Origin of the sequence: Bradyrhizobium sp. BLXBL-03 (assembly GCF_051853015.1) — a bacterium.
In the GTDB taxonomy this organism is placed as follows: domain Bacteria; phylum Pseudomonadota; class Alphaproteobacteria; order Rhizobiales; family Xanthobacteraceae; genus Bradyrhizobium; species Bradyrhizobium manausense.
This window is the reverse complement of sequence record NZ_CP182470.1, coordinates 954,253-1,009,207: the sequence shown is the minus strand read 5'-3', so window position 1 is coordinate 1,009,207 and position 54,955 is coordinate 954,253. Positions and strand designations below refer to the sequence as shown.

The 54,955-nt window shown below is 63.4% G+C and carries 56 protein-coding genes and 1 pseudogene (2 of these 57 running past the window's edge); 24 read left to right on the top strand and 33 right to left on the bottom strand.

The window, feature by feature from the left end; all coding sequences use genetic code 11:
* The 4 genes from ACNJX9_RS04845 to ACNJX9_RS04830 all read left to right on the top strand — a co-directional run.
* A protein-coding gene (locus ACNJX9_RS04845; protein ID WP_439408000.1) for a glucan ABC transporter ATP-binding protein/ permease crosses the window boundary here: on the top strand, positions 1-1,643 show its 3' portion. The gene continues 163 nt to the left of window position 1, outside the view; 1,643 of the gene's 1,806 nt are visible here — the last part of the coding sequence; its start codon lies off the left edge, out of view; its stop codon occupies positions 1,641-1,643.
* 176 nt (positions 1,644-1,819) lie between these two features.
* The gene (locus ACNJX9_RS04840; protein WP_439407999.1) at positions 1,820-3,271 is read left to right on the top strand and encodes a D-alanyl-D-alanine carboxypeptidase family protein; all 1,452 of its coding nucleotides are present in this window, start codon (positions 1,820-1,822) and stop codon (positions 3,269-3,271) included.
* Between the two features lie 185 nt (positions 3,272-3,456).
* Positions 3,457-5,142: a long-chain fatty acid--CoA ligase gene (locus ACNJX9_RS04835; RefSeq protein ID WP_057759641.1), complete on the top strand. Its 1,686-nt coding sequence runs from the start codon at positions 3,457-3,459 to the stop codon at positions 5,140-5,142.
* 256 nt (positions 5,143-5,398) lie between these two features.
* Positions 5,399-5,884 (top strand): peroxiredoxin, encoded by a 486-nt coding sequence (locus tag ACNJX9_RS04830; RefSeq protein ID WP_057759644.1) that lies wholly within the window; start codon positions 5,399-5,401, stop codon positions 5,882-5,884.
* Between the two features lie 224 nt (positions 5,885-6,108).
* Here ACNJX9_RS04830 and rnhA read toward each other — a convergent pair whose 3' ends face one another.
* From rnhA to ispH, 3 genes are read right to left on the bottom strand one after another with little or no spacing between them, the layout of a single operon-like run.
* Positions 6,109-6,573 carry a ribonuclease HI gene (gene rnhA, locus ACNJX9_RS04825; RefSeq protein ID WP_439407998.1) on the bottom strand — a complete coding sequence of 155 codons (465 nt, stop codon included), beginning with the start codon at positions 6,571-6,573 and terminating at the stop codon, positions 6,109-6,111.
* On the bottom strand, positions 6,570-7,553 hold the full coding sequence (locus ACNJX9_RS04820; protein ID WP_439407997.1) for a homoserine kinase: 984 nt from the start codon (positions 7,551-7,553) through the stop codon (positions 6,570-6,572). Before ACNJX9_RS04820 ends, rnhA begins: the two co-directional genes overlap by 4 nt.
* Positions 7,554-7,559: 6 nt before the next feature.
* On the bottom strand, positions 7,560-8,528 hold the full coding sequence (ispH, locus tag ACNJX9_RS04815) for a 4-hydroxy-3-methylbut-2-enyl diphosphate reductase (RefSeq protein ID WP_271603686.1): 969 nt from the start codon (positions 8,526-8,528) through the stop codon (positions 7,560-7,562).
* Between the two features lie 258 nt (positions 8,529-8,786).
* On the opposite strand from ispH, the gene ACNJX9_RS04810 reads away from it, so the two are divergent.
* Both ACNJX9_RS04810 and ACNJX9_RS04805 read left to right on the top strand, forming a co-directional pair.
* Positions 8,787-9,482, top strand: coding sequence for a DUF1013 domain-containing protein (locus tag ACNJX9_RS04810; RefSeq protein ID WP_057759654.1), 696 nt, complete (start codon positions 8,787-8,789; stop codon positions 9,480-9,482).
* Positions 9,483-9,617: 135 nt separating this feature from the next.
* The gene (locus ACNJX9_RS04805; RefSeq protein ID WP_439407996.1) at positions 9,618-9,803 is read left to right on the top strand and encodes a hypothetical protein; all 186 of its coding nucleotides are present in this window, start codon (positions 9,618-9,620) and stop codon (positions 9,801-9,803) included.
* A 73-nt stretch (positions 9,804-9,876) separates the two neighbouring features.
* Here ACNJX9_RS04805 and ACNJX9_RS04800 read toward each other — a convergent pair whose 3' ends face one another.
* From ACNJX9_RS04800 to ACNJX9_RS04780, 5 genes are all read right to left on the bottom strand, one after another.
* Positions 9,877-10,623: an OmpW/AlkL family protein gene (locus ACNJX9_RS04800; RefSeq protein ID WP_439407995.1), complete on the bottom strand. Its 747-nt coding sequence runs from the start codon at positions 10,621-10,623 to the stop codon at positions 9,877-9,879.
* A 181-nt stretch (positions 10,624-10,804) separates the two neighbouring features.
* Positions 10,805-11,074 carry a hypothetical protein gene (locus ACNJX9_RS04795; protein WP_057759663.1) on the bottom strand — a complete coding sequence of 90 codons (270 nt, stop codon included), beginning with the start codon at positions 11,072-11,074 and terminating at the stop codon, positions 10,805-10,807.
* Between the two features lie 155 nt (positions 11,075-11,229).
* Positions 11,230-13,140, bottom strand: a complete 1,911-nt coding sequence (locus tag ACNJX9_RS04790) for a propionyl-CoA synthetase (protein ID WP_439407994.1) — start codon at positions 13,138-13,140, stop codon at positions 11,230-11,232.
* A 137-nt stretch (positions 13,141-13,277) separates the two neighbouring features.
* Entirely contained in the window at positions 13,278-14,660 is a 1,383-nt protein-coding gene (locus ACNJX9_RS04785) for a tetratricopeptide repeat protein (RefSeq protein WP_439407993.1), read from the bottom strand.
* A 134-nt stretch (positions 14,661-14,794) separates the two neighbouring features.
* Positions 14,795-15,559 (bottom strand): tetratricopeptide repeat protein, encoded by a 765-nt coding sequence (locus ACNJX9_RS04780; RefSeq protein WP_439407992.1) that lies wholly within the window; start codon positions 15,557-15,559, stop codon positions 14,795-14,797.
* 70 nt (positions 15,560-15,629) lie between these two features.
* On the opposite strand from ACNJX9_RS04780, the gene ACNJX9_RS04775 reads away from it, so the two are divergent.
* A complete protein-coding gene (locus tag ACNJX9_RS04775; RefSeq protein WP_439407991.1) occupies positions 15,630-17,207 on the top strand; it encodes a cation:proton antiporter in 1,578 nt (525 codons plus the stop codon).
* A 91-nt stretch (positions 17,208-17,298) separates the two neighbouring features.
* Here the strand turns inward: ACNJX9_RS04775 and ACNJX9_RS04770 are convergent, their stop codons facing one another.
* Positions 17,299-18,105 carry an SDR family NAD(P)-dependent oxidoreductase gene (locus ACNJX9_RS04770; protein ID WP_439407990.1) on the bottom strand — a complete coding sequence of 269 codons (807 nt, stop codon included), beginning with the start codon at positions 18,103-18,105 and terminating at the stop codon, positions 17,299-17,301.
* Between the two features lie 48 nt (positions 18,106-18,153).
* Positions 18,154-18,633, bottom strand: coding sequence for a hypothetical protein (locus tag ACNJX9_RS04765; protein WP_057759679.1), 480 nt, complete (start codon positions 18,631-18,633; stop codon positions 18,154-18,156).
* 193 nt (positions 18,634-18,826) lie between these two features.
* Between ACNJX9_RS04765 and ACNJX9_RS04760 the strand changes: the two genes are divergently transcribed.
* Positions 18,827-19,129, top strand: a complete 303-nt coding sequence (locus ACNJX9_RS04760; protein WP_057759947.1) for a hypothetical protein — start codon at positions 18,827-18,829, stop codon at positions 19,127-19,129.
* Between the two features lie 164 nt (positions 19,130-19,293).
* Here the strand turns inward: ACNJX9_RS04760 and ACNJX9_RS04755 are convergent, their stop codons facing one another.
* The gene (locus tag ACNJX9_RS04755) at positions 19,294-20,508 is read right to left on the bottom strand and encodes a hypothetical protein (protein ID WP_439407989.1); all 1,215 of its coding nucleotides are present in this window, start codon (positions 20,506-20,508) and stop codon (positions 19,294-19,296) included.
* A 55-nt stretch (positions 20,509-20,563) separates the two neighbouring features.
* Positions 20,564-21,193, bottom strand: a complete 630-nt coding sequence (locus ACNJX9_RS04750) for an NUDIX hydrolase (RefSeq protein WP_083514890.1) — start codon at positions 21,191-21,193, stop codon at positions 20,564-20,566.
* Between the two features lie 69 nt (positions 21,194-21,262).
* Between ACNJX9_RS04750 and ACNJX9_RS04745 the strand changes: the two genes are divergently transcribed.
* The 6 genes from ACNJX9_RS04745 to ACNJX9_RS04720 all read left to right on the top strand — a co-directional run bounded on the left by ACNJX9_RS04745 (position 21,263) and on the right by ACNJX9_RS04720 (position 25,652).
* On the top strand, positions 21,263-21,688 hold the full coding sequence (locus ACNJX9_RS04745) for a PaaI family thioesterase (protein WP_057759950.1): 426 nt from the start codon (positions 21,263-21,265) through the stop codon (positions 21,686-21,688).
* Between the two features lie 304 nt (positions 21,689-21,992).
* On the top strand, positions 21,993-23,003 hold the full coding sequence (locus ACNJX9_RS04740; RefSeq protein ID WP_439407987.1) for an aldo/keto reductase: 1,011 nt from the start codon (positions 21,993-21,995) through the stop codon (positions 23,001-23,003).
* A 397-nt stretch (positions 23,004-23,400) separates the two neighbouring features.
* The gene (locus tag ACNJX9_RS04735; RefSeq protein WP_057759954.1) at positions 23,401-23,979 is read left to right on the top strand and encodes a hypothetical protein; all 579 of its coding nucleotides are present in this window, start codon (positions 23,401-23,403) and stop codon (positions 23,977-23,979) included.
* 246 nt (positions 23,980-24,225) lie between these two features.
* Positions 24,226-24,573 (top strand): DUF3088 domain-containing protein, encoded by a 348-nt coding sequence (locus ACNJX9_RS04730; RefSeq protein ID WP_439410009.1) that lies wholly within the window; start codon positions 24,226-24,228, stop codon positions 24,571-24,573.
* Positions 24,574-24,657: 84 nt separating this feature from the next.
* Positions 24,658-25,233: a cysteine hydrolase family protein gene (locus ACNJX9_RS04725; protein WP_439407985.1), complete on the top strand. Its 576-nt coding sequence runs from the start codon at positions 24,658-24,660 to the stop codon at positions 25,231-25,233.
* A gap of 110 nt (positions 25,234-25,343) precedes the next feature.
* Complete coding sequence (locus ACNJX9_RS04720) at positions 25,344-25,652, top strand: hypothetical protein (protein ID WP_439407984.1); 309 nt, start codon at positions 25,344-25,346, stop codon at positions 25,650-25,652.
* Between the two features lie 34 nt (positions 25,653-25,686).
* Here the strand turns inward: ACNJX9_RS04720 and ACNJX9_RS04715 are convergent, their stop codons facing one another.
* The 7 genes from ACNJX9_RS04715 to dctA all read right to left on the bottom strand — a co-directional run bounded on the left by ACNJX9_RS04715 (position 25,687) and on the right by dctA (position 31,576).
* On the bottom strand, positions 25,687-26,958 hold the full coding sequence (locus ACNJX9_RS04715) for a flavin monoamine oxidase family protein (protein ID WP_439407983.1): 1,272 nt from the start codon (positions 26,956-26,958) through the stop codon (positions 25,687-25,689).
* Positions 26,951-27,667: a RibD family protein gene (locus ACNJX9_RS04710; RefSeq protein WP_439407982.1), complete on the bottom strand. Its 717-nt coding sequence runs from the start codon at positions 27,665-27,667 to the stop codon at positions 26,951-26,953. Before ACNJX9_RS04710 ends, ACNJX9_RS04715 begins: the two co-directional genes overlap by 8 nt.
* 22 nt (positions 27,668-27,689) lie before the next feature.
* Entirely contained in the window at positions 27,690-28,349 is a 660-nt protein-coding gene (locus tag ACNJX9_RS04705) for an FABP family protein (protein WP_439407981.1), read from the bottom strand.
* Positions 28,350-28,506: 157 nt separating this feature from the next.
* Positions 28,507-28,746: a hypothetical protein gene (locus tag ACNJX9_RS04700; RefSeq protein ID WP_430648685.1), complete on the bottom strand. Its 240-nt coding sequence runs from the start codon at positions 28,744-28,746 to the stop codon at positions 28,507-28,509.
* Between the two features lie 128 nt (positions 28,747-28,874).
* Positions 28,875-29,714, bottom strand: coding sequence for a bifunctional allantoicase/(S)-ureidoglycine aminohydrolase (locus tag ACNJX9_RS04695; protein ID WP_057759708.1), 840 nt, complete (start codon positions 29,712-29,714; stop codon positions 28,875-28,877).
* A 2-nt stretch (positions 29,715-29,716) separates the two neighbouring features.
* Positions 29,717-30,223: an ureidoglycolate lyase gene (locus ACNJX9_RS04690; RefSeq protein ID WP_439407980.1), complete on the bottom strand. Its 507-nt coding sequence runs from the start codon at positions 30,221-30,223 to the stop codon at positions 29,717-29,719.
* A gap of 24 nt (positions 30,224-30,247) precedes the next feature.
* Positions 30,248-31,576, bottom strand: a complete 1,329-nt coding sequence (dctA, locus tag ACNJX9_RS04685) for a C4-dicarboxylate transporter DctA (RefSeq protein ID WP_439407979.1) — start codon at positions 31,574-31,576, stop codon at positions 30,248-30,250.
* Between the two features lie 219 nt (positions 31,577-31,795).
* Here dctA and ACNJX9_RS04680 point away from each other — a divergent pair, with 219 nt between their 5' ends.
* Positions 31,796-32,692 carry a LysR substrate-binding domain-containing protein gene (locus ACNJX9_RS04680; RefSeq protein ID WP_439407978.1) on the top strand — a complete coding sequence of 299 codons (897 nt, stop codon included), beginning with the start codon at positions 31,796-31,798 and terminating at the stop codon, positions 32,690-32,692.
* A gap of 87 nt (positions 32,693-32,779) precedes the next feature.
* Here the strand turns inward: ACNJX9_RS04680 and ACNJX9_RS04675 are convergent, their stop codons facing one another.
* The 6 genes from ACNJX9_RS04675 to ACNJX9_RS04650 form a co-directional block, all read right to left on the bottom strand.
* Positions 32,780-33,697: a MurR/RpiR family transcriptional regulator gene (locus ACNJX9_RS04675; RefSeq protein WP_057759720.1), complete on the bottom strand. Its 918-nt coding sequence runs from the start codon at positions 33,695-33,697 to the stop codon at positions 32,780-32,782.
* A gap of 14 nt (positions 33,698-33,711) precedes the next feature.
* Positions 33,712-34,770 (bottom strand): C45 family autoproteolytic acyltransferase/hydolase, encoded by a 1,059-nt coding sequence (locus tag ACNJX9_RS04670; protein WP_439407977.1) that lies wholly within the window; start codon positions 34,768-34,770, stop codon positions 33,712-33,714.
* Positions 34,760-35,488: a glutamine ABC transporter ATP-binding protein GlnQ gene (gene glnQ, locus ACNJX9_RS04665; RefSeq protein ID WP_439407976.1), complete on the bottom strand. Its 729-nt coding sequence runs from the start codon at positions 35,486-35,488 to the stop codon at positions 34,760-34,762. Before glnQ ends, ACNJX9_RS04670 begins: the two co-directional genes overlap by 11 nt.
* Positions 35,485-36,141, bottom strand: coding sequence for a glutamine ABC transporter permease GlnP (gene glnP, locus ACNJX9_RS04660; RefSeq protein WP_057759728.1), 657 nt, complete (start codon positions 36,139-36,141; stop codon positions 35,485-35,487). The genes glnQ and glnP overlap by 4 nt, the downstream gene beginning before the upstream one ends.
* 58 nt (positions 36,142-36,199) lie before the next feature.
* Positions 36,200-36,955, bottom strand: a complete 756-nt coding sequence (glnH, locus tag ACNJX9_RS04655) for a glutamine ABC transporter substrate-binding protein GlnH (protein WP_057759731.1) — start codon at positions 36,953-36,955, stop codon at positions 36,200-36,202.
* Between the two features lie 229 nt (positions 36,956-37,184).
* Positions 37,185-38,168: a LacI family DNA-binding transcriptional regulator gene (locus tag ACNJX9_RS04650; RefSeq protein ID WP_439407975.1), complete on the bottom strand. Its 984-nt coding sequence runs from the start codon at positions 38,166-38,168 to the stop codon at positions 37,185-37,187.
* Between the two features lie 331 nt (positions 38,169-38,499).
* Between ACNJX9_RS04650 and ACNJX9_RS04645 the strand changes: the two genes are divergently transcribed.
* From ACNJX9_RS04645 to ACNJX9_RS04625, 5 genes are read left to right on the top strand one after another with little or no spacing between them, the layout of a single operon-like run.
* Positions 38,500-39,792 (top strand): ABC transporter substrate-binding protein, encoded by a 1,293-nt coding sequence (locus tag ACNJX9_RS04645; protein WP_439407973.1) that lies wholly within the window; start codon positions 38,500-38,502, stop codon positions 39,790-39,792.
* Between the two features lie 35 nt (positions 39,793-39,827).
* The gene (locus tag ACNJX9_RS04640; RefSeq protein ID WP_430648686.1) at positions 39,828-40,859 is read left to right on the top strand and encodes a carbohydrate ABC transporter permease; all 1,032 of its coding nucleotides are present in this window, start codon (positions 39,828-39,830) and stop codon (positions 40,857-40,859) included.
* A 10-nt stretch (positions 40,860-40,869) separates the two neighbouring features.
* On the top strand, positions 40,870-41,925 hold the full coding sequence (locus ACNJX9_RS04635; protein ID WP_439407972.1) for a carbohydrate ABC transporter permease: 1,056 nt from the start codon (positions 40,870-40,872) through the stop codon (positions 41,923-41,925).
* 18 nt (positions 41,926-41,943) lie between these two features.
* Positions 41,944-43,023 (top strand): ABC transporter ATP-binding protein, encoded by a 1,080-nt coding sequence (locus ACNJX9_RS04630; protein ID WP_439407971.1) that lies wholly within the window; start codon positions 41,944-41,946, stop codon positions 43,021-43,023.
* 21 nt (positions 43,024-43,044) lie between these two features.
* Positions 43,045-45,357: a TIM-barrel domain-containing protein gene (locus tag ACNJX9_RS04625; RefSeq protein ID WP_439407970.1), complete on the top strand. Its 2,313-nt coding sequence runs from the start codon at positions 43,045-43,047 to the stop codon at positions 45,355-45,357.
* Between the two features lie 349 nt (positions 45,358-45,706).
* Here ACNJX9_RS04625 and ACNJX9_RS04620 read toward each other — a convergent pair whose 3' ends face one another.
* Together ACNJX9_RS04620 and ACNJX9_RS04615 are read right to left on the bottom strand one after the other, a co-directional pair.
* Positions 45,707-46,117 (bottom strand): avidin/streptavidin family protein, encoded by a 411-nt coding sequence (locus ACNJX9_RS04620; protein ID WP_083514893.1) that lies wholly within the window; start codon positions 46,115-46,117, stop codon positions 45,707-45,709.
* A gap of 86 nt (positions 46,118-46,203) precedes the next feature.
* Entirely contained in the window at positions 46,204-46,752 is a 549-nt protein-coding gene (locus tag ACNJX9_RS04615; RefSeq protein ID WP_439410008.1) for a zinc-binding dehydrogenase, read from the bottom strand.
* Positions 46,753-46,994: 242 nt separating this feature from the next.
* Here ACNJX9_RS04615 and ACNJX9_RS04610 point away from each other — a divergent pair, with 242 nt between their 5' ends.
* The 3 genes from ACNJX9_RS04610 (at position 46,995) to ACNJX9_RS04600 (ending at position 48,431) form a co-directional block, all read left to right on the top strand.
* Positions 46,995-47,501, top strand: a complete 507-nt coding sequence (locus tag ACNJX9_RS04610) for a class I SAM-dependent methyltransferase (RefSeq protein WP_439407969.1) — start codon at positions 46,995-46,997, stop codon at positions 47,499-47,501.
* Positions 47,462-47,815 carry a hypothetical protein gene (locus tag ACNJX9_RS04605; RefSeq protein ID WP_439407968.1) on the top strand — a complete coding sequence of 118 codons (354 nt, stop codon included), beginning with the start codon at positions 47,462-47,464 and terminating at the stop codon, positions 47,813-47,815. Before ACNJX9_RS04610 ends, ACNJX9_RS04605 begins: the two co-directional genes overlap by 40 nt.
* 313 nt (positions 47,816-48,128) lie before the next feature.
* On the top strand, positions 48,129-48,431 hold the full coding sequence (locus ACNJX9_RS04600) for a hypothetical protein (protein ID WP_439407967.1): 303 nt from the start codon (positions 48,129-48,131) through the stop codon (positions 48,429-48,431).
* Positions 48,432-48,611: 180 nt separating this feature from the next.
* Here the strand turns inward: ACNJX9_RS04600 and ACNJX9_RS04595 are convergent, their stop codons facing one another.
* Positions 48,612-48,950: an H-NS histone family protein gene (locus ACNJX9_RS04595; RefSeq protein WP_057759758.1), complete on the bottom strand. Its 339-nt coding sequence runs from the start codon at positions 48,948-48,950 to the stop codon at positions 48,612-48,614.
* A 342-nt stretch (positions 48,951-49,292) separates the two neighbouring features.
* Between ACNJX9_RS04595 and ACNJX9_RS04590 the strand changes: the two genes are divergently transcribed.
* Positions 49,293-50,024: a hypothetical protein gene (locus ACNJX9_RS04590; protein WP_439407966.1), complete on the top strand. Its 732-nt coding sequence runs from the start codon at positions 49,293-49,295 to the stop codon at positions 50,022-50,024.
* Positions 50,025-50,852: 828 nt separating this feature from the next.
* Here ACNJX9_RS04590 and ACNJX9_RS04585 read toward each other — a convergent pair.
* From ACNJX9_RS04585 to ACNJX9_RS04565, 5 genes and pseudogenes are all read right to left on the bottom strand, one after another.
* A complete protein-coding gene (locus tag ACNJX9_RS04585; protein ID WP_439407964.1) occupies positions 50,853-51,485 on the bottom strand; it encodes a LabA-like NYN domain-containing protein in 633 nt (210 codons plus the stop codon).
* A 466-nt stretch (positions 51,486-51,951) separates the two neighbouring features.
* Positions 51,952-53,067, bottom strand: a complete 1,116-nt coding sequence (locus ACNJX9_RS04580) for an ion channel (protein ID WP_439407963.1) — start codon at positions 53,065-53,067, stop codon at positions 51,952-51,954.
* 68 nt (positions 53,068-53,135) lie between these two features.
* Positions 53,136-53,612: pseudogene (locus tag ACNJX9_RS04575) on the bottom strand (tyrosine-type recombinase/integrase); the annotation flags it as partial.
* Between the two features lie 268 nt (positions 53,613-53,880).
* Positions 53,881-54,366: a hypothetical protein gene (locus ACNJX9_RS04570; RefSeq protein ID WP_439407962.1), complete on the bottom strand. Its 486-nt coding sequence runs from the start codon at positions 54,364-54,366 to the stop codon at positions 53,881-53,883.
* Positions 54,363-54,955 carry the 3' portion of an STM4504/CBY_0614 family protein gene (locus ACNJX9_RS04565; RefSeq protein ID WP_439407961.1) on the bottom strand. Its footprint extends 361 nt past the window's final position, so only the last 593 of its 954 coding nucleotides appear in the window; the start codon falls outside the window, past its right edge; the stop codon is at positions 54,363-54,365. Before ACNJX9_RS04565 ends, ACNJX9_RS04570 begins: the two co-directional genes overlap by 4 nt.

Below are 54,955 nucleotides of genomic sequence, written 5' to 3'. Positions count from 1 at the left end.
CAGGCTCGAACTCGGCCTGGCCGTTCCTCGCCGCCTGGGTCGCCTTCGGACTGTTCACCATCGCCTGCAGCGCGCTCGTGGCCCTGCAAGCCGACCGGCTTTCCCATCGCCAGCGCCAGGCGGTGCTGACCAGCTATTTCGAGCACATCCTGCAGCTGCCGCTGACCTTCCATTCCGGCACCCATTCGGGACGGCTGATGAAGGTCATGCTCAACGGCACGGACGCGCTGTGGCGGCTCTGGCTCGGCTTCTTCCGTGAGCATTTTGCCGCGATCCTCTCGGTCGTGGTGCTGCTACCGCTGTCGCTCTATCTGAACTGGCGACTCGCGATCCTCCTGTTCGTGCTCTGCGTCGTTTTCACCGCCCTGACAACCTTCGTCGTACGCAGGACCTTCGGCATGCAAATGGCGGTCGAGGAGCATTACAGCGAGCTCTCCGCACGCGCCTCCGACGCGCTCGGCAATGTCGCGCTGGTGCAGAGCTTCGTGCGGGTCGAATCCGAGGTGAAGGGCTTGCGCTCGGTCGCCGACGAGCTGCTCGCGGCGCAAATGCCGGTGCTGTCGTGGTGGGCGTTGGTCACGGTGATCACGCGCGCCTCCACCACCGTCACCGTGCTCGCGATCTTCACGCTCGGCATCGCCCTGCACGATCAAGGCCTGACCTCGGTCGGCGAGATCGTGATGTTCGTCAGCTTCGCCACACTGCTGATCCAGAAGCTGGAGCAAGTGGTGAGCTTCATCAACAGCGTCTTCATGGAGGCACCGCGCCTGCGCGAGTTCTTCAATGTGCTCGATGCCGTGCCCGCGGTGCACGACCGACCGGACGCGATCGATGCAGGCCGGCTCTCCGGCCTCGTCGAATTCAACGACGTCACCTTCTCCTATGACGGCAAACGGCCTGCGGTCGAGGATCTCTCCTTCACCGCACTGCCTGGCCAGACCATCGCGCTGGTCGGCCCGACCGGCGCCGGCAAGTCGACCGCGATCGCGCTGCTGCACCGTGCCTTCGATCCGCAATCCGGCTTCATCAGGATCGACGGCATGGACGTGCGCGGCGTGACGCTGACATCGCTGCGGCGGAATATCGGCGTCGTGTTCCAGGAAGCGCTGCTGTTCAACCGCTCGATCGAGGAGAACTTACGCGTCGGCAAGCCGGATGCGACCGAAGCCGAGATGCGCAAGGCGGCGGAGCGCGCGCAGGCGCTCGACTTCATCGAGCGGAGCGGCGGCTTTGCGACCAATGCCGGCGAGCGCGGCCGCATGCTCTCCGGCGGCGAGCGGCAGCGACTGTCGATCGCACGAGCGCTGCTGAAGGACCCGCCGATCCTGATCCTGGACGAGGCGACCAGCGCGCTCGATGCCGTGACCGAGACCAAGGTGAACGCCGCTCTCGATGAAGTGATGAAGGGCCGCACCACCTTCGTCATCGCCCACCGCCTCTCCACCATCCGCAATGCCACGCGGATCCTGGTGTTCGAGAACGGGCGGGTGATCGAAAGCGGAACTTTCGATGAACTCGTCGCCAAAGGCGGCCATTTTGCCGAGCTCGCCAGAGCCCAGTTCATGGTGCAGGAACAAGCCCGGGCCGCGCGGGGCAGCGCAGGTGCCGCGGAGGCAGCTTCCGCTGCCGTCAAGTCCCCGTAGCACTGTCGAAATTCGGCCTATTTCATTGCGGAATACCGCCTTGAAGCCCCTATTCTCGACGCACGAGCCGGTATAGGTTTGCGCTGCCGCGAGCGGCGGCGCTGGATTTCAAAACCGAACGTCAGATCACGAGAACCGCGTGGAACCAGCGGCTCTCCAAGGACCGGAATCGGATAGTGCACGCCTTTCGCCCGCTGCTTCGCAAATCCCTGTTCAACCTGTTCGCCGCGACGCTCGCCGTCGGTGCGCTTGTCGTGCCGCGCGCCGTCAATGCCGAAGCGTTGCTGCTGATCGAAGCCGACAGCGGCAAGGTGCTGCAGGCCGAGAACGCCACCATTCCCTGGTATCCGGCCTCCGTCACCAAGATCATGACCGCCTATGTGACGCTGAAGGCCGTGAAGGACGGCAAGATCACACTCGACACGCTGCTGACGGTGTCGCCGACGGCCGCCTCGCAGTCGCCCTCGAAGATGGGCCTGCGTCCGGGAACACAGCTCACCGTCGACAACGCGCTGAAGATGATGATGGTCAAGTCGGCGAACGACATGGCCGTGGTGCTGGCCGAAGGCCTCGGCGGATCGATCGACGGCTTCTCGGTGATGATGAACGACACCGCGAAGAAGCTCGGCATGACGCAGACCAACTACGTCAATCCGAACGGGCTGCCCGCGGACGGACACGTCACCTCGGCGCGCGACCTCGGCATTCTCGCCCGCTCGTTCCTCCGCGACCTGCCCGAATACGAGTACTTCGTGCACATCCCGGCGATCCGCTTCGGCAAGCGGATCACGCCGAACTTCAACAAGCTGATCGGCCGCTATCCCGGCGCCGATGGTTTCAAGACCGGCTTCATCTGTGCCTCCGGCTACAACCTCGTGGCCTCGGCCACGCGCAACGGCCGCCGCCTGATCGCGGTGGTGCTCGGCGCCAATTCCGGCACCGCGCGCGCGGTGAAGGCGGCGCAGCTGCTCGAGCGCGGCTTCAGCCAGGACAATCTGTCGTGGCTGCGCCCCTCGCTCGGCACTGTCGAAAACCTCGTGCCCGTCGATGCCTCGCCGCCGAACCTGCGTGAGGAGATGTGCGGTGGTCACCGCAAACATCCGGCCAGCGACGACGATGATGCGTTGATCGCGACCAATGGCAGCGGATCGACCTCTCTGACCGGCGGCGAAGCCAAGGTCACGTTCTTCACCGCCGGCCTCCAGCCGCCGCTGATGAAGGCGTCCGACCTGATGGCCTCGGCCGCGGAGGCTGTGGAGCCCGTGGTGGTCTATACCGGCCCGACCCGCACAGGCGCGGCCCTCGTCGCGGCCGTCGCAGCCGACGCCGACCAGCAGGCCACGCCGAAGGCGCGTGGCAAGAAGTCGCGCGTCGCCAAGAAGCCCGACGCCGGCAGCGAAGCCAAGACGGCAGCCGCCAAGCCCGACGTCACGGCAAAAAGTGATGCAAAGAGCGCGGCAAAGCCGGCCGCGAGCAAGCATGCCGCGGCCAGACCTGCTGAGAACAAGCCTGTTGCCAACAAGCCCGCTGCGGACAAGGCGGCGGCGAGCGGCGATCAGGCTGCCAAACCTGCAAAACCCAAGGCCGCGACAAAGCCTGCGTCGAAGCCCGCGCCCAACAACAGCTAGGTTAACGCTCCAGGCCCGGCCGCACTTCGCAGCTGCGGCAGCGACTTGCGACGATTCCAGTAGCCACCTCCCGGCCTTTGCCCTAAGCCTCGACCGCTTGCCAGCCGTTCCGGCAGGCTCGATACTGGCGGCAATGAGGCAGCCCGGGACACAACGGGCACTGACGTTAAGAGAGGGGAGTTTCCATGGAGCGCATCTGGCTCAAGCAATATCCGCCCGGCGTGCCCGCTGATATCGAGCCGACGCAATACGCATCGCTGGTCGATCTCTTGGAGGAGAGCTTTGCGAAGTTCGCCGACCGCAAGGCGTTCATCTGCATGGACAAGGCGATCACCTATCGCGACCTCGACCAGATGTCGCTGGCGCTCGCCGCCTATTTGCAGGGCCGCGGCCTGCAGCGCGGCGCCCGCGTCGCGGTCATGATGCCGAACGTGCTGCAATACCCCGTGGCCACCGCAGCCGTGCTGCGTGCCGGCTTTGCCGTGGTCAACGTCAACCCGCTCTACACCCCGCGCGAGCTCGAGCATCAGCTCAAGGATTCCGGCGCCGAAGCCATCATCGTGCTGGAGAACTTTGCCCACACCGTCGAGCAGGTGATTGCGAAGACCCCGGTCAAGCACGTCATCGTCGCCAGCATGGGCGATCTGCTCGGCTTCAAGGGTGTGATCGTCAATCTCGTCGTTCGCCGCGTCAAGAAGATGGTGCCGGCCTTCGCGCTGCCCGGCGCGGTGTCCTTCAACGATGCGCTCGCGGCGGGCCGCGGCCAGACCTTCAACAAGCCAAAGCTCTCGCCTGGCGACGTCGCTTTCCTGCAATATACCGGCGGCACCACCGGCGTCTCCAAGGGCGCTACGCTGCTCCATCGCAACATCGTCGCCAACGTGTTGCAGAACGACGCCTGGCTGCAGCCGGCGCTGGCTCAGCCGCCGCATGTCGAGCAGCTGATGATCGTGTGCGCGCTGCCGCTCTATCACATCTTCGCGCTGACGGCCTGCTACCTGCTCGCGGTGCGTGCCGGCGGCTGCAATCTCCTGATCCCGAACCCGCGCGACATCGCGGGCTTCATCAAGGAGCTGGCAAAATACCAGGTCAATAGCTTCCCGGCCGTCAACACGCTTTACAACGGCCTGATGCATCACCCTGACTTCAAGAAGCTCGACTTCTCCAAGCTGAAGATCTCGAACGGCGGCGGCATGGCCGTGCAGCGTCCGGTGGCCGAGCAGTGGAAGGCGATCACGGGCTGCTCGATCGCCGAAGGCTACGGTCTGTCGGAGACCTCGCCGACGCTGACCTGCAACACCGCGACCAATGCTGAGTTCAATGGCACCATCGGCATCCCCGTGCCGTCGACTTACATCTCGATCCGCGACGACGAGGGCAACGAGGTGCCGCTCGGCCAGCCGGGCGAGATCTGCGCCAAGGGCCCGCAGGTGATGGCCGGCTACTGGAACAGGCCGGAAGAGACCGCCAAGGTGATGACCGCGGACGGCTATTTCCGCACCGGCGACATCGGCATCATGGACGAGAAGGGCTACACCAAGATCGTCGACCGCAAGAAGGACATGATCCTGGTCTCCGGCTTCAATGTCTATCCGAACGAGATCGAGGAAGTGATCGCGAGCCATCCGGGCGTGCTGGAATGCGCCGTGATCGGTATCCCCGACGCCAAATCGGGCGAAGCGGTGAAGGCCTTTGTGGTGAAGAAGGATCCGAACCTCACGGCCGAGGACGTGATCAAGTTCTGTCACGAGCAGCTCACCGGCTACAAGGTACCCAAGCACATCGAATTCCGCACCGACTTGCCCAAGACCAATGTCGGCAAGATCCTCCGCCGCGAGCTACGCGACCAGAAGAAGGCCCAGGCGGCGTAGGACGTCGCCAACGGTACGACGGGGCGCGACGACGCGCCCCGTCGTCATTGCGAGGAGCTCTTGCGACGAAGCAATCCAGAATCCCTCCACGGACACAGCTTGGATTGCTTCGCGGAACCTGTCATCGGGCCGCGCTTCGCGCGGACCCGTTGGCTCGCAATGCCGAGAATTGGCAGCATCGGCTCATTACAGCCGTTTCCCTCCGGTGGTAAAATGCTCTAGAACTCTGGCGGCCTCTTTCAATGGAGAAACGACCATGGCGATCCAAGTTGGCGACAAGCTGCCCGAGACGAAATTCCGCGTGATGACGGCGGAAGGCCCGCAGGTGAAGACCACCGACGATATCTTCAAGGGCAAGAAAGTGGCGCTGTTCGCCGTGCCCGGCGCCTACACCGGCACCTGCCACAAGATGCATCTGCCGAGCATTTTCCTCAACGCCTACGCCATGAAGGACAAGGGCGTCGACACCATCGCCATCGTCTCTGTCAACGACGCTTTCGTCATGAATGCCTGGAAGCGCGACACCGACCAGCGTGACGAGGCGATCTTCCTCGCCGACGGCAATGCCGACTTCACCAAGGCAATCGGCATGGAGCTCGATGCCTCCGCCAACGGCCTCGGCATCCGCTCCAAGCGCTATTCGATGCTGGTCGAGGACGGCGTGGTCAAGAAGCTGAACCTCGAGGCGATGCCCGGCAAGGTCGAGGTGTCGGGCGGCGATACGCTGCTGGGGCAACTCTGAGCCACGGCAGAAGTGCCGTAGGGTGGGCAAAGGCGCGTCAGCGCCGTGCCCACCATCGTCCCCAATTGGAAGAACGTGGGCACGCTTCGCTTTGCCCACCCTACGAGACTCTAAGTCTCTCGTCATTCCGGGGCGCGCGCAGCGCGAGCCCGGAATCCATCTCACGTCAGAGCGCGGAGAGGAATGGATTCCGGGCTCGCCCTTCGGGCGCCCCGGAATGACACCTACTCCGCCAGCCGCTGCTGCAGCCTCGCCTTTAAGATCCCGTCCCGCGCCAATTGATCGGCGCGTTCGTTCTCCGGGTGGCCGGCGTGGCCCTTGACCCAGTGCCAGCGCACCTGGTGCGCTTTCAGCGCCGCATCGAGGCGCTGCCATAACTCGACGTTCTTCACCGGCTTCTTGTCGGCGGTGCGCCAGCCGTTGCGCTTCCAGCCGTGGATCCAGCCGGTGATGCCCTGCCGGACATACTGGCTGTCGGTGTAGAGGTCGACGGTGCACGGCTTCTTCAGCGCTTCCAGCGCGGAGATCGCCGCCATCAACTCCATCTGGTTGTTGGTGGTGTGTGGCTGGCCGCCGTTCAGCTCTTTTTCCTTGTCGCCGAACTTCAGGATCGCGCCCCAGCCGCCGGGCCCGGGATTGCCCGAGCAGGCGCCGTCGGTGAAGATCGTGACATTGGGGAGCTCGCTCACGCGACCAGTCCTGACGGCATCAGCCCATAATCCCTCGCGCTGGAGACGCTCTGATGGAAGCGCAGCTTGCGAAAATATTCCAGCGGATCCTTCGGCTTCACCAGCGCGCCGGGAGGCACGTTGAGCCAGTCGACCAGCCGCGTCAGCAGGAAGCGGATCGCGGCGCCCCGCGCCAGCAGCGGCAGCGCGGCCTCCTCGGCCTCGGAAAGCTTTCTCACCCGCCCGTAGGCGTTGAGGAAGGCGCGCGCTTTGGTGACGTTGAAGGAATGATCCGGCTCGAAGCACCAGGCGTTCAGGCAGATCGCGACGTCATAGGCCAGCATGTCGTTGCAGGCGAAGGTGAAGTCGATGATGCCCGACAGCTTGTCGCCGAGGAAGAAGACGTTGTCGTTGAAGAGATCGGCGTGGATCACGCCTTCGGGCAGATCGGTCGGCCAGACGCCGCCCGAGAGATAGTCGAGCTCGGCCGAAAGAAACGCGCGCAGGTCCGGCTGCACCTCGTCGGCGCGATCCGCAGCTGCATCGAACAGCGGCCGCCAACCCGCGACAGACAACGCGTTGGCGCGCTTGATCGCGAAATCGGCGCCGGCCAGATGCATGCGGGCGAGGCCCTCGCCGACACCGGCGCAATGCACAGCGTTCGGCTTGCGCGGCCAGATGCCTTCGAGAAAAGTGATGATCGCGGCGGGCCGTCCCTGCAACTCGTGCAGCGGCTCGCCATCCCTGGCCTTCACCGGCAACGGGCAGCTCACGCCGTGCTCGGCCAGATGCGTCATCAGCGCGAGGAAGAACGGCAGATCGTTCTTCGCCACGCGCTTTTCGTAGAGCGTGAGGATGAACGACCCTTTGGTCGTATGCAGCAGGAAATTGGTGTTCTCGACGCCCTCGGCGATGCCCTTGTAGGAGAGCAGTTCGCCGAGATCGTATTGCTTCAGGAAATCCGCAAGCTCGTCGGCGGCAACGTCGGTGTAGACCGCCATGCAAGACTACTCGGCGGCGGCTTCGGGGCGCACCTGGCGCGGCAGCGGGAAGAACTCGTTCTCTTCCGCGGCCGAGACCGTCTCCACATGCAGCGTGTAGCGCTCGGCGAAGGCGTCCATGATCTCCTCGACGATCACTTCCGGCGCCGACGCGCCCGCGGTGATGCCGAGGCTCGTGATGTTGCCGAACTTGGTCCAGTCGATGTCGGCGGCGCGCTGCGCCAGCACGGCGATCTTGCAGCCCTCGCGCTCGGCGACCTCGCGCAGGCGCTGCGAGTTCGACGAGTTCGGCGCGCCGACCACGATCAGGGCGTCCACCACCGGCGCCACCTTCTTCACCGCGAGCTGGCGGTTGGTGGTGGCGTAGCAGATGTCTTCCTTGTGCGGGCCGTTGATGTTCGGGAAGCGCTCCTTGAGCAGCGCCACGATCTCCGCGGTGTCGTCGATCGACAGCGTGGTCTGGGTCACGAAGGCCAGATTGTTCGGGTCCTTCGGATTGATGGTCTTGGCGTCCTCGGCGGTCTCGATCAGGGTGACCGCGCCGACCGGCAGCTGGCCGAGCGTGCCGACCACTTCAGGATGATGCGAGTGGCCGATCAGGAAGATCTCGCGGCCTCGCTTGAAGTGGATCGCGGCCTCGCGGTGGACCTTGGTCACCAGCGGGCAGGTCGCATCCAGCGAGAAAAGATTGCGGGACTGGGCGTCGGCGGGAACCGACTTCGGCACGCCATGGGCCGAGAACACCACCGGCGCGGTCGTGTTCTCCGGGATCTCCGCCAGCTCCTCGACGAAGATGGCGCCCTTCTTTTTCAACCCGTCGACGACGTATTTGTTATGCACAATCTCATGGCGAACGTAGACGGGGGCGCCATACTTATCGAGCGCCCGTTCCACGGTGTCGATCGCCCGGACCACCCCGGCGCAGAAGCCGCGGGGAGAACAAAGCACGATCTTGAGGTCTGGTTTGGCTGACATTGAGCGATCTCGGGACCGAATCACCCGGCAATACGGGCGGAAGACGGTCGGTGGATGGAACAGGGGCTAAAGCTTAAGGGCCTACGGCGGCTTCAGAGGGAATTGGGCCCCCTTTCAGACGCTGTCAAGGCACTATCTATAGCAGAACCATTGCGTGGCTACCCCCTCCGGGCTTATATAGCGCGAATTCCCTGTCATCGCTGATGACCACCGGTTTCGCCTCCTGAGGGGGTGGGCGAAGCACAAAGGAGATTTGCCATGAGCAACGCACCTCTGATGCCCAAGGCGACCGCCGTCTGGCTGCTCGACAACACCGCGCTGACCTTCGACCAGGTCGCCGATTTCACCAAGATGCATCCCCTCGAGGTGCGCGCGATCGCCGACGGCGACGCCGCCCAGGGCATCAAGGGCATGGACCCGATTTCCAACGGCCAGCTGACCCGCGAGGAAATCGAGAAGGGCGAGAAGAACCAGGACTACCGGCTCCGTCTCCAGGAGAGCAAGGTCGTGCTGCCGCCCCAGCCCAAGCGCAAGGGCCCGCGCTACACCCCGGTATCGCGCCGTCACGAGCGTCCCAGCGCCATCCTCTGGCTGCTGCGCAGCCATCCCGAGCTCAAGGATGCTCAGATCATGCGCCTGGTCGGCACCACCAAGAGCACGATCGCCAGCGTCCGCGACCGCACCCACTGGAACACCTCGCAGCTGACCCCGATCGACCCGGTGACCCTCGGCCTTTGCTCGCAGATCGAGCTCGATTTCGAAGTGGCGCGCGCCGCCAAGGAAAAGCCTGTTGACGCCAATTACGGCGGCGCCACCCTGCTGCCGGCGTCCGAGACCACCAAGAAGGACGAGTACGAGTCGTCGGAGAAGTCGAGCGACGACCTCAACGTCGACGCCGTGTTCGCCAAGCTCAAGACCCTCGGCGGCAAGAAGCACGAGGAAGAGGAGGAGTAGGCTCCGTCCCTCGCATCCGGTTCGAACGCGGCGGAGCGATCCGCCGCGTTTTATTTTGCGCAACCGAACCCTCGCAGGCTCGCGCAGGGAACGTTGCGGCTGACCTCGCATTGTGTTCAACGCGGAGGATCAGCAATGCGGGATGACGAAGACCATTTTGCGCTGATGCTGGGGCGCGCTGCTCTGGCTGTGTGGGGCGATATGCCCCGCGATGTCCAGGAAGCCCTTTTCGAAATTGCCGTCAAAGACCGCCCGGAGGATCGCGACGCATTGGCGAAGCTCTTGCACGAGCGGCATCCGCGGACCTTGCATGCGAGATAGCCGCGCGCCCCTCGCCGCGGCGAACGACGACAAGGTCGCAGCGCCGGGGTTGTCCCGGCACCGCGAAACGTCATCAGAACTTGTAGGTAACACCGCCTCCGACCAGCCATGGGTCGATATGTGCGGTGCCCGTCACGGGCAGGCCGCTGACCGTCGCCGAATAATCTGGACGCAGCCAGAGCTTCTTCACGTCGACGTTGAGGCCCCAGTGCCGGTCGAGCATGTAGTCGAAACCGAACTGCACGGCGCCGCCCCATTGGTTGCTGACATGCAGCGCAGTCGTGGTGGCGACGATGGCGGGCGGACCGACGATGGCGGCGGGGGTGTTGGCGGCCGAGTTGTTGAAGAACACCGTATAGTTCACACCGGCGCCGATATAGGGCTTGAACGCACCGAAATTGTCGAAGTGATATTGCAGCGTCAGCGTCGGCGGCAGCAGCGTGGTCTTGCCGATCGGCAGGTTGGCGAGCGAACCGGTGCCGCTGATGGAATGCCTGGTGACGCCGAGGATGAGCTCGGCCGCGATGTTCTTCGTGAAGAAGTAGCTGATGTCGAGCTCGGGCACAGCCTGGTTGCTGATCGACAGACCGGAATTCGGCGACGACAGCGTCGGGACGCCCGCGACATTGACGGTCGAGCCGCCGGCATCCGGCAGGACGCCGAGCACGCGCAGACGTATCATCCAGGGATTGAAACTCTCCGCCGGCGGCGGGGCCTTCGTGTAGACAGGCAAGTCGGCCGCCTGCGCGAACTCAACAGCCGCCGCGAAGGCGGCGCCAAGCGCCGCCAGCCGCGCCAAGTTTCTTATCGTTCTCTGCATTTCAATCCCCTTCAACCATAAGCGCGCTTCGTTGCGCGACATCAGGGTCAGAGCAGAAAGGCGCTGGGGAAGGATTTGATGCCGATCAAATCAGGACAGGCGCGACACGATTTGGCCGTGGCGTTGCAGATGAGTCACGTCAAGGCCAGCCGTCGCGCGCAGGATAGTACCGCAGCCGATGTCAGGGCCGCTCCGGATGGTTCAGCATGTATTCGCCGAGATCGCGCTGGCGGCGGTCGGAGCGGGCGAGCGCCGCATTGCGCTGGACGTCGCGGTCCTTGCGGCAGGCCACATATTCCGGCGAGCCGACCGCGAGGCCGCGGCCCTGGCACACCGCATCGTCGTCGTCGCCACCCATCGCGGTCGGCGTCTGGTAACGCCCCGCACAGGCGGAGAGAGCGAGGGCGAAGCCCACGGCAACGAGCAGCCGCGGCGCGGTGGCGAGTGACATAGCAGGTCCCCTGTTGGCCGGCCCTGTTTAGCGCGGAATGAGGAGATTGTAAGTCGGCAACACCGTCATTCCGGGATCGGGCGTAAGCACCAGACCCGGAATCTCGAGATTCCGGGCTCGATGCTGCGCATCGCCCCGGAATGACGGGTCAAATCTCACACTCTCCCCTTCAGCGCCTCGCCGATCTCGTCCAGCACCTTCGGATCCTCGATCGTGGCCGGCATGGTCCAGGCCTCGCCGTCGGCGATCTTCTTGATGGTGCCGCGCAGGATCTTGCCCGAGCGCGTCTTGGGCAGGCGGCCGACGGTGATGGCGAGCTTGAAGGCGGCGACGGGGCCAAGCTTGTCGCGCACCAGCGCGATGATCTCCTTTTCGATCTCACCAGGAGAGCGTTTCACGCCGGCCTTCAGCACCAGGAAGCCGCAGGGCACCTCGCCCTTGATCGCATCCTTGACGCCGAGCACGGCACATTCGGCGACATCCGGGTGCGAAGCCAGGATCTCTTCCATGCCGCCGGTGGAGAGGCGGTGGCCGGCGACATTGATGATGTCGTCGGTGCGGCCCATGACGAAGACGTAGCCGTCCTCGTCCTTGTAACCGGCGTCCGAGGTCTTGTAGTAGCCGGGAAATTCGCTGAGATACGCCTCCTTGAAGCGTTCATCCTGATTCCACAGCGTCGGCAAACAGCCCGGCGGCATCGGCAGTTTGATCACGATCGAGCCCATGCTATTCGCCGGCACGGGCTTTGCGGCTTCATCCACTACGTCGACCTGATACCCCGGCATCGGCACCGTCGGCGAGCCATGCTTCACCGGCAATTGGCCGAGGCCGACCGGATTGCCGGCAATGCACCAGCCGGTCTCGGTCTGCCACCAATGGTCGATCACAGGCACCTTCAATTGCTGCTCCGCCCATTCCACCGTCGGCGGATCGGCGCGCTCGCCGGCGAGGAACAGCGTGCGGAATTTCGACAGGTCATATTGCCGGATGAATTTTCCGTCCGGGTCCTCTTTGCGGATCGCGCGGAAGGCGGTTGGCGCGGTGAACAGCGCGACCGCCTTGTGCTCGGAGATCACGCGCCAGAACGCGCCGGCATCCGGCGTGCCGACCGGCTTGCCCTCATACATGACCGAGGTCGCGCCATGCAGCAGGGGGCCGTAGACGATGTAACTGTGGCCGACGACCCAGCCGATGTCGGAGCCGCACCACCAGACCTCGCCCGGCTTGACGCCATAGAGGTTGAACATCGACCACTTCACCGCGACCATATGCCCGCCATTGTCGCGCACGACGCCTTTGGGAATGCCTGTCGTGCCCGAGGTGTAGAGGATGTAGAGCGGGTCTGTCGCAGCGACCGGCACGCAAGGCGCCTTCTTGCCCTCGTTCATCGCCTTGCGGCGCAGGCTCGCCCAATCATAATCGCGCTTCGGCGCGAGGTCGCACGTCAGCTGCGGACGCTGCAGCACGATGCAGGCCTTTGGCTTGGCGGACGCCAGCTTGATCGCCTCGTCCAGCAGCGGCTTGTACTGCACGATGCGGCCGGGCTCGATGCCGCAGCTCGCCGAGAGAATGAGCTTTGGCTGTGCGTCGTCAATGCGGGTCGCGAGTTCCTTGGCGGCAAAGCCGCCGAACACCACAGAGTGCACCGCGCCGATGCGCGCGCAGGCGAGCATCGCGACCACGGCCTCCGGCACCATCGGCATATAGAGGATGATGCGGTCGCCCTTGGCGACGCCAAAATCCTGCATGATCGCGGCGAGCACCTGCACCTCAGTCAGCAGCACGGCATAAGTGAGTTTGGTGACCGAGCCGGTCAGCGGCGAATCGTGGATCAGTGCGACCTGGTCGGCGCGGCCGCGTTCGACGTGGCGGTCGAGCGCGTTGTAGCAGGTATTGACGACGCCGCCGGCGAACCAGCGGCCGTAGACGCCCTGCGTAGGGTCGAAGATCTTTTTCGACGGCTCGATCCAGTCGATCTCCTTGGCCGCCTCAGCCCAAAAGCCTTCGGGATCGGCCAGCGAGCGCGCATGGACCTCGTGATACCCACTCTTTCCCTGGACATTCATTCCCGGCGCTCCCGTTTCTCCTTTGATGGCCTTGCCTTGACCTGACGGCGGAACGTCAGTTCCGCCATGACAGGGATCAAAAGCCGACCTTGTTTGAGGGGTATTTTCCCGGGAACGGGCCGCGGTTCAAGCTGAAACTACCCTTCCATCGCATTCAACCGTTGCAACCGGTCCTGCATGACCTTCTTCAGATCGTAGCCAGGGCGGCGGAAGCTGGCGTCGCGGGTGGCGAGGAAATCGTGCTGGGACTTGCGCAAGCCGGCGGCTTGACGCCGGCTCATCGATTTCAGCACGCGCTCATAGGCCTCGGCGAGCTGGCGGTCGAGCGCGCCCAATTGCGGATCGGCGCAGATCACCTTCTCCACCTCGCGCTTGGCTGAGGCGCAATCGAATGACGGGCCGTTGCCTGAATTCGCGGCCAGCGGGTGAGGCGCCTCGGCGCCGAACCTGGCGATCTCCGCCATCATGGTGCGGCGGCCGTCTGCGGCATTGGCGTTGCCGGGGTCGAGCCGCAGCGCGGTCTCGTAATCGGCCAGCGCCTTCTTGCGCTCGCCCATCTTGGAATAGAGCACCGCGCGGTTGTTGTAGGTCTTCGCGAAGTCAGGATCGAGCTTCAGCGCGGCCTCGTAGTCGCTGAGCGCCGCACCGAACTCGCCCTTGTACTGATAGGAATCGCCGCGGTTGGTGAAGAAGTTCGCCCGCGGCGCCAGCCGCAGCGCCTGGTCGTAATCGGCGATCGCCTTGTCGTAGTCTTTCATCGCAGCGTAGGTGAGCCCGCGATTGTCGTAATACTCAGGCACTTTCGGATCGAGCCTGATCGCCTCGCTGTCGTCGGCGACCGACTTGTCGAGCTGGCCGAGCTTCTTGTAGGCGGCACCGCGATTGGTATAGCTGCGCGCCCGGCTCGGATCGAGCCGCAGGGCCTCGCTGAGATCGGCAACCGCCTTCTCGTTGTCGCCATTGAGGTAGTTAGTCGCGCCGCGGTCGGACCAGGCCTGCGCATCATCCGGCTTCAGTTTGATGGCCTGGTCGTAATCGGCGATCGCGCGATCGTAACGGTGCTGGCTGGTGTAGGCGACGCCGCGCTGCTCGTAGGCTTCGGCATCTTTCGGATCGAGCTCGATCGCCTTGCTGAGATCGGACGTGGCACGGTTGAGATCGCCGCCCGCTTCGCGCAACAGGTTGCCGCGCAGCCGCCAGGCCCGCGCGTTCTTGCCGTCGAGCGCGATGGCGCGGTCGATGTCCCGCAGCGCCTGCGTGAGGCCGCCGGATATCCGCGCATTGGCATCGGCCCGCACCAGCAGCGCCGCGACACGGTCGGAATTCGGATTCGAGGTCTGATCGATGATGGTGCCGCACGCGGAGATGATGTCCGCTGGAGCGGCCTTGCTGTCCATCACGCAATCGGCGGCCGATGCCGGGGCGGCGAGGACGAGGCTGAGCGCGGCGCTGAGGAGGAAAGTGCGCAGCCGGCTATGTGTGATCGAGGACATTTGCGCGGAAGAACGCGTGCCGCACATGGCGTAAAGCTCCGTGACATCAGGTTTTCCCGTTGTCGCGGCGGGGGGAGCGTGGGTTCAAAAATAAGGCAGATCGCGAGGGGCGAACGATGCCAGCGCCACCTCTCCCCGCACGCGGGGAGGGGCGGAGGGCCTCAATACCCGTCCACCCCATTCAGCCGCTGCAGCCGTTCCTGCATCGCCTTCTTCAGATCATATCCCGGGCGGCCGAATCCGGCATTCCGACGAGCAACAAAGTCATCCTGCTCGTGCTGGACTTTCTTGGCCTCACCTGGATCGCGCGCCTCGCGCAGCACGCGCGCATGGGCGGCATAGACCTCGCGATCGAGATCCGCGAGCTCGCGATTGGCGCAGATCGCCTTCTCAACCGGGCGGCGCGCGCCGGCGCAGTTGAAGCTCGGCTTGCCGGCCACTGCCATCTGGGCACCGATCCGCTCGAGCTCGCGCGCCATGGCCTTGTGATTGGCCCTGGCCTTTTCGTGGTTCGGATCGATCCGAAGCGCGGCGCCGAAGTCCTGCACCGCCTTGGGCTTGTCGCCCTTCTTCAGCCACAGCTCGCCACGCGCGTTGAAGACGTCGGCGAGCGTCGGATCGAGCAGCAGAACACGGCTGTCGTCGGCGATGGCGCGGTCGATCTGGTCATGCCGGGCATAAAGCGCGCCGCGCGCGCCCAGCGCCTTGACCAGATCGGGCTTTGCCGTCTTGTCGTTGTCGATGACGGCGGCGCAGGCCGGGCCTGCCTTGTCCATGTCATCGGCAGCGGCAGCGGTGAGGCATGCCGCGACGTCGATCGGCGCGACGGCTGCCGGCTCGCCGCCGGTCGCGGCCCGGGCCGCACCTGGCGAGACCGCTGCAAGCACGACGGCTGCCGACATCTGAATGAGTTTATGAAAACGCATGCTCGTTGCAGTTGGAAGGTCTTGCCTTGAGGCCGCACTATCCATCATACGGCCGGATTGGTGCTAGCTTGTGGCGCCGCTCACATCGGTTTCGGGGATCGTCGTGTCGACATTCGAATGGATCATCGCGCTTCTGCTCGGCGCCGTTGCCTTATCGGCGCTGGCGCGGCGGATCAAGGTCCCCTACCCGACCTTTCTCGCCATCGGCGGCGCGTTGATCGCCTTCGTGCCGAACAGCCCGTCCTGGTCTCTCGATCCAGGCCTGGCATTGGCCCTTTTTGTCGCACCAGTGCTGCTGGATGCGGCCTACGATACGTCGCTGCGCGACCTGCGCAAGAATTGGGTTCCGGTCTCGACCCTTGTCGTGGTCGCGGTCGGCCTGACCACGGCTGGCGTGGCCTATGTCGCGCACCGGCTGTTCCCCGACATGCCCTGGGCCGCCGCCGTGGCGCTCGGCGCCATCGTCGCGCCGCCGGATGCCGCGGCTGCCGTCGCGATCCTGAGCCAGGTGAAGCTGCCCTATCGCATGATCAAGGTGCTCGAGGGCGAGAGCCTGCTCAACGACGCGAGCGCGCTCTTGATCTATCGCATCGCTGTCGGCGCTGTCGTCATGGAGCACCTGAAATGGAGCGAGGTCGCGCCGACGATCGCGCTCGGACTGGTCGGCAGCGTGCTGGCCGGCCTTGTCGCGGGGCGCGTCATCCCGCCCATCATGGAGCGGGTGCGAGAGGTGCCGAGCGCGATCATCGTGCAGTTCGCGACAACCTTCCTGATCTGGATCGGCGCCGAGCATCTCGGCCTCTCCGGCATCCTGACCATCGTGGTCTATGCCATCACCCTCGCGCAGTCGGCGCCTGCGCGCGTCCCGGCGCGGTTGCGAGTGCCCTCCTATGCGGTGTGGGAAACGACGGTGTTCGTCCTCAACGTGCTCGCCTTCATGCTGATCGGCATGCAGATGCGGCCGATCTGGACCAAGCTGGATGCGGACGTGCGCTGGGAATATTGCGCGGCCGCGGGCTGGATTCTGCTCACGGTCATCCTGGTGCGGCTGCTCTGGGTGACGTTCTACCGTACCACGTTGCGCCTGTTGATCGCGCACGGGATCTATCGCCCCAAGGATCCGAACCAGGCCGCTTCGCCCGAGGGCGGTCTCATCATTTCCTGGTGCGGCATGCGGGGCCTCGTCACGCTCGCAACCGCCTTCGCGCTGCCTGAGAACTTCCCTTATCGCGACTTCATCGTCTTCATCGCCTTCGCGGTGGTGCTGGGCTCGCTGGTGATCCAGGGCCTGACGCTGCGACCGCTGATCCTGGCCTTCGGCCTCAGGGATGACGATCCCGTCGGTATCGAGGTCGCGCGCGCCCGCGCCATCGCCTATCGTGCCGCACTCGATGCGATCGAGGACGATCCGTCGGAAGAGGCTGAAATCCTCAGGCTCGAATACCGCGCCATCCTGATGCAGGCGGACGACGATCCGCATGGCGGCATCCCCAACGGCGAGCTGCCGGCCGATCCCCTGCGCCGCCGCGCCATCGAGGCCGCGCGCAGGTCAATCTTCGATCTCCGTGCCACCGAGGTGATCGGGGACGACGCGTTTCACCGGCTCGAGGAAGAGCTCGATCGGGCAGAATTGAGTGCAGGGGGATGAGCAAGGCTGCCCGAGACAAATTCCGCTGTCGTCCCGGACAAGCGTCAGCTCGGATCCGCGACGACGACGGAGATTGGGCGGCAGCTAGAACCTAAGCCCCCGCCTTGCAGGTGATCCCGCCGTCGACCACGAGCTCGATGCCTGTCACGTATCTCGATTCATCCGACGCCAGGAACAGCGCGGCGTTCGCGACGTCCCACGCGTCACCCATGTGGCCCATCGGCACCTGGGCATCGCGGGCGCGCCACATCGCTTCGACGTCGCCCTTGGCGTAGCTGTTGGCGAGACCGGCCGAATGCTCCACCATCGGCGTCTTCATCAGGCCGGGCAGGATCGCGTTCACCCGCACATGATGCTTCGCGAACTCGATCGCGGTGGTGCGCGTCATCTGGTTCATCGCCGCTTTCGACGTGCCGTAGGTGACGTAGGAGATGCCCATGTGGCGGATCGAGGCGATCGAGGAGATGTTGATGATCGAGCCGCCGCCCTGCTTCACCATGACAGGAATGACATGCTTCATCGCGAAATAGGCGCTCTTGAGATTGACGCTGAAGACGCGGTCCCAGCTTTCTTCGGTGACCTCGACCACGCTGCCCATCTCGGCAATGCCGACATTGTTGTCGAGCACGTCGACGCGGCCATAGGCCTTCAGGCATGCGGCAACCATCGCCTCGATCTCGTCAGGCCGCGAGACGTCGGCCGTGAACGCGGTCGCCTGGCCGCCTTCGCCGGTGATGATATTGGCAGTCTCCTCGGCGGCCGCGCCGTTGCGATCGACGCAAAACACCTGCGCACCCTCACGCGCAAAGGTCGCCGCGGTGGCCTTGCCGTTGCCCCAGCCCGGCCCGATCGAGCCGGCGCCCACCACCATCGCAACCTTGCCCTTGAGCCGGTCCATCGCGCGTTCTCCCGTGGTTGTTCTTCTTGTAGCGTCACTGGCAAGCCGTCACTGGAACGTCATGTCCAGGCACTTGGAGATGTCGGAGCCGAGGCCCGAGGAGATGGTGATGCAGCCGCGGATCTTCTGCGCCGTCATGTCGGCGGCCCAGATCGAATAGCCGCCGGGACCGAAGAACGAGTTGGTGTTCGGCGGCTCGGTCTCGGTCGCGTCGAAATCGTAGTGGCCGTCGGACTCGAAGATGCGCGGCCTCTTGGTGCAGCCGCCGTCGGTCTGGACGTTGATGACCTCCTTGTTGTCGCGGGTCAGCGCCAGCGAGACCTGGCAGCGGAAATATTCCGAGGTCCTGGTGTTGAAGAGATAGGTGTAGGACTTGCAGGTCGCGGTGTTGAGCTTGCCCGGGGCAAGGCCACGGCTGCACGAAATCCGCTGGTTGTGGCTGAGCTGGTAGTCATCGGCCCGTGCCGCCGGCGCCATCGCCGTCAGTGACATCAAGGCAATCCAGCAAACTTTTGCGACGTGACGCATTCGAATCATCCCCACCAATATCTTTGTCGTGTTGCGTTCTAGACTGAAAGCGGAACATAGTCGCGAGGGGACGAACGGAAAATCACAAACTGCTGGTCTAGACGTGATGCGCTGCGGCGTCTTCGCAGATTGACCCAGAGACATCGTTCGTGATTTGTTCAAAAGGGCACCCCGACAATGGGGAGGATGGATGATGGCATTTTCAATCAAGACATTTGCAATCGCAGCCGTGCTGGGCGCATTCGCCGCGCCCGCTCTCGCGCAAAACGCGGCGGCGCCGTGGGAGCTCAAGCCGGACACCGGCTATGCTTATGACAAGGACGGCAAGACGTTTTCCTACAAGATGGGCACCAGCAATGCCGGCGAGCTGCTGAAGGGCGCCAAGAAAGTGCCGAAGGGCACGCTGTTCTTCATCGGCCAGAACGGCCAGCTCTATATGCGCAGCGGCCAATATCTGGAAGGCGACGGCAGGTTCAAGTTCGGGCCGGACCAGTAGGTCTAACTTTGTAGGGTGGGTCAGCCCCGTGATTGCGCGAAGCGCAATCACTCGGCGTAACCCACCACTGGCTCTATCAGCCGAAACAGAAGAGGTGGGTTACGCCGAGCAGATGCGCTTCGCGCATCTGCAGGGCTAACCACCCTACGGCAGCTCGCCACCTCCTAAAACGCCGCCGCCAATTCCCTTGCGCCGGGCTTGCTGCTGTTCGAGTCCATCCGGTCATCCGTCACGGCGAGCAGCTTCGCCACCGTGTTGTGGCGGATCGCGACGGGATTGCGCTCGTAGCCGCTGCGCTGGAAGAAGTTCGAGGTCGGCACCTGCTCGCGCATCGCCTGCGGCATCGTCACCATGTCGAGGCCGGTGCCGTCGCCGGTGAGGTTCATCATCTCGAGCTCGGCAGCCGTCAGCGGACGGGTGTAGCCCTTGGCGCGGGCGAACAGCACCGAGGTCAAGAGCTTGTGGGTTTGCAGCATCGGCCCGACGTCGATGTCCAGCACCATCGCATGCATGGCCCAGCCCTGCGCGGTGTCGCCGATCTTCTCGTGCTCGGACCAGGTGTCCGGCACCGACTTCGCATGCGCCACCATCTTCTTCAGAACGGCGAGCTTGTGCTCGAGCGCCTGGCGCGCCGGCCCCGAGGTGCGCGCCACCTTGTCGGCGAGCGCGCGGACGAACTCGTGGCCCTGCTCGGCCAGGAGCTCGACGCTGTTGGTGGTGAGCAGCTGGTTGTAGCCCATCGCGGTCGAGATCGCGCGCGTGCCGCCATGCTCGATGCCGGCCTGCACGTCGTAATTTCCGGTGCCGCCTGTCTCGAAGGAATAGACCCGCACCGCCTGCTCCCGCGTCAGCCCCGAGGCGAGTGCGTAGCGCGCATAGGCGCGCTTGAACTCGACCTCGCTCGTCGGCCGCTGCGGCGTGAATTGATAAAGATCCCGCGCGGCGCGCAGAAGATCGGAGGCCACCGGCAACGGCTTGCGGGGCGGTCGCTCCGGCGTTTCCTCCGGCTCCGGGTTCACCGGCCGCTTCGGCCCGGTATAGACAGGCGGCTGCTCCAGCACGTAATCGTCGAGCGTGATCTGCTGCCCGCTTCGCCGCTTGGCATTGCGGCCCTTGCGTTTCTCAGAGACCTGGCTCCAATAGGCAGCGGCCTCCTGGTCAAAGGCGCCCCTGATAGCCTGATATTCGGCGAGCTTGCGGCGATATTCGAGCACGGCCGGCGAGGCGCCGCCTTGCGCGAAAAACTGCGAGAGCAGCTGGGCGTTGGCATTGCTGACGGCAGGCGGCAGCGCGCCGAACTCCCCGCCACGCGCGGCGGGGACGAGCAGGACGAGCGCCACTGGAACCAGCGCCAGATGTGTTCGAATCGAATGATGCATGCTGCCCTCTTAGCAGGCATCCGGTAACCTTCACGTTAACACGCCGTTTACCATCTCATTTCCAGGCAAAAACCGGCTGTTCCAGGTCGGTAACGCGGGTCTGCCGCCCCGCCAGCACTTCGCGGAACTGGTAGATCAGCGCCGCGGTCGGCGCGTGGATCAGGCTCATCTGGTGGTGGAAGCGAATCACGCGGCCGCTGCTTTCGGGAATCACCGTGAAGTCGAAGGCATCGTCGCGCTCGATCGTGTCGAGCGCGATGCGATGGACGGAGGCGACCTCGTCCGGGTTCGGGGTCATCGCAGCGCTGTTCGCAGCCCAGACCACAACGGGCGTGATCAGATAGCCGGAGCGCGTCGGGTAATCGTCGAGCAGGCCGAGCACGGCATCGGGTGGAAGCTTGAGCGCGAGTTCCTCGTCGAGCTCGCGCAGCGCCGCCTCGACCGGCGTCTCGCCGGTATCGCAGCGACCACCCGGCAGCGCCCATTGACCGCGGTGCGAGCGCAAACTCGATGCGCGCCTCGTCAGTAGAAACGCCGTGTCGTCGCTGTCGTTGGATGCCGTCAGCGCCAGCACCACCGCGGCGCGCTTCAGCGCCGACGGTTCAGTCGCATCGGGCAGCCGCGCAAATGAAGCGCAGGCGGCTTCGATATTCCGTCTGGTGGCATCGTCGAAAGCTCTCATGATGCTTGACTACACCAGGACCGCATCTGATGAAACGAGGAGAGATCAAGCGTTACGAGGATGGATGAAGCGATGACCAGCAAGGCCGCAGCAAAGCTCAAATCAGACGGCTGGACCATCCTGGAAACCACGGGCTTCATGCACCTCGTCGGCCCCTTGTGGGAGCGCAAGGTCGAGGGCCGATACGAATTCGCGCTCGCCACCGAAGACAAGCATCACAACCGTCGCGGCATGGTCCAGGGCGGCGTGATGATGACCTTCGCCGACCGCACCTGCGGCATGACTGCCCGCTACGTCTCCGGCAAGGAGTACATGGCGACGGTTCAGCTCGACACCCATTTCGTCGAGGCCGGCCAGATCGGCGACATCCTGATCTCCCGCCCCCGCGTGGTGCGCTCGACGCGCAGCCTGATCTTCATGAGCACCGAGGTCACCGTCGACGACCGCTGCATCGTGATGGCCAATGGCGTGTTCAAGATCTTGAAGGGGCCGGCGTAGGCCGCGATCAGGGCCAGCGCTGCAATCGGCGCCCTCCGCTGTCGTCGCCCGGCTTGACCGGGCGACCCAGTACGCCGCGGTGGCTCGACTCTGTTTCGACTGCCTCTGGAATACCGGATCGCCCGATCAAGTCGGGCGCTGACACCTGATGTGTGGCATGGGTGTGCTCATCTCGTCATTGCGAGCGCAGCGAAGCAATCCAGCATCCCTCAGCGGACGCATCTCTGGCTTGCTTCGCTACGCTCGCAATGACGAGCGCGGCTGGCTATGGTGCCTGACGACAGGACCGTTGAGGAAACAGCCCATGCAGTACCGCCAGCTCGGCCGCTCTGGCCTGAAGGTTTCGCCGATTTGCCTCGGCACCATGATGTTCGGTGGGCCGACGGATGAGGCGACCTCGACGCGCATCATCGCCAAGGCGCATGACGCCGGCATCAACTTCATCGACACGGCGGACGCCTATTCGAAAGGCGGCTCGGAGGAGGTCGTAGGACGCGCGATCGGCAGCAACCGTAACGATTGGGTGCTCGCGACGAAGCTCGCCAACCCCATGGGGGACGATCCCAATCGCGCCGGGCTGTCGCGCCGCTGGGTGTTGCAGGCGGCCGAGGAGAGCTTGACGCGGCTCGGCACCGACCATATCGACATCTACTATCTGCACAAGGAAGAGCATGCGACACCGCTGGAGGAGACGGTGCGCGCGATGGGCGATCTGATCCGCGCAGGCAAGATCCGCTATTTCGGCGTTTCCAACTACCGCGCCTGGCGCGTTGCCGAGATCTGCAACATCTGCGACCGGCTCGGCATCGACCGTCCCGTGGTCAGCCAGCCCTATTACAACGCGATGAACCGCATGCCCGAGGTCGAGCATTTTCCGGCCTGCGCTTATTACGGCCTCGGCATCGTGCCCTATAGCCCGCTGGCGCGCGGCGTGCTCACCGGCAAGTACAAGCCCGACGCTGCCCCCGAGAAGGACACGCGCGCCGGCCGCAACGATGCCCGCATGATGCAGACCGAGTGGCGCCCGGAGTCCCTGCAGCTGGCGCAGGAGATCAAGACTCACGCCGAGAAGCAGGGCATCACTGCGGGCCAGTTCGCAGTGGCCTGGGTGTTGAACTCCGCCTTCGTCTCGTCGATCATCGCGGGGCCGCGCACTGAAGAGCAGTGGGACGGCTATATCGGCGCGCTCGACTATCGCTTCACTGCCGAGGACGAGGCGCTGATCGACCGGCTGGTGGTGCCGGGCCATCCCTCGACACCAGGCTACAATGACCCCGCCTATCCGATCGAGGGACGTCGCGCGCGGACGGCGTGAACTTGCGGCGGCAGCGATGCCGTGGCGATGGCGGCGACCGCGCCCCGGAGGTGGTGCGGGAGACGAAGCGGCCGGATGTCGCCACGCTGGCGCTGCTGCGGGGGCGGGATTTTCGGCGAGCTGCCCGAGACTTACCCGGCTTTTGCGCTGACCATGATGCAGGCCGCGTGACGCCTCTCCCCTCCCTGCCACGAAAAAAACATCGGCCTGACGACAAGTGTCCGCCAGAACGGTTGGAGCGATCGGGGGCGAAACGCCGATGGGTGGCGCGGTGGTATTCCAGACGGGCTTTGTCGATCGGCTGGCCGAGCAAACGGGATCGCAACCAATTTGCGATTCGATGGTTAGTGGGCGGAACTCTCGCCCGTCCGTGGCCCCCTGGCAGATGAGCCTGACGATGCGCCTGCCCCGACCGGTTCTGGCTGCAATCCTCGTCTCTCTCGCAAGTCCTTGTTTTGCCGAGCCTTCCACCGCGATCGCGGTGAACAATCCGCCGGCCCAGCAGAATTCTCTTGTCGACATGCTGGCGCTGATGTCGGGCCACTGCAAGACGCTGAAGGTCGACGGGCGTCCCTTTGCCTGCAAGACCGTCGCCTTCGCCCATGACGACAAGGGCCGGGTCAATTTCGCCGTTGCCGTCGACGACCCCAGCGACGAGAACCACGTCGTGTCGTTCTCCGGCGAGAACGGCAAGCGCGCCGACGACAACTCCTACGAGCTGCCGGTCGATCGCATGCTGCTCAATTCCAAGAACCGGCCGAAGGTCGACGGCCTGCCGGTGCCGGCCGCGCAGGCCTCGATCGGCACCTGCCGCCAGACCGGCAATTTCGCGGCCAGGAAGGTGAACGACGTCACCTGCTCGGCGACCGACAGCGAAGGCCGGACATATGAACTGCTGTTCGTCTCCGACGGTAAGCCGGTGAGTGTGCGCCGCATCAGGAAGTCGTCGCATTCGATCCAGGATCCGTTCAAGTAACGAGCCCTCCTCGCACCGCCTGTTGATCGGGGCGCGACGCGCATGCGTCCGTTGAAACTCCGCTTCAGAGGCGCATGGCGGCCGCATCTGGGCCGAGAATGCTGCGACGAGGAAAGTTGCGCTGGATCAAGTGTCGCGGATGGTGCGTTTCAAATCGAATTGAAGGCGCTCACGCCTTGCCGTTGAATGGGCGGCCATGGCATGGAGCTCTCTCGCGACGGCCTCGATTCTCTCTCGGAGCGCCCCATGACGCGTGACCGCCTGTTTTTGCTGCGCCAGGGTTTCGAAGACCCTGCCCTTCCCGGCCGCCATTTCTTTTGCTGGCACTGTGCGCTGATCGAGGGCCTGCTCACCTCCTTTCCGACGCTTGCACAAAAACTGGACGTCGAACGCATCGCGTGGCCGAAGCCTCGGCAGGACGTGATCGCACTGGTCGGCGAGGAGAATCAATGGCTGCCACTGCTGGTCCTCGCCGACGGCACAACCTCGCCTCATCAGACCGGCAGCCGTCAGGGGCGCGCCTTCATCAACGACAAGGATGCCATCATTGCCGCGCTGTCGGAGCGCCACGGCTTTCCCGAGCCGCATCCGTGAGACCGTCCCGAAACGAGGGATAATCGGCATTGCCTGAACCGGCGAGCGCCCGGCATAGTCTGCAAAATTGCGGAATCCGTTGCCATGCCCGATCCCCTTCCCGCCCTCATCGTCGTCGACGTCCAGTGCGCGTTCGATGAATGGGAGGCGGCGGGCAAGCGGCGCAACAATCCGGATGCGGTGGCGCGCATCGTTGACCTGCTCGCCGCGTTCAGGGCGAGCGGCGCGCCGATCTTTCATGTCCGCCACGAAGGCACCAAGCCGAACTCGACATTCCTGCCCTCGCGCTCCGGCTACGCCGTCAAGGACGAGGCGCGCGAGCAGGGCGGCGAGCCCGTGATCGTCAAGCGCGTCAACAGCGCGTTCATCGGCACGGATCTGGAGACGCGCCTGCGCGCAAGTGACATCGCCACGCTCGTGATCTGCGGCGCCACCACCAATCATTGCGTGGAGACGACGACACGGATGGCCGGCAACCTCGGTTTCAACGCGCAGCTGGTGCGCGATGCGACCTGGACGTTCGACCGCATCGGCGCTGATGGCGAAACGCATGCGGCCGAATCGATCCATGCGATGACGCTGTCGAATCTGAACGGCGAATTTGCCCGCATCGTGACCACGAACGAGGTGATCGCCTCGCTCAAAGCGGTGCGACAATAAATCTCAGCGCGATTTCGCGACGATCGCATGCGTCGTTTCGACACCCACTCTCGCCGGAACGCGGGTAGCGCCCATCTGTTGTCACGCGATATCTCAACTGGAGTGATGACATGAAATATCTCTTTGTCGCGATGATCATCGGCGCTGCTGCACTCACCGCGTCGGCGGCCAACGCGGCGAGCGGTGGAAAGGCCAGGCCGAACGCGCAACTCGGCCAATCAACCGACATCAGCGCGCAGCACAGACACGGTCATCGCCATCAGCACTGGCGTCCGCATCATTACGGCTATGATCGCCGGCACCATCGCAGTTATGGCTATTACCCGCGGCACCACGGCTATTACGGAGGCGGCCCCTACGGCTATTACGGCGGCCGCGGTCCCGGCGTGACATTCAGCTACGGCGGCAGCCGCTGGTGAGACGCCAGGCCCGCAGAGATGCGGGCCTGCTTTCTCAACATTGCGAAATGATCCCGGCCGTTTCCAGGCCGCTCGCAAGCGCGGCCTCGACCGTTCCCATGTCCCGCCCGCGGTAGAGCGCCTCGCCGGAAAACAAGATCGAGCCATCGGCGCGCGCGAGAATGTCTTGCGCCGCCCGCGTCCGCGGCGTCGCCCAGGAATAGGCGCCGCGGGCAAAGGGATCATTCGCCCAGTTGGTGGCGGCCGCCGCCACGAGGTCCCGCGCGATCTGCTCGCGCGGCAGGTCGAAGATGGCGGCGAGCGAGGCGATGCCGGCATCGATCAGTCCTTGCTGATCGAGATGCGCCAGCCCCGCCGTTCGCGGACCACCCAACCATCCCGTCAGGACGGGATGCTGATCCGGATGGCGCGTCCACCACACCGGAATGGTCTCGTCCGACAGCAGGAAGAGCATGTCGGCAAGCTCTTTGCGCCGTTCGCGCCACCACGCTTGTTTGAACCGCAGCAGGATCTTGATGACGCCGCCGAAGCCGATGTCGTCTGCGGCTGCCGCTTTCGCACGCGCGGCCGCGGGCAGCGCGATCTCGCGCAACAGCGGCAGCGGCACGGCGAGGATCACCCGATCGCAGGCCTGCAACTCACCGCCGGCACAACGGACGATGACCTTGCCTGCCTCCTCCTCGATGGCGGTGACCACGGCTCCGAGGCGGAGGACAACGCCGGACTTGCGGCACTCGGCGAGGAGAAAATCGATCAGGGCGCCATAGCCGCCGTCGAGGCGCGCCTGCATCGCATGTCCGTCGTTCATCCATTCGTCGCGCAGCGCCAGCGTCGAGGCGCGCGCGGGATCGGCGGCATCGTAGCCCTCGACCATGCGTTCGACCGCATGCCGTAGTCGCGCGTACTCCGGCCCGGCAAAATACCGGCGCAGGAACTCGGCGACGGTGAGATCGTCCTTCAAGTCCTTCACTGCCGCATGGAGCTGTTCGTCGTAGGGCTCGCGCGGATTCTCGCGCGAGAATGTCGTGCCGTCGAAGCTCCATTGCGCGCCGCCGATCATGCGAACCGTCAGCCCCGCCTCGCGCGCCAGGCTGCGCGTCACCGGCGCCTCACCATGGACGAACTCTGCACCGCCATCGGCAGCATAACCGAACTCCGACGCCGGCAGCGGATGGATTCGCCCGCCGCAGCGCCCGCGCGCCTCCAGGATCGTGACCCGTCTTCCCCCGCGCGCGAGCTCGCGCGCCGCCATCAGGCCGGCCGCGCCCGCGCCGACGATGACGATGTGCTCGGACGTATCAGGCATGCTGCAGATGGCGCGCGGGATCGTTCTGGATCAGATAGCGCAGCAATAGGACGCCGCCGCCGAGATCCTGGGTGCTCTCCAGCGTCATCGCGCTGAGCGGCGCGCGCTTGTCGCTGTCGGCCTCGGTCGAATCAAACACGAAGGGCGCGCCCCTGGCGCCGTCGATCGCGGGGCTGAGGATCAAATTGAACTCGTCGATCAGTCCCGCGCGCAGGAACGCGCCATTGGCAACGCCGCCGCCCTCGACCAGCAGACGTTTGACGCCCAGTTCGCGATTGAGGATCTCGACCGTCATTGCGAGGTCGATCTCGGACTTGCCGGCGAAAATGTAGGACACGCCCTCGCCGCGCAGGCCGGCGAGATGCGAATCCGGTACGCTCTCGGTCAGCACCACGACGATCGGATCGCCGCCGATATCGGAGCGGCCCCAGCCGATCTTGCCATGCGCGTCGAGCACGACGCCGTAGGTGTCGGCATCGCGCCGCGCGAACCAGTTTTCGCGCGGGAACTTTTCGCCCGACGTTTCCGGATAGGGCTTGCCCTTGGCGAATTCCGAGCCGGTGACACGGCCGATCACCCAGGCATCGCCGCCGAGCCGGTCATGGATCTTCTCGAACCAGTCGGTGCCGGCGCCCTTCGGACGCCAGCGGCTGGGATGGGTGCGGCCATCGAGGCTCGCATGCATCAGGCAGATGACGTAAGGCTTCATGCACATTCTCCGCGACAGCGTCTCAAGCCGGCCCGTTGCCCTTCTCGCGATCATTCACGATCACCGCGAGCGGGTTGAGTTTTGGCGGCGCGACCAGCAGAAGCGTATTGCTGTCGTGATGATTGAACGGGGCGCCGCGGACGAACAACGCGGTCTGGATCTGATAGCTCCAGCTGCCGTCGTCGTTGAAGGTGATATCGCAGCGGTAAGAGTCGGTGCGGAAGGCTTGTTCCAGGAAGTCGGTCGAGCAGATCCCGTAAGTCGTGTCGCCGCGCTTCGCTGCAACCGAGATAGTCCTGTCGTCCGGCTTGGCATGACCCGAGGCGAGCAGCACCTGCCCGCGCGGGATCGCCAGTGTCTGCATGATCAAGCCGGTCGCCGGCTCCCAGAGCCAATAGCCGACCTGGTCGTGGAAGGTGATGTCTTCCTCAGGTGTATTGATGTGGATGTGATAGCGCAGGCCGTAAAACAGCTGCGGCCCGTTGGCCTGCGGGTCGATCGGGTCCATCCTGACGTGCTCGATGAAGGTCCGCCGCTCCGGTCCCGCCGCCTTCCGATTGATATCGATGCCCTTGTCGGCTTGCCAGGTGCCGGCGAGCCGGCGCAGCGGCCCGAGATTGGCAAGGCTGTCGGGGGAAACGTCCTCGGGCTCGGTGAAGATGTCGGCGGGAAGGGGGAGCATGGCGACCTCGCATCGTTGCGCGCAGCGGTCATAGCACACGAGTGGTGCGAAACACCTGTCATGGAACCGGAAGGCTGCCCCGCGCGCTGTGGGGTCTTGAGTGCATCCCCAAGGGCGAACCTGACGAAGCCAGGGCGGGAAAGGCAGCGAGGCGGCCTCAAGCCGCCTCGTGTGCCGACGCCGCGCGCTGCTCGAGCATGCCGATCGTCGCGACCAGATTGTCACGTCGCGCGCGTAGGCTCGCCGCGAGCGGCGGATAGGTCGGCTGTTGCGGGTCGAACACCCCGGCCTTGGCCTCTTCCTCCAGAATGTCGGTGTTGAGCAGCCGAACGCGCCACCACAAATCGGCGATCAACGCGTCGAGCTTGAGCTCTCCAACTGCACCAGAACGGGACATTTCCTGCATCACTTGCCTCAACCTGAAACGGCCTCTCCAATGAGGCCTGGCTTTGGTGCGGACTGAGCAAGCGGAGTGCCAGAGACGGGCTGGGGGAGCGCTGACGACAGCGGCCGGCGCACACCACGTCAAATCAGCGGCGCGCCCTGCCGCAGATTCATGTGCCGGTTAACGTCCTTGTAGAGCAGATAGCGGAAGCGGCCGGGGCCGCCGGCGTAGCAGGCCTGCGGGCAGAACGCGCGCAGCCACATGTAATCGCCGGCCTCCACCTCCACCCAATCGCGATTGAGGCGATAGACCGCCTTGCCTTCGAGGACGTACAGCCCGTGCTCCATCACATGCGTCTCGGTGAAGGGGATCGTTGCTCCCGGTTCGAACGTCACGATGTTGATGTGCATGTCATAGCGCATGTCCGAGGGATCGATGAAGCGTGTGGTGGCCCACCGCCCGCCCGTGTCGGGCATCGGCACCAGTGTCATCGAGTCTTCGTTGGTCACGATCGGCTCGGGGTCGGCCAGGCCAGGCACGCGCTGGTACAGCTTGCGGACCCAGTGCAGCTGGGCCGGCGCCTTCCCGCGATTGCGCAGGCTCCAGGCGCATCCCGGCGGCAGAAACGCGAAACCGCCAGCCTTCAGCTCTCGCTCCTTGCCTGCCAGCTTGAGCGTGATTTGCCCGCCCGCGACGAACAGCGCCCCTTCGGCGTCCTTCTCGGGCTCGGGAATTTCGCTACCTCCATTCGGCCCTATGTCCATGAGGTAATGGGAGAACGTCTCGGCGAAGCCGGAGAGCGGCCGCGCCAGCACCCAGACACGGCTGTTGTCCCAATGCGGCAGATGGCTGACGACGATATCGCGTTGCACGCTGTTCGGAATGACGGCGTAGGCGGTCGTAAACACCGCGCGACCGCTGAGGAGATCCGTCTGCGGCGGCAGGCCGCCCTGCGGGACGTGATAGGTGCGCGATGACATCGTCAGGCCTCGTGGCGGTCAGGCATGAGGTCGAGCTGCATGGTCTCGTCCAGCCAATATTCTTCGAGATTGTTGCCGTCGCCCTTGCGGTCGACGACGAGGAACGGGCTTGCGGCTTTGAGCACCAGAAGCGGATGGTGCCAGCAATTGCGTGCATAGTTCACGCCCTGTTTGCCCGTCGCCGCGAACGCCCGATAGCTCTCAGGCTTGCGCGGGTCCGTGCAAACGACGACCAGCCAGTCCGCGCAATTGAGCGGCATGAACAGCTGGCTTCCCAGCGGATGGCGCTCCATCAGGCGGATGGCGATGGGCGCCGGACGCATAGAGGCGACAAACCAGCTGATATTGGTCTGTCCGCCTTCAGCAGTGACATCGATCTCGGCGAGGTCGTTGAATCGCCCAGCGAAACCCTGGTTGATCGACAGGGAGATCGCCCCGTCCGTCTCGATGACCTCGCCGAACGGCGCGAATGCCTGCTTCGTCAGCGGCTCAATCGAAAGCCTTACCATTGCCAACCTCAACCGTTTCGGTACTCAGAGCGTTTGCAGCCCGGCGACGGGAGCAGTTGCACCATGAGGTTCGGCTTGCAAGGTCTGAGGATCGATCTCGCCGTCCAGGATGCGATGCGCCCTGGCGCGATCGAGGTCGCCTTCCCATGCGGCGACAACGACCGTCGCTACGCAGTTGCCGACGTAATTGCCGAGCGCGCGAGCAATACCGATGAACCAGTCCACCGACAGGATCAGCACGAGGCCGATCGCCGGGATGGCCGGGATAGCCGACAGCGTCGCGGCGAGAACGACGATCGCCGAACCGGGGACGCCATGAGCACCCTTGGAGGTGAGCAGCGCGACGCCGAGGATTGCCAGAAGATCCCCCAGAGCCAACGGCGTGTTGGTCGCCTGTGCAATGAACACCGCCGCCAGGGTCAGATAGATCGAGAACGCATCGAGGTTGAACGAGTATCCGGTCGGGATGACGAGGCCGACGGTCGATCGCTTGATTCCGAGCAGCTCGAGCTTGCGCATGGTCTGCGGCAGCACGCTGTCACCGGCGGCCGTGCCGAGCACGATCATCAGCTCCTCGCGCAAGTACGCCAGCAGCTTGAACAGGCTGAAGCCGGACAGCCGCATGATCGATCCGAGCACGACCACCACGAACAGCACCACGGCCAGGTAGAACAGCCCGACGAGGCCGCCGAGCTGCTTCAGCGAACCGATGCCATACTTCCCCACGGTGAACGCAATCGCGCCGAACACGCCGATCGGGGCGAGGCGGACGACGAAATTCATCATCCTGAAGATGATCTCGTTGACGCGCTCGATGAAATCGACCACCGGCCTTGCGCGCTCGCCGCACAACGACACCGCGCAGCCGAACATGATCGAGACGATCAGCACCTGCAGCACATCACCGGAGCTGAACGCGCCGACGATCGTTCCCGGAATCAGCTTCATCAGGAACTCGGAGACGCCGCCGCCGGCGACCTGGGCCGCGGTCTGGCTGAAGCCGCTGAGCGCCTTGGCGTCCAGCGTTGCGGGATCGATGTTCATTCCGGCGCCGGGCTGGAAGTAATAGGCGAGCGCGATACCGAACACCAAGGCGACGGTGGTGACGATCTCGAAATAGAGCAGCGCGCGGATGCCGACCCTGCCGACCTTCGAAAGGTCTCCCGCCGCCGAAATTCCGTGCACCACGACGCAGAACACGATGACGGGCACCAGCATCTTGATCAGCTTGATGAAGCCGTCGCCGAGCGGCTTCATCTGCAAGGCCGTATCGGGATGGGCCATGCCGAGCCCGATGCCGAGCGCGAGTGCGACAACGACCTGGAAGAAGAGTGACTTGAAGATATTGGGCATGGCTTTCCTCGGCTGGCGGGATTGGTGTCGGTCTGGCTTGGTCGGCGACTTGAGCCTTTCGCCTTTATTGTCGTTGGCGCCGCGACGCGCTGCGTGCAGGGCTACTGGCCGCTTGCAGGGCGGACGACGGCTGCATCGGTCATTCGTTGACCAGGTGCGACATCAAGTCCAATATATAGAACGACACGATTGATAGGTTTTCGCTATGGATCTTCGCCCATGGATCTTCGCCAGGTCAGGTACTTCATCGCGGTGGCCGAGGAGCGCAGCTTCACCCTCGCCGCACGGCGGTTGAACCTGTCGCAGCCGCCGCTGAGCCAGCATATCCAGGCCCTCGAGGCCGAGCTTGGCACGCCGCTGCTCTACCGGACCAGCCGCAAGGTGGAGCTGACGCAGGCTGGCGAAGCGATGCTGCTGCGCGGACGCGCCATCCTGCAACAGGTCAAGTCAGCGGAAGACGAGGTGCGCTCGATCGGCGCCGGCCTGGTGGGAACGCTGGATCTCGGCGCGACCGGGTCCATCCTGCGCGGTCCTCTCGCCGAGCTGCTTGCGGCCTACCGGCAGGTCGCGCCCTTGGTGAAGATGACCGTGCACGAACAGGCACCGGCTCTGCAGATCGCGGCCCTGCTCAGCCGGACCACCAACATTTCTCTCATCCGCGGCGTGCCCAGCGAGCGCGACCTCACCAGCAGACTGGCATGGCGGGAAGAGGTCGTTCTCGCCGTCCCCCGCACTCACCCCTTGGCAAAGCGCAAGCGCGTCGCGCTTTCCGAACTGGCGTCGGAGGATCACGTCGTGCTCGACCCCGACAGCTCCGATTTCGCGCGCTATGTGCAGAGCTGCTGTGTCGATGCCGGCTTCCTGCCAAAGGTGTCCCAGCAGGTCGTCGACGCGCAGTCGATCCCGAGCCTGATCGCAGCCGGCTTCGGCGTCGCGCTCGTGCCGCAGTCGATCGCGCGCTTCACGACCTCGGACATCGCCTTTCGCCCCATCCGCCCCTCCCCGCCCGCCGCCGACGTGTTCCTGGTGTTCAGACAGGACGAGACCTCGATGGTGGTCCACAATTTCATCAAGCTGGCGCTGCGGTATTTGGGGCAGCGGAAGAAGGTGGGGTAGGGCGTAGGGATCAAACGGCGCAGCCGGGATCACAAGCCTTGCACGCTTGCGCAACTCATAAGGCCGGTGGCCTTGATCGCCGCGCCTTCAGCCGACCTCGATGTTCATCTCCGCGATCAGCCGTTCGCGACCCGCCAGCGAGTCGAGCGCCTTGTCACCCAATTCCCTCGCCACAAGGATCAGCAGCGCTTCACAGAATACGACATAGGCGCCCATGCTGTTCGAATAGAAGCTGCTGGCGTGGGGGATGAAAAAAGCATGCGCGGCAGGAGGCACGAGCGGCGACGACCGGGAATCCGTAATCGCGATGACGATCTGGCCGTTGGAAGCGGCGACCCGGGCCACCTCCGCGACGCTGCGCGTATAGGGCGCGCAGCTGGCGACGACGACGACATCGCCCCGATCGAGCTGTGACAATGCCTCGGCGACGCCAAGGCGCGGCGCGTCCAAAAGTGCGACGTCCGAGCGCACCATTCCCAGGCAATAGGTGAGAAAGCTCGCTAGTGAATGGAATTGGCGAACGCCATGGACACGAACACGGCGGGCGCGTGCCAGGAGCCTGGTGGCCCCTTGCAGAGCGGCTGCATCCAACTGTCCGAGAAATCCATCGACATTCGCCGCCGTTTCCCGCGCCAGCTGCGCGAACGCATCAACTTTGGGATTGCCGGCGGATGGCGCGGTCATGAGCCTTCCGGCCTGGCGGCTATAAAAATACTGCTGGTCGTCTGCGATGGCCTTGCGGAAGACCGCCTGGAAATCGCTGAAGCCTTCGAATCCGAGGCGCTTTGCCAGTCTGGTCAGCGTCGACGGGTTGATGCCGAACTGATCGGCAAGCTCCGAGATCGAGCGTACCGCCGACTGTTCCGGCGCTTCCACCAGCTTTGCGAATACGTCATGCGCTTTGGCGCCGAGCGAAAATCCTGCCTCGTCGCGGCCGATCGAGAGCGCGAGCGCCCTGAGATCCTCGATGGTGCGCGGCGGCTTCTCGGCGACTTGCCTTGGCATAACCCTGATCCTGTTTACGCCGCGAAGGGTATCAGCCCATCTCGCATATCGAAGCGAGCCGCTGCGTGCGCTCCATCGTAGACAGACCACTCGACCTTGTCAGCCCCGACCCGGAAGACGGCGCTTGCTAGAGTGTTCTCGACGTCGCTATCGGCCGGATCCGTGCGATAGATCGGCAATTCCGCGTCGGCTGCGTCCCACAGGATGCCAAGCGCGCGTCCTTGCGGTTCCGACTGGAGCATTTGGCCGAGCAACTCCTCGCCGCGCCGTTGTCGCACGCCGGACGAGCCGGTGACGATCTGCGACATGCGCCCGGTGTCGCCATGGATCAGATGATTAGAATGGACACGCGGCGCTTGGACCTGATCGACCGACAGGGCCCGGGCGGTGAACTCGACGCTGAGAAGCCGCTCGTCCCCGACTTGCGCCAGCGTCAGGTGAAATGCGCCGGCGCGCGGGGCGGATTTGAGCACGGCGAGAGCCGCGTCAAGGTCAGATGCGTCGAGGATGGCGCGGGCGAGCACCATGCGCGGCGTTCCGGCGCCGCCGGCCAGCGGCCTGATGTTATTGACGGTCTGGACCACGCCCTTCGATGTCGCCGCAAATGTGTGTCCGGGCAACGAGCCAGGATACACAAAGGCTGTGAACGGCGTTCCTCCGTCGGGTGCAACGTGAGCAAGGGCGCAGTGGCCGGCAAAGTCGGGGTCGCCATCCTCGTTATGGCCGATCACATGCGGACAGCCGGGCAATTGCACGGTCGTGCAGCCATCCGGCGCCATTGCCCAGATATCACCGCGGCAGTTCCACAGGAAAACATCGTCGAAGGGCAGTTCCAGCCCGGCGGCGAGGCCCTGTAGCTCAGCCCAGTAACTTGGAAACCGCTCCCGAACGATGGCCGCCATCTCGCCGAGCAAGGGATCGTCGCGGCGCGTGGCAAGTTCGCGCCACACGGCGGAGATGCGGAAATGGTTCTGCAGGGCCGCTTGGCCGAAGCGCCCAAGGGCGGCTCCGACATCAAATGGCGAGCCTGCAACATGGATGAAGGAAAGCCGGCATCCGGCGTCATACGACATGTTGCAGAAACTCTTTCAGGCGTGGGTTCCGCGGATTTGCCAGCAGCTCCCGTGGCTCGCCATCGACTGCGATCTTGCCGCCTTCCATGAAGATTAGCCTGGTGCCGACCTCGCGGGCAAAGGCCATCTCGTGGGTGACCACGATCATGCTCATGCCTTCCTCGGCCAGCGCCTGCATGACGCGCAGCACTTCATGCCTCAGTTCCGGATCTAGCGCGGACGTCGGCTCGTCGAACAGCATCAGCTTCGGCTTGACGGCAAGGGCGCGGGCGATCGCGACGCGTTGTTGCTGGCCGCCGGAGAGCTCGCTCGGATAGTGGTGCGCGCGGTCGGCGAGGCCGACCTTGGCGAGCATGTCCAGCGCCTGCTTTCGCGCATCCTGATGCGACTCGCCGCGCACGCGGCGCGGACCGAAGGCGACGTTCTCGAGCGCCGTCATTTGCGGAAACAGGTTGAATTGCTGAAAGACCATGCCGGCTTCCTGGCGGATCATGCGGACCATGCGGCCGCCGGCCTTGACGCTGATGCCGTCGACGACGAGATCACCGCCGTTGATTTCCTCCAGCGCGTTGATGCAGCGGAGCAGCGTCGACTTGCCGGAGCCGGACGGACCGATCAGCACGATCTTCTCGCCTGCTTCGATCGACAGGTCGACCTGGTCGAGGATTGTGACCTGGCCAAACCGCTTGGTGACCTTCTTGAACTCGACGATGCTCACAGGATGCGCATCCTTTTTTCGGTCATCCTGAGGATAAGCGTGAGCGCGCCGGTCATGATCAGGTAGAACATCGCCACGGCAGACCAGATTTCGACGGCGCGAAAATTGGCCGCCATGATTTCCTGGCCTTGCCGCGTGAGTTCGCCGACACCGATGACGATGAAGAGCGACGTATCCTTGAGGCTGACGATGAACTGGTTGCCGAGCGCCGGAATCATGCGGCGGAAGGCGAGCGGGCCGATGATGTAGAGAAGCACCTTCCAGAGCGGCAGGCCGAGCGCCAGACCGGCTTCGCGCAATCCACGATGAACGGATAGAAACGAGCCACGCACGATCTCGGCGATATAGGCTCCGGCATTGACGATGATGGCCATGATCGCTGCAGCGAGCGGATAGATGCGAACATTCGCGAGGATCGGCAGCGCGAAATAGATGAACATCACCTGCACGATGATCGGCGTGCCGCGGATGAGCTCGATATAGGCGAGGGCAATGGCGTTGAGGACGGCATTGCCGTAGGCGCGCGCCAGGCCGGCGGCAAAGCCGATCATGAGTCCACCGGCGAGCCCGGCCAGCGCGATCAGCACAGTGAGGCGGGCACCCTTCAGGAGCTCAGGCAAGGCCTGCCAGATAACGGACCACTCAAAATCCATGGGAGCTTTCCTTCAAGGAGAGCGCGCTGGCGTGGCCGGCGCGCACCACGGCATTGGATCAGCTCTTCGGCGGCTCGGCGCCGAACCACTTCTTGTAGATGGCGGTGTAGGTGCCGTCGCCCTTCAGCTTGACGAGCGAGGCGTTGACCTTGGCGATCAGCTCGCTGCCCTTCGGGAAGGCGATGCCGTATTGCTGGGCCATCATCTGCGGGCCGACGGTCTTCACTTTCCCCTGGCCGTTGGTCTTGATGTAGTAGAGGACGTTGGGGGTGTCGTGCATTGCGGCATCCGCGCGTCCGGTCGCGACTTCGAGATAGGCGTTGTCGCTGTTGGGGAAGAGGCGAAGCTCCGTCTCCGTGAAGTGCGCCTTGGCGTAGTCGGTTGCCGAGGTGCCGGTCTTCACGGCAAGGGTCTTGCCGCCAAGATCTTCCGGACCCTTGATCGTGCTGTTCGCCGGCACCATCAGCAGGAATCCGCTATCGTAATAGCCGTCCGAGAAGTCGATGACCTTCTTGCGCTCGTCCTTGATGGTAATGCCGGCCAGCCCGACATCGACCTGCTTGGTCTGGAGCGCCGGAATAATGCCGTTGAAGTCCATCGGCTGCAGCGTGTAGGTCACGCCGATATCCTTGGCGATGGCGGCCCACAGGTCGATGTCGAAGCCGACATACTTGTCGCCCTCCTTGAACTCGAACGGAACGAAGGCCGTGTCCGTTGCGACGATCAGGTCGGCGGCACGAGCAGGCTGGCCGAGGACGAGAGTTGCCGCGAGGGCTGCAGCGGCGGCGGTCAGGCTTGCAAGCGTGAGCTTCATTTCAGCATTCCCCCTTTGTTGACGTTGCCGCGATCCTAACACCGGCGCAGAGGTTACGCAAATTCAGAATGCATTTTTCTCATGAATGCACATTTTATTTGCATTTGCTGGACAAACGATCACGGTCAGCCTGTTTCGGAAACCCGGGGCGTCACCTCAGGAGAGAATTGCGGACATCTTTGGCAGTGAAAGAGCGATACAATCCGCCTCGGCGCATGAAGTTCGCGTGTCAGCCGAACTTGTAGGGTAGCAGGCGTTCGCCGAAAGCTTCGCCGCGCCAGATCAATTGCAGGCCCGCGACGATTTCCGCCCCATAGATGGCGTAGGGGATTTCAATCGACTTCAGCCAGGGTGCAACCCATTGGTTAAGAGGCGTGCCGTCGATGCTGACCAGTTCGCAATCGCCGGGGATTTTCAGGCCGCGTTCAAGCGCGCGCCGATTGACCCCATAGGCGATCTGGTCGCTCACGCAGAGGATGGCGTCCGGCCTGTCGCTGCCGCCGAAGATTCGCGCGCCGGCATCGTAGCCGATCTGCAGATGCGATCGCCCTTCCCCGTCGGCGCGGATGATCGCGTCGTCGGACCATCCACGCTCCCGGAGTCTGGCCAGGAAGCCCGATACGCGGTCGCGCGATGCGGACGAGCCGAGGCGCGGAAAAACAACGGCCGGGGCGCGCCGTCCGAGATCGGCGAAGTGGTCGGCGACGGCCGCGCCGGCTGCGGAATCGTCGATGCCGACGAACGGACCGTTGCCGCTCGGATTGCGGCGGGTCACGAAGACCATCGGGGCGCCGGACGCGGACAACTCGCTCAAGGCGGGGCTGGCGACGGCGGCAACGAGGACATAGCCGCGCACCATCTGGGCCCGCATCGCGTAGAGATATTCGTCCTGAAGTTCGGGGCGGTCGTGCGTATCGCACAGGACCATGACATAGCCGGCCTCGCGCAGGGCGGCCTCGGTCGAGCTCGCGATGGTCGCCATGGCCGGATTGTCGAGATTGGCCGCGATCATCGCCACAAGCTGGCTTTGTCCGCTCTTGAGCGCCCGTCCCACCGGGTTTGGCCGGTAGCCGACCGCCTCGATCGCATCGAGCACCCGCGCCACCGTCGCCGGGGAGGCGCGCCGCATCTCACCGTTGACGATCCGCGATACGGTCGAAACCGAGACGCCGGCCCGGGCCGCGACGGTGGCAAGTGAGACGTCTTCCGGCATCGGCCTCCATGGGGACTGGTCCGAATGCAACCTATAGCGACAGTTGAGCCTGCTTCCGAGGCCCGCCATGATGATTTAAACCAAGTTGACAGTTTGGCAAACGTTTGCCAAGATGGTTTTGCGCTTGGGAACACCCTCGGGACGGCCCCCTGCTGTCCGCGTCAGCGGAAGCGGGCGCCCAAGCGCGTGACAAAACGGCATCCGCCGCCCCGGGGTGGACGCCAATGTGGAAGGAAACGTCTGGTGCTGCAGGATCCGTCGGAGAACGGACCCGTTGCGCCTGTCTCACGCGGGCCCAGCAGGGCCGGCGAGTGTGGAGGAAGGAACGATCATGCGTGCCATCACCCCCGTCATCACGTCTCTTGCGCTGTCCCTTTTGTCCGCCAGCGTCCTCGGCGGGCCCGCCGCGGCCGAAACGACGACTCTCCGAATGGCCTGGTATTCGGACGGCAACGAAGGCGAGGTGATGGCCGACCTGCTCAAGCGCTTCCACGAGCAGAACCAGGACATCGACGTCGTTCTCGATCAGGTGCCCTACAAGGCGGTCAACGAGAATCTGCCGGTGCAGCTGGCCTCAGGCCAGGGCCCCGACATCGCGCGTGTCGTCGATATGGGCGGCTTGTCGCGCTTCGCGCTCGATATGCGTCCCTTCCTCAAGGACCCCGGCTATTGGGAGGCGAATTTCGGCCCCTTCCTCGAATGGATGCGCCCGGCGGGCGACACGCAGGCCATTCCGGGCTTCATGACCCAGCTCACCGTCACCGGCCCCTTCGTCAACAAGACCCTGTTCGAGCAGGCCGGGGTCGCGATGCCGGGCGAGAAGGCGACCTGGGAGGACTGGGCGAAGGCGGTGAAGGAGGTTGCGGGCAAGGTCCAGGCGCCGTTCCCGCTCGCGCTCGACCGCTCGGGCCATCGCTTCTATGCGCTTGCCGTATCGCAAGGCACGAAGGTTTTCGCCGCGAACGGCGAGCCTGATGTCGTCGACGATGGCTTCAAGCGCGCCGCGCAGCTGGTCTACGACTGGCACAAGTCCGGCGTCATGTCGAAGGAGCTGTGGGGCTCGGTCTCCGGCACGGCCTATCGCGGCGCCAACGACGAATTCAAGAACGCGCAGGTCGTCATGTACCTGTCCGGATCGTGGCAGATCGCCCAGTTCGCAAAGACCGTGGACAACGCCTTCGACTGGGTGGCGGTCCCCAACCCTTGCGGGCCGGGGGGATGCAGCAGCATGCCCGGCGGCGGCGCTCTCATGGCCTTCAAGTCGACCCAGCATCCCAAGGAAGTGGCGCGGCTGATGGATTATCTCGCAAGCGAACCGGTGCTGGCGGAGTTCTGTGCGCGCTCGCTGTTCGTGCCCGGCCATCTCGGGCTCGCCAAGAAAGGCCTCGACTATCCGACCGCGAGCCCCGAAGCCGCCGCGGCACTGAAGATCTTCACCGCAAGCGCCGCCCAGGTTTCGCCACTCGCTTACCGGATCCAGGGCTACATCAACAGCCGGATCATCTTCAACGCCGTCATCAGCCGGCTCGGGCAGGCGGTGTCAGGCGAAACGAGCCTCGAAGACGCCGAGAAGCGCATCACCGCCGATGTCGCGCAGCAGATCGCCGAGCGCAACAAGAAATGACGGCGACCGGATCACAGGATCAAGGGATCGCCGCGATGTCGGACACTCCGTCCGCTGCCCGACTGCAGCCCGGCAGCGCTGCAACAGCGCTTGCGCGCGTCGCGGTCCTGCCCGTGGACCTCGCGCTGCGCCTGTTCGATCCGCCGATGCGATGGCTGCAGCGCGCGATCGGCGTGCGGCGCATGGCCTATGTGTTCCTGCTGCCCAACTTCGCCTTCTTCGGCCTGTTCGTGTTCCTGCCGATCGGCATCAACATCGTGTTCTCGGTGACCGGCGGCGCGGCGCTGTTTCCGTCCGAGCGGCCCTATGTCGGCAGCAACCAGTTCGCCTATCTGTTCGACTGCGGCTCATTTCTCGATCCGGCCAGCTGCCGCGAGGATCACTTCTGGCGTGGCGTCGCCAATACGGCAAAGTTTGTCGTGTTTCAGGTGACCGCGATGGTGCTGTTCTCGCTGATCACCGCGCTGGTCCTCAACATGAAGATCCGCGGGCGCGGCTTTTTCCGCGCGGTGTTTTTCTTCCCGGTCCTGCTGTCGCCCGTCGTCGTTGCACTGATCTGGAAATGGATTCTGCAGCGCGACGGGCTCCTCAACGCGGCCATCACCACGCTCGGCGGCCAGAAGATCCTGTTCTTCGTCGATCCCAGCTGGGCGATGTTCTGGGCGGTGTTCGTATCGGTGTGGGCGCATATGGGGTTCTACACCTTGATCCTGCTCGCCGGCCTGCAGGCGATCCCCGCGGACCTCTACGAGGCGGCGGAGATGGACGCAACGCCGCGCTGGCGCGTGCTGACACGGATCACGCTGCCGCTGCTGTGGCCGAACATGATCGTCGTGATCGTGCTCGCGCTCATCAAGGGCGCGCAGACCTTCGACGAGGTCTTCGTGCTGACCGGCGGCGGTCCGGGCACCGCGACACTGATGGTGGTCCAGTACATCTACGAGACCGGCTTCGCCAGCCAGGTGCAGAATTTCGGCCTCGCCGCCGCCGCGTCGGTCGTGCTCGGTCTGGTGCTTTTCATCCTGACGCTCCTGCAATTCGCCGCCGCGCGGCGCAAAGAGATCTGAGGTAGCCGCCATGCGCCTTGGGATTTTGCTTGGTCAACGTCGGGGCGGCCCCGGACGGCCGCTGCATTGGACCGACATCGCAGCCTATGCCTATCTCGCGCTCGGCGTCGTGCTGATGTTCGGGCCAGTACTGTGGCTGGTGCTGTCATCGTTCAAGACCCAGAGTGCGCTCCTGGAGTTTCCGCCGTCGCTGCTGCCTGTCGCACAGGTCGAAGTGACGGTATCAGGCCAACCCCAGAAGCTGCCGCTGTTCCGCACGACGCTTCCCGACGGCACGGTGCGCGAACTGGCGCAGGTTCGGCGCATCGGGCTCCTCGCCCAGATGGTCGATCCCGCCGATCCCTCGAAACAGTTTCGCGTGGCGATCGACAAGCGCGAACCGGTGCGCCGCGTCGCACTCGCGACCGAGAACTACACCGAGCCGCTGCAGCGCTTCGCCTTCATCCGCTTCCTGTTCAATTCGGTCTTCGTCACGGTGGTCGCCACGCTGATCACGCTGCTCATCAATTCCATGGCCGCCTATGCGCTCGCGATCTACGCGTTTCCCGGCAAGCAGGCGGCGACGCTTGCCGTGATCGGAACGCTGATGATCCCGATGACCATCATCCTGGTGCCGGTCTATCTGGTGGTGACCGAGCTCGGCCTTTCCAATTCGCTCTGGGCGGTGATCCTGCCGGGTGCGGCGACGCCGACGGGCGTGTTCCTGCTCCGGCAATACATGCTGACGCTGCCGAAGGATCTGATCGAGGCGGCGCGGATGGACAAGGCTTCCGAGTGGCAGATCTATTGGCGCATCGTCATGCCGCTGACCCTGCCGGCGCTGGCGGTTCTTTCGATCTTCTCGATCATGTGGCGCTGGAACGAATTCCTGTGGCCGCTCGCGGTCCTGACCAAGACCGAGGTCTACACGCTCCAGATCGGCCTCAATGCCTTTCAGGGCGAGCTGCAGACCCAGTGGCACTACCTCCTTGCGATGACGGTGGTGACGCTCGCCCCCGTCGCTCTCGTCTTCGTGTTCCTGCAGCGCTTCATCACGACGGGCATCGGCTCGACGGGAATGAAATGACCAATCGGGCAATCGATCATGGCTGACCTGAAACTCACCGCCGCGCGAAAATCCTTCGGCAGCATCGACGTGCTGCACGGCATCGATCTCGCCGTGAAGGATGGCGAATTCGTCGTCTTCGTCGGCCCGTCGGGCTGCGGAAAGTCGACGCTGCTGCGCGTCATCGCCGGCCTCGAAAACGTGACGAGCGGCGAGATCCATATCGACGGCGAGCGCGTCACCCACCTGCCCGCCTCCGAGCGGGGGCTGGCCATGGTGTTCCAGTCTTACGCGCTCTATCCGCATATGAGCGTCCGCAAGAATATGGGCTTTGCGCTCGAGAACATGGGGCTGAAGCCACAGGAGATCACGGCGCGGGTCGACCGCGCCGCCGCCATGCTGCGTCTGGCTGATTATCTCGACCGCAAGCCGAAGGCGCTGTCCGGCGGCCAGCGGCAGCGCGTCGCCATCGGCCGGGCCATCGTGCGCGATCCGAAGATTTTTCTGTTCGACGAGCCATTGTCGAACCTCGACGCCGAACTGCGCGTCGCGACGCGCAAGGAGCTTGCCGCTCTGCATGCCAATATCGGCGGCACGATGATCTACGTCACGCACGACCAGGTCGAAGCCATGACGCTGGCGGATCGCATCGTGGTGCTCAAAGCCGGCCGCATCGAGCAGGTCGGCACGCCGCTCGAACTCTATAACCACCCCTCGAACGCCTTCGTCGCAGGTTTCATCGGCTCTCCCCGCATGAACTTCCTGCCCGCGACCGTGCTGTCCGATGACGGCACGCTGCGCCTCAGCGTTGGCGAACGCGACATCGCGTTGCCTCGCACCGCGTCCGGCCTCGCCACTGGGGCGCGCGTGACGCTCGGCATCCGGCCCGAACATATCGACGTCGTCCCCGATGCGGGCATGCTCGCCGTAACAGTCGATCTGGTCGAGCAGCTTGGCGGCGAGACCTTCATCTATGCCACGGCTCCCGGCCTGCCGCAGATCACGCTGCGCCAGAATGGCCAGTCGCGCTTTGACCGCGGCGATGCCGTCGCGATCCGCTTCGCACCCGACCATTCGCATATCTTCGACGCAACCGGCGCGGCTCTCGCCCGGCCGTGATCGTCTCCGGAGCCTGATCAAATGAAAGCCTTGACCCACGGCCGCTTCCGCGGCCTCGACGGCCACGCCGCGCTGTTCGACCTCGCGACCGGGCCGGCGGCGGCCCCACTCGCCAGCTTGCGTATCGCGATTCTCGAGCGCGACATCGGTCGCGTCACCCTGCGCCGGCCGGAGGGCTATCGGCTTGATCGCGGCTGGGCGATCGCGCCCGATCGAATGGAGCCGCCATTCGAGGGCCGGCCGCGCGACGTCATCTCCGGCTTTGCCAATCCGGCCACGACCGCGTCGGAGGACGGCGGCATCGTCACGCTGGCCGGCGCGGGTCTTCGCGCACGCGTGCGGCTCGATCCGTTCGGCATCGCCTGGTACCGCGACGGCGAGGACCAGCCATTCCTGCAGGACCGCCCGACCCAGGCTTATCTCCTGTCGCGCAAGACCAATGCGTTGCTGCACGCGATGGAACGGCATGAAGACGAGCGCCATTACGGCCTCGGCGACAAGGCCGGTCCGCTCGATCGCACCGGCCGGCGCTTTTCGATCGATGCCGTCGATCCCTGCGGCTTCGACGCCGAGCTGTCCGATCCGCTCTACAAGATGCTGCCGTTCTTCATCGTGGACGGCGCACGCGGCGCGCACGGCATCTTCTACGACAATCTCGCGCTTGGCTCGGTCGACCTCGGCTGCACCATCGACAATTACCACGGCCTCTTCCGCTTCTATCGCGCCGAGGATGGCGACCTCGACTATTACGTGCTCGCCGGACCGACCGTATCAGAGGTCACGCGCCGGTTTTCCTGGCTGACCGGCGGACAGGCCTTCGCGCCCCGCTGGACGCTCGGCTTCGCGATGACGACGATGACCATCGCCGACGCGCCGGACGCGGACGCCCGCATCACCGGCTTCATCGAGGATTGCAGGCGCCACGGCATCCGTTGCGACAGCTTTCACTTCGGCTCCGGCTACACCTCGATCGGCAACCGTCGCTACGTCTTCAACTGGAATCGAGACAAATTCCCCGATCCGGCCGCGACGATGGCGCGGCTCAAGGCATCCGGCATGCAGCCGGTCACCAACATCAAGCCCTGCCTGCTCGATGATCATCCCCGACTCAGCGAAGCCAAGGCGCGCGGCATCCTCGTCGCGGACGGCGGGACCGGCGAGCCGGCGGTCGCGCAATTCTGGGATGGTCTCGGCTTCCATGTCGACTTTACCAGCCCGAAAGGCCGGCAGTTTTGGGCGGACGGCATCCGCGACGCGCTGCTCGCCTATGGCGTGACGGCGGTCTGGAGCGACAACAACGAGTACGAGATCTGGGATGAGGACGCGGTCTGCAACGGCGACGGCCGTCCGTTCCCGCAGACACTCGCCCGCCCCGCGCAGGCGCTATTGATGCACAAGCTCGCCTACGAGACGCAGGCAGCGCAGGCGCCCGGCAAACGCCCTTATACGATCACGCGCGCCGGCGGCGCCGGCATCGCCCGCTACGGCCAGACCTGGAGCGGCGACAACGAGACCGCCTGGAAGACGCTGCGCTATAATCTCACCCAAGGCCTGAACATGAGCCTGTCAGGGTTTTACAACATCGGCCACGACGTTGGCGGCTTCCATGGTCCTTCGCCGGGGCCGGAACTGCTCTGCCGTTTCGTCGAGTTCTGCGCGCTGTGGCCGCGCATGGTGATGAATTCCTGGAAGTCGAGCGGCATCGTCAACACTCCGTGGATGCATGCGAGCGTGCTCCCGCAAGTCCGGTCCGTCATGGAGCTGCGCCACAGCTTGATCCCTTATCTCTATACGCAGATGTGGCGTGCGGCCCTGGAAGACGTGCCGCCGGTGCGGCCGCTGTTGTGGGATTTCGCCTCGGACGCGATTGCTGCGACCGTCGAAGACGCGTTCATGCTCGGCCCCGATCTCCTTGTCGCCCCGGTTCTCGGTGAGGGGGCGACAACGCGCGAAGTCTATCTGCCCGCTCATCCCGGCGGCTGGTACGACTGGCATAGCGGGACGCCATTCGAAGGCGGGCAAACCATCACCGTGGCAGCGCCTCTGGGCCGGCTACCGCTGTTCGCGCGCGCGGGCTCGATCGTTCCGATTGAAGACGACAGGGGGCTGACCGCCATCGTGTTCGGCGCGCCCGATCGCGGTGGTTCCGGTCTTGTCTATATCGACGATGGCGAGACGTCGGATTGGCGCAAGACCGGCAGGACGATCGAATTCCACCTGCGCCGCGACGATAGTGGCCTCGTGCTCGACGTCAGCGGAGCGGAGCTCTCGGCACCAATCCGCGTCCGCGGCGTCGGCGTGCCGAATCTGCGGCTTGCCGGCACAGTCGAGTGAGCTGCGTCTGGCGCACTTGTCGCGAGATCCGAGGGACGTGGCGCCCGGGGGTAGAGAATCACAGAGATGGTGCGCCATTCAGAACAAAACTGCGAACTCGTATCATTGGAATGACTTTATGATTTTTGACGCAAGAGTATCACGGACATAGGCTCGGATCCGGCCGGTGTCCGTCTTGCCCTTCATCCGTCTTGCCCCTCACCAGGATCGGGATCTTGGTGTCGTCGCAATGGGCTTTCCGATTGGAAATCTAACAATTACCTGAGCGGCCCGCTCACACCGGGGCCAGCGAAATCATAACGCTGCGGCCACAGTCGTATTGAGGGAAACGGACAGCGTACGACAACCGCTACGGCACCCGACGAAAAACGTCGCTTCCTCGCAGAGTTTTCATAAGGCCGGTATTCCTGTCCACATAAGCAAGCTCCCAACCGGTCCTCAGAATATCATTGCCAATCAAGCTTCCGACCCATGCGGTGATAGAGTTGCAGGATTTCATGGCGTTCTTCCACACAACCACGAATCTAACCGCATTCGCGCTGGTCTCGCCAACCAAGTCAAACGGAATACCTTGGCAATCAAATCCAGCCGCATTGTTGGTATATACGCCTCGGAAGGAGCCGGCCGTCGTACCGGGCCATATCCTCATCTCGGAACCACGCGCATTCTTCCAAACCGAAGGAAGCGGGAGCGTTTGCGCAGAAGCACTTGAAAGGCTCAAGCCGACGACAAGCAAGAAGGCTGATATAAATCGAAGCATACAACAAGACCTCGGTTGTCATAGCAAAAAGCACAACCTTTAATATACGATCTCTTTTGTTGCGTCAAACGGATGCATAACGACAACTAGCACGTGACGAGGATTTTGCCTTGACGACCTTCACGAGCATTGTGCGCGAGCGCTTGGCCGATCTTGGCAAGAGGGTAGCAAGCTTCGACAGGGGTGGCCGCTACGCCACATTGAATGAGATTCGAAACAGCACTCATTTCCCGCGCAAGCTCGCCGCGCTCCACGAAATGTACCCAGTCGCGAAGGCGAAAAAAGCGAAGGTCGATATCGGGACGCGTCGTGGTCAATGACACGGGCAGCGGGGTCCCCGACAGCAGTCCATAGTGCAAGTGCACGCCATTTACGCGCAGCCCCGACGCCAGTCGCGCCCCCTCCTCGCCCCCAACCGCGTCGAACACGATATCCAATCCGGCGCCGCTTGTGACTTCAGCAATGAGAGCCGATAGCCCGTCGCCCGGCTCAACAAGGGTAACACGCAAGTTGAGGTCGGAAAGAAGCTGAATTGATCTTGGATTTCTCACGATGGCAATCGGACGTATCCCGACCCGGTTTGCCAACCTGATCAGAATCCGCCCAATTGCGGATCCGGCTGCGTTTACCGCCACGTGCAAAGCAGGCGACGATAGAAGCGACCTACTCAGCAACAGCGCTGTCAGCGGGTTCACATAGGCGAAGGCGGCCTGTTCATCCGATAGGCCTGCGGGAACGCGAAAACACCACCGGCTGTCCGTCACCTTGAATTTTTGCCAAGCGCCAGCACGACCCAGAGGCCAAACCCGGTCCCCAACATTGAGCAAGGAATATAAGCGCGTGTAACGTAGCCTACGGTTTGTAGGGGATCTACGAAATGGATCCAGTCAGCGACCCAGCCAAGCTGAAGGCAGAGGCGACGTATAACGCGGCAGCGGACCACTTCGATGATGGCCCGCTTGCGTTCTGGGATCGCTATGGTCGGCTCACCGTGCAAAGGCTCTCGCTCGCACCGGGATCGGCGGTGCTTGATGTAGGTTGCGGGAGCGGCGCTTCCGCGATACCAGCCGCGATCGATGTCGGACCGCGGGGGCGAGTTATTGGGATCGACCTTGCAGAACGGCTGCTGACGATCGCGCGCTCGAAAAGCCTCGCGCAACATCGGCAGAACGTCGAGTTCCGTCGTGCTGACATGACGGCACTGAGCTACCCGGATGCGTCATTCGACGCCGTGATCTCGGTGTTTTCGCTGTTCTTCGTGGCCGATATGGTCGCCGAGATTCGCGAACTGTGGCGCGTGCTGCGGCCCGGCGGAAAGCTCGCCATCACCACCTGGGGCCAAGAATGTTCGAGCCTGGCTCTGAAGCATTCTGGTCGGCGGTGAAGGAGTTCCGTCCCGATCTCGTCGCAACCGTCAGCCCTTGGGAGCGCATCACCAGGCCGGACGCGCTGCGCCAGCTTCTGTCGGAGAGTGGGATCAGCGGCGCTGAGGTCACCTCCGAAGACGGCAAGCAACGGCTTCAGTCTGTGGAGGATTGGTGGACCATAGTGCTCGGTTCAGGTTACCGCTGGACGGTCGAGCAGATGAGCGAGGGCGAAAGGGCCGGGGTCAAAGCCGCGAACCTGAAGAAGCTGCGGGAGAGCGGTACAACGTCAGTCGAGACAAACGTGATCTGCGCCATCGCGCCGAAGATTTAGCATCGATCCGGCACCGCAACGCGAACCTGGGTGCCCGCAAATGACACGCGATTCGCTCACCCAAACGGCTTTTGCGACTGCCAGCAGCGGGCCATGCGCTCCCGACGTAGGATGCGACTATGTGCTGCCGATGACGTAGTTAGTTCGATTAAATTCGGTACAATGTGCCTCCGATGGATGATCTGATGCTGGCTCATCGATGAAACGACGGGTGTTTCTTGCGGGCTTGTGGGCCGCGGCTTACGGAGATCTGTCGGCGGCTCTCGCGCAGCGAAGTTTGCGCACGATCGGCATATGGTGGAGCCCGCTCCAAGTGCGCGAGATACTGGCGCCTTATAAGGCCCGCCTTGAGGCACTCGGTTGGGTCGAAGGCCGAAACGTCCAATTCCTGGTTCGCGCTTGGGACGGCGATGCCGGCAGCATGCGCCTGCAGGCAGACGAGTTGGTCGCCGCGCACCCTGATGTCATCGTGGCGCTAAGCAACCCGGCAGTTGCCATCCTGCCGGTTCAGGCAGCCCAAAAATTCGAATTGGTTGTCAATCTCAAGACGGCGAAAGCGTTGGGCCTCACCATATCTCCAACATTGCTGGGCCGTGCTGATAAGGTCATCGAGTAGCCAAAACAATCGTAGTCTGTTGGCGGGTGGCGCTCGGTCTATCCGGTCCGGAACGCGGAAGCTGAGGTTGCGAAGCTTCAGGGAGCGTCGGCCAGCCATCGTACTCGCGAACATAAGACCGCCAAGCTTCGCCTCATTGCTCGTTGGCTTGTTCTTCCCAATATCATCGGGACTGGGCGATCAATTTGCCTGCCGCTTTTGAGCCGCAGCCTGGTCGATTAGGAAATCGTCCAATTTCCGGCCGCTCCGAAGTTGCGGCCGCAGCCACCTGGGCAGCCTGCCGCGTCCCGACCAGGTCTCCGCCGGGTTCTTCGGATTGCGATATTTGGGTCGGACGGGTGGATACGGTCGGCGCTTGCGGTCGAACCGTGTGACCGCATCAGCCAGGCCAATCTTGTGCAGCCGTTCATCCAACCGCGCTTTTTGCAGCAAGAGTTTCTCAGCGAGGCTGGCGACAACTTGTTGATGCAGACTCCAGAGCTCCTCAAGGGAGAGCGAATTGAAATGCTCAGTGTCCATGGCTCAATCCGAATTCTTTGGAGGGAAAGCCCGCGCAGACAATTTGGGAATTAACGAGCAGCCAAATCTCCATTCCTCTTAGTCACACATCCACAGTTAACTCCGGGAGGTAATCGGAGAAAGGCAGGACGGGGGTAATATCATGGCGGCGCATTTATTTGGTGCGGGGCGACTACAGGCGAGCTGTGATGCAGCGTGTAGCAGCCTAGCGCTAGGGCGAGCGTATTAAATCGAAGATCGAGAGCACAATTAATTCATTGTGCAGCCAGATTTAAGCCGCATGATGGCCCAGGTTAGCGCGAACCGTGATGCTGGCCGGGGGCGCGGCACCGGGAGTTTTCGATGACCGGTTATTTGCGATTGTGCTTCGTCAGCTTGGTTCTTGTTGAAATTCTTTCGACGGCGCCTGCGTCCTCCAGCCCTCTTGCGGACATCTTCAATATCGCTGCACCACAACCTGCTGTGCCCTCCCCGTCGCAAGCGGAATGCGTGGCACGCCCCGGCAGCTCGAGCCCCGCCGGCCAGCATTGGGTCTATCGAATGGATGGGCACCGCAAATGCTGGTTCCTGACCGAGAGTACCGCGAAGGTGAAGGTGAAGACCGTTCCTCGGCGCGTGGCCAAAGATAGCACCGCCAGTTTGGACCAGAGCGAGACCGTGCGGCTCAGCCAGAGCGGGGTCGCTGGTGCGCGCGCGGAGTTGCTGAGTTCGGCACCGGCCGAGCCGTCTCAGCCGCCTCACCCTGAAGTCAAGGTAGCTGATGCTAACTCCGATCTCGATAGAGACATCGCTCTGATGTCGGCGGATCTCATCTCTGCGCATGGCCGCCGGCCGACGCCCCTCGCGCCCGGCCAAATCGATGTCGAGCAACTTCTCGCGACCGCGCCGGCAAACGATGTGGTGACTTCGTCCGAACCTCCGATTATGCCGATGGGCGTACGCCTCGCGGAGGCTGACAACGAGGCGGCGAGCCGGACGGCAACTTGGCTCGGCGTACTGTTGATGATGCTGGGGATGCTCTCCATCTTGAGCACGAGCCGCTGGCTTCGGCATGCGGTGAGGTTGCGCTACTGAAGCCGCTACGCTTGGGCAGAGTACCTGACGCGCTGCCGTGCGACGCAAGAGTTCCAGGCGCCCGTATAGCCAAATGGCCACAGGTACAAAGGTTCCGCGCGCATTCGTTGAGTTTGGTGCTGCCTCAGGCGGACATTGACTACGGATGACGACCCCGTTGGGATGGAATTGTCGTCATGCGGTACTGTTCGTGGTGGACAGCAGCCGGCGAGTGATCTGCGCCGCGAAGCTCGATTGCATCGACGAGCAGGCTGCGAGATGTCGAGCCGAGCAAATGTATCGCGAGCACGGCTTTGAGCTTTGGGAAGGCGATCGAATGTCCGGTCAACCCCAACAACAATCCAAGTGCTGACATTCTCGCAGTTAATGGACGTCTCGGTCCAACTCTCGCAACAGTTGATGAAGGAAGTCGCTGGCGTTGTCGTTTAGCGGCTTCAGTTAGCTTCCCTCGACGCAGCTTGCCGGAACCATTTTCGGTTCGGGCTTCACATCACTTTCGGATGCTACTTGCTGGGGCCTTCCTGCGCGTCAAAGCGCACCTGCCGGCAATCGCGAGACGGGTGTCGGGCGGCGCGCGGCGTAACAACAGGCTATGCGAAGCTCGTGGGCAAGCTTTGTAATGTCGGAATCCGAACCGACTGGACGCGACCGAGTCTTGTCTAGTTGGTCCGTTGCTCAGAACCGAACTATATTAGCGATCGGCCCGGCGCAAATGCCGGGCTTATTCGTTGCGCCCGTCTTCGCGGCTCAGCTCCAAGGCGCAAGCACGTGCGCCGGAGGAGCCGGTCATATGGCTTTGGGATCACACGAGCAATCTCGCTTCGTAGCTCAGTCCTCGAGCACGCTATCATTTCCCCTGAGCTCTGGGGTGGCCTCACGCTCTGGGACCTGGTGCGAGCGATAGCGCGACTCGCGCTCACGGGGTGCCGGCCGTTCGGACGGATTGCGACCAATCTTGGCTTGGAGTTCGAGAAGGTCGGTGAAGACGTCGGCCTGGCGGCGCAACTCGTCGGCGATCATCGGCGGCTGGCTGGCGATGGTGGAGATCACCGTGACCCGCACGCCCCGGCGCTGGACGGCCTCGACCAGGGGGCGGAAGTCGCCGTCACCCGAGAATAGCACCATCTGATCGATGTGCTCGGCGAGCTCCATGGCGTCTACGGCGAGTTCGATGTCCATGTTGCCTTTGACTTTGCGGCGCCCGGCGGGGTCGACGAACTCCTTGGTGGCCTTGGTGACGACGGTGTAGCCATTGTAGTTTAGCCAGTCGACCAGCGGACGGATGGAGGAATATTCCTGATCCTCGATAATGGCAGTGTAGTACAATGCCCGCAGCAGCGTCCCGCGACTTTGAAATTCACTGAGTAGGCGCTTGTAATCTATGTCGAAGTTGAGTGTCTTCGCCGTGGCATAGAGATTGGCTCCGTCGATAAAAAGCGCAATCTTGTTGGGACCTGACATGATGGACGATCTCTGGCCGCAAGTGCCATGCTTCGGGCCCAGCGCGGGTGAACCCGCCAAATGAGACGGCACTTCTAAGGCTTTCATCGAAGCTTGACTTCGCAAAGCTATACATAGGTATGTCCGCCCAGGAGTTGGGGTCAGCACTATCGATTCTTCTCGGTGCACATGGACCTGGACGGAAAGATCGCGCGAGTGAAGGAACTCATCGCGAAGCGTGAGGAGTTGGATACCGAGCTCAATGAGCTTCTTGGTGGCGCGGCTCGCGAGCGCCGCGGTCCCAAATGCTCGACCCGCAATGAGACGGGACATCGGGCAACCACCTGCCCGACAAAGTCGTCCGCGGCACTAACAGCTTAGACTACAAAAGCCCGCTCCGGCGGGCTCTTTTCTGTCGGATCCGGTGCCTTGCGATGCGATAAGGATCTCCTGTCCCAAAAGGCGAACTGGAAACAGGGCGTTTGGTTCAAGCGCGTGTTTGCGCGCGCTGCTTCACGATGGCTGAGGTGACGAGCCCGAAAGCGAATAAGGTAAACATAATCCCTATCGTGATCTGCCCGATCGCGGCGATCCGCGCTGTCGGCGATAGTGGCGCGATGTCGCCAAAACCCGTCGTCGTGAGCGTCGTCAGACTGAAGTAGCTTGCACTCCCGAAATCGAGTCGATGCTCGGTGCTTCGTGCAAAGGCGAAGGCATTCGCGCCAGGTCGATCAATGAGAAGGTAGAGGTAAGCGAAGCCTTCGACAAAAAGCACGTAGGCCAAGACGACAAGTTGGATCGCGTGTGTGAGCGATATCGATCGCGTGTCATGCCCGCCGAGCATCCGGTTGGCGGCCACGATCAGCGCGCCGAACGCAATGCCGATGAGCATCGCAGCGCTGATCCCAGCGTATATCTGCACTATCTCGCCGTCCGCCGTGTTTCCCGCAGCCAGAAGGTTGTATGTCAGCGGCTCAGCCGCGGCAATGATAGCCATACCGACGACGATGGTCAGGGTGGCAAGGGGTATGTCGGTGTCGCCATCGGCAGATTTGATGCTTTCAAACCTCCGCTGGGCGAGATCGATCACCAAGTTGACAAGGGCAGGAAGCCCGATGAAACCGATCATCACGACATTCGAAAGTTCCACCACGACGGCCCATCGCGATCCGCTCGTGCACGCGTAGATATCTCCGTAGCCGACCGTGGCAAACGAGATGACGGTGAAATAGAACGATTCGGGGAGACCAAAATGTTTCGGATCAATCGGGTCAGCGCCGGAGCAGAACGGAAAGCCCTCTGCCGTCCGCGCGAGAAAAACGTAGAAGTAAGACCACATGGCGATCAGAAGGAAGAAATAGATAACGAGAGTGATCGCCGGCACAGCGAAATTGCCTGGCGGATGTTGTTTTATGCTTTCGAACCACCGCAAGAAAATCCGGATGGCCGGCCGAAGCAGCAGACCCGAGCCAATCGCTGCGATGAGTGAAACGATGGCGGTCGCGGGCGAGGGCGTCACGAGCCAATAGCAGAGCCCGCTCGAAAGCAGCCACGCCGCATTCATTCCGGTCGACTTCAGCAGTGCTAGCGTTGGGCCGTCCATCTCGTTTTCCCCTCTAGCTTTTGGGAGCCTCCAGACGGCCTAGATGGGTCATCTGGAAATCGAGACCGTCATTCGCCTACACGTTCTATCTTCGACGTTTGCGAGTCAGGACGAGCCCTCGGCTTGTGGCATTCAGGACGTCCAATCCTCGTCCCCAAAGTCCGGCCCTGCGGGTCGCGTTGGCTCTGAGAGTGTGCGCGGCACCCTGCCCAGCGCCGCATGAGCACGGTATGCTCTTTGAGATAGAGGGCGCGGTTGTAGACGCGTCGAACATCATCTTCGTCCTGATGCGCCAAAGCAACCTCAATAACCTGTGCGTCAGCGAGAGACCTCTCATTGCAAATGGTGGAGGCTGTTGATCGGAAGCCGTGTGCGGTCATCTCATCCTTGCTGTAGCCCATCCGGCGTAATCCGGAGTTGAATGCATTTTCCGAAAGTGGCTTCAGATTCGAACCGATGGACGGAAGCAATAAGCCGTTACCAGGTGTGAGGGCCCACACCTCGCCAATAATAGCGAGCGCCTGCTTTGAGAGTGGCACGTACTTGGGTTTGGATTGGTGCCCAGGGGCGGATTGCGCTGCCCGACGCGCTTGTCATTGAAATGTATGGATAATTTCTACCAGACCGTTTGAATGTTTACCAGTCCTGTTACACGGCAACCCCCGAGCCGCCAGCGAACAGAAACGGAAACTCAGCCTGACTTCCGTCTCGGAGCTTCCGTATCAACGCAGCAGAGTTGATCGGCCCATCAGCCTCCTCGTGCCGGGCGAGGTCAAGGTAGTAGTTCTGTCCGCCATGCTTAGCGAAGATGAATCAGTCACCAGTGAGGCGGCGGGCATTTGCGCGTTCGCTGAGACCCTCTATCAGCAGCCGATACGGTAAGGCACTCTGCCACGCATCGGGATCATGACCCGATTGCTCAGCGATGGTGTTCAAGGCAGCTTTGAGGTCAGGATTGCCCTTGCCCCTCGCGATGTTCCATCTCTCGCCGATGTTCCGCAAGACATGTCGTGAGGTAAAGTAGTGTTTGTGCCAGAAGGGAAACAGGGGCGGATGCTTGAATTGCTCGCCCTCTTCGCCCTTGACGGTGGTTGGTAGCTTTAGGCTCTCTAGCGCGTCAATCTCGCGGAGCACTGGCATCATGTCGCCCGTGGTGACGAGACGGACGATCAGTCCGAAGCTGACGCGGGAGACGTATGGGGCCTGAGGCAATACTTCGGACTTGAGCTGAGCGAGCTGCTCAAGGGTCAAGCTCACCTTTGCTGCGTCGGGTGGAGTGGTCGGATCATCCGCGCTCACGGAAGTTTCTTCTCCGCCTCCGCGAGAAAAAGTACAGTAGCAGCGGTCATGTGCAATACGTAGGAGACCAGTTCCTCGGGCACCTCAGGTGCGACACTAGCACCTGCCCCATGCCCGGCCTGCCTGTTGCGCGGCGTTGATATCGCGGATTCCAAAACGCTACGCAATCCACCGAAGTGTCCTTGCCAGTACGCGGGTATGAGACCGTTGGTCAAGCAAACGTTCACGAGGCCCTTAGCGGCCGCTTTCGGATCGAACGGCCATTTCCGTTTAGTGCAGATAACCTTCATGGTGCTCTCGAAGCATTTATAGCAATCAACCAAAGCTTCCTGCTTTTTGCCGTGCCTGAAGTGCTCATAGGCGCTCAAGAATTCTAACTGGGCATTCTCATACTCTTTGCCGCGCAGCACTGTCAGTGCGGGCACCACCACCTCTTTGTGTATGAGCAGCGAATCGACGCGTACGATTTGCCCATCGCTGTATTGGTAGCCGATGCCGTGTTCTTTAAAGCGAATGTTTAGCTCTTTGATAGCTTCCTTTGCGGCCTCCTCCGCACGATCGCCTCGCCCAGCATAATTGTACTTGCTAC

Coding starts and splice junctions, on each gene's coding strand:
- ACNJX9_RS04835 (WP_057759641.1), top strand. CDS start 3,457: ATGGAGCGCATCTGGCTCAAGCAATATCCGCCCGGCGTGCCCGCTGAT.
- ACNJX9_RS04830 (WP_057759644.1), top strand. CDS start 5,399: ATGGCGATCCAAGTTGGCGACAAGCTGCCCGAGACGAAATTCCGCGTG.
- ACNJX9_RS04820 (WP_439407997.1), bottom strand. CDS start 7,553: ATGGCGGTCTACACCGACGTTGCCGCCGACGAGCTTGCGGATTTCCTG.
- ispH (WP_271603686.1), bottom strand. CDS start 8,528: ATGTCAGCCAAACCAGACCTCAAGATCGTGCTTTGTTCTCCCCGCGGC.
- ACNJX9_RS04810 (WP_057759654.1), top strand. CDS start 8,787: ATGAGCAACGCACCTCTGATGCCCAAGGCGACCGCCGTCTGGCTGCTC.
- ACNJX9_RS04805 (WP_439407996.1), top strand. CDS start 9,618: ATGCGGGATGACGAAGACCATTTTGCGCTGATGCTGGGGCGCGCTGCT.
- ACNJX9_RS04800 (WP_439407995.1), bottom strand. CDS start 10,623: ATGCAGAGAACGATAAGAAACTTGGCGCGGCTGGCGGCGCTTGGCGCC.
- ACNJX9_RS04795 (WP_057759663.1), bottom strand. CDS start 11,074: ATGTCACTCGCCACCGCGCCGCGGCTGCTCGTTGCCGTGGGCTTCGCC.
- ACNJX9_RS04790 (WP_439407994.1), bottom strand. CDS start 13,140: ATGAATGTCCAGGGAAAGAGTGGGTATCACGAGGTCCATGCGCGCTCG.
- ACNJX9_RS04785 (WP_439407993.1), bottom strand. CDS start 14,660: ATGTGCGGCACGCGTTCTTCCGCGCAAATGTCCTCGATCACACATAGC.
- ACNJX9_RS04780 (WP_439407992.1), bottom strand. CDS start 15,559: ATGCGTTTTCATAAACTCATTCAGATGTCGGCAGCCGTCGTGCTTGCA.
- ACNJX9_RS04770 (WP_439407990.1), bottom strand. CDS start 18,105: ATGGACCGGCTCAAGGGCAAGGTTGCGATGGTGGTGGGCGCCGGCTCG.
- ACNJX9_RS04765 (WP_057759679.1), bottom strand. CDS start 18,633: ATGCGTCACGTCGCAAAAGTTTGCTGGATTGCCTTGATGTCACTGACG.
- ACNJX9_RS04760 (WP_057759947.1), top strand. CDS start 18,827: ATGGCATTTTCAATCAAGACATTTGCAATCGCAGCCGTGCTGGGCGCA.
- ACNJX9_RS04755 (WP_439407989.1), bottom strand. CDS start 20,508: ATGCATCATTCGATTCGAACACATCTGGCGCTGGTTCCAGTGGCGCTC.
- ACNJX9_RS04745 (WP_057759950.1), top strand. CDS start 21,263: ATGACCAGCAAGGCCGCAGCAAAGCTCAAATCAGACGGCTGGACCATC.
- ACNJX9_RS04740 (WP_439407987.1), top strand. CDS start 21,993: ATGCAGTACCGCCAGCTCGGCCGCTCTGGCCTGAAGGTTTCGCCGATT.
- ACNJX9_RS04735 (WP_057759954.1), top strand. CDS start 23,401: ATGCGCCTGCCCCGACCGGTTCTGGCTGCAATCCTCGTCTCTCTCGCA.
- ACNJX9_RS04730 (WP_439410009.1), top strand. CDS start 24,226: ATGACGCGTGACCGCCTGTTTTTGCTGCGCCAGGGTTTCGAAGACCCT.
- ACNJX9_RS04725 (WP_439407985.1), top strand. CDS start 24,658: ATGCCCGATCCCCTTCCCGCCCTCATCGTCGTCGACGTCCAGTGCGCG.
- ACNJX9_RS04720 (WP_439407984.1), top strand. CDS start 25,344: ATGAAATATCTCTTTGTCGCGATGATCATCGGCGCTGCTGCACTCACC.
- ACNJX9_RS04715 (WP_439407983.1), bottom strand. CDS start 26,958: ATGCCTGATACGTCCGAGCACATCGTCATCGTCGGCGCGGGCGCGGCC.
- ACNJX9_RS04710 (WP_439407982.1), bottom strand. CDS start 27,667: ATGAAGCCTTACGTCATCTGCCTGATGCATGCGAGCCTCGATGGCCGC.
- ACNJX9_RS04705 (WP_439407981.1), bottom strand. CDS start 28,349: ATGCTCCCCCTTCCCGCCGACATCTTCACCGAGCCCGAGGACGTTTCC.
- ACNJX9_RS04700 (WP_430648685.1), bottom strand. CDS start 28,746: ATGTCCCGTTCTGGTGCAGTTGGAGAGCTCAAGCTCGACGCGTTGATC.
- ACNJX9_RS04695 (WP_057759708.1), bottom strand. CDS start 29,714: ATGTCATCGCGCACCTATCACGTCCCGCAGGGCGGCCTGCCGCCGCAG.
- ACNJX9_RS04690 (WP_439407980.1), bottom strand. CDS start 30,223: ATGGTAAGGCTTTCGATTGAGCCGCTGACGAAGCAGGCATTCGCGCCG.
- dctA (WP_439407979.1), bottom strand. CDS start 31,576: ATGCCCAATATCTTCAAGTCACTCTTCTTCCAGGTCGTTGTCGCACTC.
- ACNJX9_RS04680 (WP_439407978.1), top strand. CDS start 31,796: ATGGATCTTCGCCAGGTCAGGTACTTCATCGCGGTGGCCGAGGAGCGC.
- ACNJX9_RS04675 (WP_057759720.1), bottom strand. CDS start 33,697: ATGCCAAGGCAAGTCGCCGAGAAGCCGCCGCGCACCATCGAGGATCTC.
- ACNJX9_RS04670 (WP_439407977.1), bottom strand. CDS start 34,770: ATGTCGTATGACGCCGGATGCCGGCTTTCCTTCATCCATGTTGCAGGC.
- glnP (WP_057759728.1), bottom strand. CDS start 36,141: ATGGATTTTGAGTGGTCCGTTATCTGGCAGGCCTTGCCTGAGCTCCTG.
- glnH (WP_057759731.1), bottom strand. CDS start 36,955: ATGAAGCTCACGCTTGCAAGCCTGACCGCCGCCGCTGCAGCCCTCGCG.
- ACNJX9_RS04650 (WP_439407975.1), bottom strand. CDS start 38,168: ATGCCGGAAGACGTCTCACTTGCCACCGTCGCGGCCCGGGCCGGCGTC.
- ACNJX9_RS04645 (WP_439407973.1), top strand. CDS start 38,500: ATGCGTGCCATCACCCCCGTCATCACGTCTCTTGCGCTGTCCCTTTTG.
- ACNJX9_RS04640 (WP_430648686.1), top strand. CDS start 39,828: ATGTCGGACACTCCGTCCGCTGCCCGACTGCAGCCCGGCAGCGCTGCA.
- ACNJX9_RS04635 (WP_439407972.1), top strand. CDS start 40,870: ATGCGCCTTGGGATTTTGCTTGGTCAACGTCGGGGCGGCCCCGGACGG.
- ACNJX9_RS04630 (WP_439407971.1), top strand. CDS start 41,944: ATGGCTGACCTGAAACTCACCGCCGCGCGAAAATCCTTCGGCAGCATC.
- ACNJX9_RS04625 (WP_439407970.1), top strand. CDS start 43,045: ATGAAAGCCTTGACCCACGGCCGCTTCCGCGGCCTCGACGGCCACGCC.
- ACNJX9_RS04620 (WP_083514893.1), bottom strand. CDS start 46,117: ATGCTTCGATTTATATCAGCCTTCTTGCTTGTCGTCGGCTTGAGCCTT.
- ACNJX9_RS04610 (WP_439407969.1), top strand. CDS start 46,995: ATGGATCCAGTCAGCGACCCAGCCAAGCTGAAGGCAGAGGCGACGTAT.
- ACNJX9_RS04605 (WP_439407968.1), top strand. CDS start 47,462: ATGTTCGAGCCTGGCTCTGAAGCATTCTGGTCGGCGGTGAAGGAGTTC.
- ACNJX9_RS04595 (WP_057759758.1), bottom strand. CDS start 48,950: ATGGACACTGAGCATTTCAATTCGCTCTCCCTTGAGGAGCTCTGGAGT.
- ACNJX9_RS04590 (WP_439407966.1), top strand. CDS start 49,293: ATGACCGGTTATTTGCGATTGTGCTTCGTCAGCTTGGTTCTTGTTGAA.
- ACNJX9_RS04585 (WP_439407964.1), bottom strand. CDS start 51,485: ATGTCAGGTCCCAACAAGATTGCGCTTTTTATCGACGGAGCCAATCTC.
- ACNJX9_RS04580 (WP_439407963.1), bottom strand. CDS start 53,067: ATGGACGGCCCAACGCTAGCACTGCTGAAGTCGACCGGAATGAATGCG.